This is a genomic window from Azospirillum sp. (assembly GCF_050789165.1).
Window position 1 is genome coordinate 1 of record NZ_JBOZRT010000111.1, and the last position, 57,671, is coordinate 57,671.

42 protein-coding genes (1 of these 42 running past the window's edge) are annotated in these 57,671 nt (G+C 70.1%); 23 read left to right on the forward strand and 19 right to left on the reverse strand.

The genetic code is table 11. The features are described from left to right. Positions 1-1,366, forward strand: a 1,366-nt coding sequence (locus tag ACRWK7_RS25410; RefSeq protein ID WP_431859118.1) for a calcium-binding protein, incomplete at its 5' end; no start/stop codon positions are given. A 426-nt stretch (positions 1,367-1,792) separates the two neighbouring features. On the opposite strand, the gene ACRWK7_RS25415 is transcribed toward ACRWK7_RS25410, so the two are convergent. The 5 genes from ACRWK7_RS25415 to fdnG all read right to left on the reverse strand — a co-directional run bounded on the left by ACRWK7_RS25415 (position 1,793) and on the right by fdnG (position 9,483). Next, on the reverse strand, positions 1,793-3,790 hold the full coding sequence (locus tag ACRWK7_RS25415; protein WP_431859119.1) for a glycosyltransferase family 61 protein: 1,998 nt from the start codon (positions 3,788-3,790) through the stop codon (positions 1,793-1,795). A 280-nt stretch (positions 3,791-4,070) separates the two neighbouring features. Further along, positions 4,071-4,895 carry a formate dehydrogenase accessory sulfurtransferase FdhD gene (gene fdhD, locus ACRWK7_RS25420; protein ID WP_431859120.1) on the reverse strand — a complete coding sequence of 275 codons (825 nt, stop codon included), beginning with the start codon at positions 4,893-4,895 and terminating at the stop codon, positions 4,071-4,073. Positions 4,896-4,911: 16 nt separating this feature from the next. Further along, the gene (locus tag ACRWK7_RS25425) at positions 4,912-5,532 is read right to left on the reverse strand and encodes a formate dehydrogenase subunit gamma (protein WP_431859121.1); all 621 of its coding nucleotides are present in this window, start codon (positions 5,530-5,532) and stop codon (positions 4,912-4,914) included. Then, positions 5,529-6,416 carry a formate dehydrogenase subunit beta gene (gene fdxH / locus ACRWK7_RS25430; RefSeq protein WP_431859122.1) on the reverse strand — a complete coding sequence of 296 codons (888 nt, stop codon included), beginning with the start codon at positions 6,414-6,416 and terminating at the stop codon, positions 5,529-5,531. Before fdxH ends, ACRWK7_RS25425 begins: the two co-directional genes overlap by 4 nt. Positions 6,417-6,420: 4 nt before the next feature. Continuing rightward, positions 6,421-9,483: a formate dehydrogenase-N subunit alpha gene (fdnG, locus tag ACRWK7_RS25435; RefSeq protein WP_431859123.1), complete on the reverse strand. Its 3,063-nt coding sequence runs from the start codon at positions 9,481-9,483 to the stop codon at positions 6,421-6,423. Positions 9,484-9,959: 476 nt separating this feature from the next. Here fdnG and ACRWK7_RS25440 point away from each other — a divergent pair, with 476 nt between their 5' ends. Then, positions 9,960-10,835 carry a formate dehydrogenase accessory protein FdhE gene (locus ACRWK7_RS25440; RefSeq protein ID WP_431859124.1) on the forward strand — a complete coding sequence of 292 codons (876 nt, stop codon included), beginning with the start codon at positions 9,960-9,962 and terminating at the stop codon, positions 10,833-10,835. Here the strand turns inward: ACRWK7_RS25440 and ACRWK7_RS25445 are convergent. Together ACRWK7_RS25445 and ACRWK7_RS25450 are read right to left on the reverse strand one after the other, a co-directional pair. Then, positions 10,823-12,883, reverse strand: coding sequence for a sensor histidine kinase (locus tag ACRWK7_RS25445; RefSeq protein WP_431859125.1), 2,061 nt, complete (start codon positions 12,881-12,883; stop codon positions 10,823-10,825). The two genes, ACRWK7_RS25440 and ACRWK7_RS25445, sit on opposite strands and share 13 nt — an antisense overlap. Further along, the gene (locus ACRWK7_RS25450; RefSeq protein ID WP_431859126.1) at positions 12,871-14,262 is read right to left on the reverse strand and encodes a sigma-54-dependent transcriptional regulator; all 1,392 of its coding nucleotides are present in this window, start codon (positions 14,260-14,262) and stop codon (positions 12,871-12,873) included. The genes ACRWK7_RS25445 and ACRWK7_RS25450 overlap by 13 nt, the downstream gene beginning before the upstream one ends. A 953-nt stretch (positions 14,263-15,215) precedes the next feature. Here ACRWK7_RS25450 and ACRWK7_RS25455 point away from each other — a divergent pair. The 4 genes from ACRWK7_RS25455 (at position 15,216) to ACRWK7_RS25470 (ending at position 19,727) form a co-directional block, all read left to right on the forward strand. After that, positions 15,216-15,641: a DUF2946 domain-containing protein gene (locus ACRWK7_RS25455; protein ID WP_431859127.1), complete on the forward strand. Its 426-nt coding sequence runs from the start codon at positions 15,216-15,218 to the stop codon at positions 15,639-15,641. 141 nt (positions 15,642-15,782) lie between these two features. Next, the gene (locus ACRWK7_RS25460) at positions 15,783-17,966 is read left to right on the forward strand and encodes a TonB-dependent receptor (protein WP_431859128.1); all 2,184 of its coding nucleotides are present in this window, start codon (positions 15,783-15,785) and stop codon (positions 17,964-17,966) included. A 167-nt stretch (positions 17,967-18,133) separates the two neighbouring features. Beyond that, positions 18,134-19,246: a YncE family protein gene (locus tag ACRWK7_RS25465; RefSeq protein ID WP_431859129.1), complete on the forward strand. Its 1,113-nt coding sequence runs from the start codon at positions 18,134-18,136 to the stop codon at positions 19,244-19,246. A gap of 91 nt (positions 19,247-19,337) precedes the next feature. Then, complete coding sequence (locus tag ACRWK7_RS25470; protein WP_431859130.1) at positions 19,338-19,727, forward strand: COG4315 family predicted lipoprotein; 390 nt, start codon at positions 19,338-19,340, stop codon at positions 19,725-19,727. A 235-nt stretch (positions 19,728-19,962) separates the two neighbouring features. On the opposite strand, the gene ACRWK7_RS25475 is transcribed toward ACRWK7_RS25470, so the two are convergent. Continuing rightward, complete coding sequence (locus tag ACRWK7_RS25475) at positions 19,963-21,849, reverse strand: ShlB/FhaC/HecB family hemolysin secretion/activation protein (protein WP_431859131.1); 1,887 nt, start codon at positions 21,847-21,849, stop codon at positions 19,963-19,965. Between the two features lie 21 nt (positions 21,850-21,870). After that, the gene (locus ACRWK7_RS25480) at positions 21,871-28,482 is read right to left on the reverse strand and encodes a GLUG motif-containing protein (RefSeq protein ID WP_431859162.1); all 6,612 of its coding nucleotides are present in this window, start codon (positions 28,480-28,482) and stop codon (positions 21,871-21,873) included. A 368-nt stretch (positions 28,483-28,850) separates the two neighbouring features. On the opposite strand from ACRWK7_RS25480, the gene ACRWK7_RS25485 reads away from it, so the two are divergent. Next, a complete protein-coding gene (locus ACRWK7_RS25485; protein ID WP_431859132.1) occupies positions 28,851-29,543 on the forward strand; it encodes a response regulator in 693 nt (230 codons plus the stop codon). 4 nt (positions 29,544-29,547) lie between these two features. Continuing rightward, positions 29,548-31,458 carry an ATP-binding protein gene (locus ACRWK7_RS25490; protein WP_431859133.1) on the forward strand — a complete coding sequence of 637 codons (1,911 nt, stop codon included), beginning with the start codon at positions 29,548-29,550 and terminating at the stop codon, positions 31,456-31,458. A 162-nt stretch (positions 31,459-31,620) separates the two neighbouring features. Here the strand turns inward: ACRWK7_RS25490 and ACRWK7_RS25495 are convergent, their stop codons facing one another. The 5 genes from ACRWK7_RS25495 to ACRWK7_RS25515 are packed head-to-tail and all read right to left on the reverse strand — an operon-like array spanning position 31,621 to position 36,300. Then, a complete protein-coding gene (locus ACRWK7_RS25495) occupies positions 31,621-32,433 on the reverse strand; it encodes an aldolase/citrate lyase family protein (protein ID WP_431859134.1) in 813 nt (270 codons plus the stop codon). Between the two features lie 41 nt (positions 32,434-32,474). Continuing rightward, positions 32,475-33,164 (reverse strand): class I SAM-dependent methyltransferase, encoded by a 690-nt coding sequence (locus ACRWK7_RS25500; protein ID WP_431859135.1) that lies wholly within the window; start codon positions 33,162-33,164, stop codon positions 32,475-32,477. Continuing rightward, complete coding sequence (locus ACRWK7_RS25505) at positions 33,161-34,000, reverse strand: FAS1-like dehydratase domain-containing protein (protein WP_431859136.1); 840 nt, start codon at positions 33,998-34,000, stop codon at positions 33,161-33,163. Before ACRWK7_RS25505 ends, ACRWK7_RS25500 begins: the two co-directional genes overlap by 4 nt. Continuing rightward, the gene (locus ACRWK7_RS25510; RefSeq protein WP_431859137.1) at positions 33,997-35,121 is read right to left on the reverse strand and encodes a CaiB/BaiF CoA transferase family protein; all 1,125 of its coding nucleotides are present in this window, start codon (positions 35,119-35,121) and stop codon (positions 33,997-33,999) included. The genes ACRWK7_RS25505 and ACRWK7_RS25510 overlap by 4 nt, the downstream gene beginning before the upstream one ends. An 18-nt stretch (positions 35,122-35,139) precedes the next feature. Continuing rightward, positions 35,140-36,300 (reverse strand): acyl-CoA dehydrogenase family protein, encoded by a 1,161-nt coding sequence (locus tag ACRWK7_RS25515; protein ID WP_431859138.1) that lies wholly within the window; start codon positions 36,298-36,300, stop codon positions 35,140-35,142. 104 nt (positions 36,301-36,404) lie between these two features. On the opposite strand from ACRWK7_RS25515, the gene ACRWK7_RS25520 reads away from it, so the two are divergent. From ACRWK7_RS25520 to ACRWK7_RS25535, 4 genes are read left to right on the forward strand one after another with little or no spacing between them, the layout of a single operon-like run. Beyond that, complete coding sequence (locus ACRWK7_RS25520) at positions 36,405-37,340, forward strand: LysR family transcriptional regulator (RefSeq protein ID WP_431859139.1); 936 nt, start codon at positions 36,405-36,407, stop codon at positions 37,338-37,340. After that, the gene (locus tag ACRWK7_RS25525) at positions 37,337-38,554 is read left to right on the forward strand and encodes a CoA transferase (protein WP_431859140.1); all 1,218 of its coding nucleotides are present in this window, start codon (positions 37,337-37,339) and stop codon (positions 38,552-38,554) included. Before ACRWK7_RS25520 ends, ACRWK7_RS25525 begins: the two co-directional genes overlap by 4 nt. Beyond that, positions 38,554-40,191, forward strand: coding sequence for an acyl-CoA dehydrogenase family protein (locus ACRWK7_RS25530; protein ID WP_431859141.1), 1,638 nt, complete (start codon positions 38,554-38,556; stop codon positions 40,189-40,191). Before ACRWK7_RS25525 ends, ACRWK7_RS25530 begins: the two co-directional genes overlap by 1 nt. A gap of 57 nt (positions 40,192-40,248) precedes the next feature. Further along, positions 40,249-41,253 (forward strand): TRAP transporter substrate-binding protein, encoded by a 1,005-nt coding sequence (locus tag ACRWK7_RS25535; protein ID WP_431859142.1) that lies wholly within the window; start codon positions 40,249-40,251, stop codon positions 41,251-41,253. Between the two features lie 103 nt (positions 41,254-41,356). Here the strand turns inward: ACRWK7_RS25535 and ACRWK7_RS25540 are convergent, their stop codons facing one another. The 5 genes from ACRWK7_RS25540 to ACRWK7_RS25560 form a co-directional block, all read right to left on the reverse strand. Further along, complete coding sequence (locus ACRWK7_RS25540; protein WP_431859143.1) at positions 41,357-42,304, reverse strand: D-2-hydroxyacid dehydrogenase family protein; 948 nt, start codon at positions 42,302-42,304, stop codon at positions 41,357-41,359. Then, positions 42,301-43,518 carry a winged helix-turn-helix domain-containing protein gene (locus ACRWK7_RS25545; RefSeq protein WP_431859144.1) on the reverse strand — a complete coding sequence of 406 codons (1,218 nt, stop codon included), beginning with the start codon at positions 43,516-43,518 and terminating at the stop codon, positions 42,301-42,303. Before ACRWK7_RS25545 ends, ACRWK7_RS25540 begins: the two co-directional genes overlap by 4 nt. 74 nt (positions 43,519-43,592) lie before the next feature. Continuing rightward, positions 43,593-43,874 carry a hypothetical protein gene (locus tag ACRWK7_RS25550; RefSeq protein WP_431859145.1) on the reverse strand — a complete coding sequence of 94 codons (282 nt, stop codon included), beginning with the start codon at positions 43,872-43,874 and terminating at the stop codon, positions 43,593-43,595. Positions 43,875-44,011: 137 nt separating this feature from the next. Continuing rightward, complete coding sequence (locus ACRWK7_RS25555; protein WP_431859146.1) at positions 44,012-45,643, reverse strand: alpha-D-glucose phosphate-specific phosphoglucomutase; 1,632 nt, start codon at positions 45,641-45,643, stop codon at positions 44,012-44,014. Positions 45,644-45,793: 150 nt separating this feature from the next. Beyond that, positions 45,794-47,566: an ABC transporter ATP-binding protein gene (locus ACRWK7_RS25560; RefSeq protein WP_431859147.1), complete on the reverse strand. Its 1,773-nt coding sequence runs from the start codon at positions 47,564-47,566 to the stop codon at positions 45,794-45,796. Positions 47,567-47,754: 188 nt separating this feature from the next. On the opposite strand from ACRWK7_RS25560, the gene ACRWK7_RS25565 reads away from it, so the two are divergent. From ACRWK7_RS25565 to ACRWK7_RS25615, 11 genes are all read left to right on the forward strand, one after another. Then, positions 47,755-48,744, forward strand: coding sequence for an MBL fold metallo-hydrolase (locus tag ACRWK7_RS25565; protein WP_431859148.1), 990 nt, complete (start codon positions 47,755-47,757; stop codon positions 48,742-48,744). 132 nt (positions 48,745-48,876) lie between these two features. Then, the gene (locus ACRWK7_RS25570; RefSeq protein WP_431859149.1) at positions 48,877-50,028 is read left to right on the forward strand and encodes a sensor histidine kinase; all 1,152 of its coding nucleotides are present in this window, start codon (positions 48,877-48,879) and stop codon (positions 50,026-50,028) included. An 11-nt stretch (positions 50,029-50,039) separates the two neighbouring features. Next, entirely contained in the window at positions 50,040-50,471 is a 432-nt protein-coding gene (locus ACRWK7_RS25575) for a response regulator (protein ID WP_431859150.1), read from the forward strand. A gap of 4 nt (positions 50,472-50,475) precedes the next feature. Further along, positions 50,476-52,461 (forward strand): response regulator, encoded by a 1,986-nt coding sequence (locus ACRWK7_RS25580; protein ID WP_431859151.1) that lies wholly within the window; start codon positions 50,476-50,478, stop codon positions 52,459-52,461. Between the two features lie 152 nt (positions 52,462-52,613). After that, the gene (locus tag ACRWK7_RS25585) at positions 52,614-52,967 is read left to right on the forward strand and encodes a hypothetical protein (protein ID WP_431859152.1); all 354 of its coding nucleotides are present in this window, start codon (positions 52,614-52,616) and stop codon (positions 52,965-52,967) included. 104 nt (positions 52,968-53,071) lie between these two features. Next, positions 53,072-53,677 carry a glutathione transferase GstA gene (gstA, locus tag ACRWK7_RS25590; RefSeq protein ID WP_431859153.1) on the forward strand — a complete coding sequence of 202 codons (606 nt, stop codon included), beginning with the start codon at positions 53,072-53,074 and terminating at the stop codon, positions 53,675-53,677. Positions 53,678-53,754: 77 nt separating this feature from the next. After that, positions 53,755-54,207, forward strand: coding sequence for an RrF2 family transcriptional regulator (locus ACRWK7_RS25595; RefSeq protein WP_431859154.1), 453 nt, complete (start codon positions 53,755-53,757; stop codon positions 54,205-54,207). Between the two features lie 285 nt (positions 54,208-54,492). Further along, on the forward strand, positions 54,493-55,509 hold the full coding sequence (locus tag ACRWK7_RS25600; protein ID WP_431859155.1) for a sulfate ABC transporter substrate-binding protein: 1,017 nt from the start codon (positions 54,493-54,495) through the stop codon (positions 55,507-55,509). A gap of 60 nt (positions 55,510-55,569) precedes the next feature. Further along, positions 55,570-56,391, forward strand: coding sequence for a sulfate ABC transporter permease subunit CysT (gene cysT, locus ACRWK7_RS25605; RefSeq protein WP_431859156.1), 822 nt, complete (start codon positions 55,570-55,572; stop codon positions 56,389-56,391). Next, positions 56,381-57,244: a sulfate ABC transporter permease subunit CysW gene (gene cysW, locus ACRWK7_RS25610; protein WP_431859157.1), complete on the forward strand. Its 864-nt coding sequence runs from the start codon at positions 56,381-56,383 to the stop codon at positions 57,242-57,244. Before cysT ends, cysW begins: the two co-directional genes overlap by 11 nt. A gap of 9 nt (positions 57,245-57,253) precedes the next feature. Continuing rightward, on the forward strand, positions 57,254-57,671 hold the 5' portion of the coding sequence (locus ACRWK7_RS25615) for a sulfate/molybdate ABC transporter ATP-binding protein (RefSeq protein WP_431859158.1). It continues 623 nt past the right edge of the window; the window shows 418 of its 1,041 coding nt (coding positions 1-418); it begins with the start codon at positions 57,254-57,256; its stop codon lies off the right edge, out of view.

The window sequence follows — 57,671 nt, forward strand, 5'->3', positions numbered from 1 at the left end:
GGCGAAGCTGTACTTCGTGCGCGACGGCGACCATCTGCATCTGCGCTTCCAAGGCAGCACCGACGACGTCACCATCGTCAACCGCTTCAGCAACTACGGCTATCCCTACGTGCAGACCGCGGCGTTCGCCGACGGCTCCACGGTGGATCTGGCCGCCCTGTCGGTGACGGTGGAGATTACCGGCACGGCGGCCTCGGAGACGGTGTACGGCGCCGCCTACACCGAGGTTCTGTACGGCAAGGCCGGCCACGACGTGCTCTACGGCTACGACAACAACGACACGCTGATCGGCGGCGCCGGCGCCGACACGATGTACGGCGGCACCGGCAACGACCTGATCGACGGCAGCGCCGACGGCGCCGACACCTGGGCGGACCGGGGGTACGGCGAGGCCGGCAACGACACGCTGATCGGCGGCGCCGGCGCCGACCTGTTCGACGGCGGCGACGACCACGACTCGCTGACCGGCGGCGGCGGCAACGACACGCTGACCGGCGGCATCGGCAACGACACGCTGAGCGGCGGGATCGGCAATGATTCGCTGACCGGCGGCGCCGGCCGCGACGTCTACGTGTTCAACCCCGGTGACGGGGTGGACACGGTCGTCGGCGACGGCGAGGACACGGTGCTGCTGGCGGGAGGCTTCACCCAGGGCGACCTGTACTTCGCCCGCTTCGGCGCCAACCTCCATCTGCGCTTCCGCGACCGCACGGACGAGTTGATCCTCCTCGGTCGCTTCGCCCCGAGCGGCACCGGCGACGGCACCAACTACGTCCCGACCGTCACTTTCACCGACGGCACCACGATCAACCTCACCCGGCAGGATCTCGCACTGACCACCGTCGGCACCGGCGCCCTGTACGGCTACAACGCGGACGACCTGCTGCAGGCCGGCAACAGCGCCACGTCGCTGTACGGCTACGGCGGCAACGACGGGCTGCTCGGCGGCAACGGCAACGACTACCTGTACGGCGGCACCGGCCACGACTGGATGGAGGGCGGGGCCGGCGGCGATGTGCTGGACGGCGGCGCCGGCGAGGACACGCTGGCCGGCGGCACCGGGGCTGACCTGTTCAAGTGCTGGCTGACCGTGGACAGCGGCGACTGGGACACCATCACGGACTTCAACGCCGCCCAGGGCGACCGCATCGACATATCGGCGATCGACGTCTCTTCGGCGCCCGGCAACCAGCCCTTCACCTTCATCGGGGAGGCCGAGTTCGCCGGTGTGGCGGGGCAACTGCGGCTCAGCGTCGCGTCGAGCGTCACCTGGGTCCTCGCCGATCTCGACGGCGACGGGTTCCAGGACATGGGCCTGTCGCTGTACGGCAGCCAGTACCTGACAGCATCAAACTTCGTGCTGTAGCCGGGCTGTTGAAAGGAGAGGGCTGATGCCGGGGGCAGCGACGAGGGCTGCGGCTCCTGGAGTTGATCCGGCATCAGCCGAGCCCCCGCTTGCGGCCGACGGCGGCGCCAGGCGTCGTAGCCGGCCGGCGAGACGCCGAACACCCGGGCCATGGTGCGGATCGGGAAGGCCGCTTGCTTCGCGCTCATGAATTGGAAGACCCGGAGGGAATCATGCCGGTCTCCCGCGCGAACCAAGCCGCTGCCTTTTCCAGGTGGCCGGACGGTTCGAACTCGCGAGCCGGATCCTCCGGATCGCGTCCGGCACGGACCAACGGACCAACGCGACCATGTGCCGGCGGAAGTCCGGCGGGTATGGGGGTGTGTTCTCGGCATCGATCAACACCTCCTGCTCAAGCTTCGAGGTGGCCACCGATCCGGATCAACCTCAGTCACGCCAACAGCGTGCCGCGGCGCGGGCTTCGGCTAGGTCGAGCAGGGCGTCCAGCCGGTCGATATCCGCGAGGAAGTTGCTGTTGCGCGCTCCGCCCTCGCTGGGATCGTCGGCCTGGAACACCGGACAGCCGAGATAGCCATAGTCCTGGCCGACCAGATGGGCGAGTTGCTCGACGTGCTCCTCCAGGTACTCCGGGGCCATGAAGGAGACGACCTGGCACCCCGGCGGCGCGAAGACCATGTTCAACACGCCAGCCCCAAGGGTTCCGGCGATCACGCCGGCCTCACCGTAGGCCTGCAATGCGCCCGACGGCGAGAGGACGGCGGCGTTGACCACCCTGTAGCCGCGCCGCTGCACGTGGGTGACCACCGCCTCCTCGTTGAGGCACGCGCGGTACCGGCGGGAATCGAGGCGGGAAACGTACAGCTTCGCCGTGCCCGGCCGCACCGCGCCGGGGGCGCGTCCGAGCATCCGCTCGACGCCCTTCATGGCGCTCGGATGGTGGACGCGCACCATGGAGCGGACCATGCGATCCGCCGCCTCCCGCGCCGGCGCGAGAATGCGCCCGCAGCGATAGATGCGGTTCGGTTCCGTGACGATCCAGCGCTCCGGCGGGAAGCCGGCCATGGTCAGATAGAGCCGCTGATACTCAGTGGGCGGGCCTTGCAGCAGCAGGTTGGGGGCGGCACCGCACTCGAGCAGGGTCAACGCCGGCAGAAAGTCCTCGATCAGCCAATGCGACAGCGCCGGACTGGCGCACGGCAGCCAGATCCAGTCGCCGGGAAGCGTGGTGGTCGGCAGATCGGTGGGAACACCGGTGGACAGGAAGCCGACGCCGGCGGACTCCAGGTGGTAGGGGTTGACGCATTCCAGCGGCACGGTGCCGTCGGCGGACATGGGCATCCGGCCAATCACGCACCCGCCGGGCATCGACACCACGCGCCCGAAGGCATGGCGCCACCGCCCGCGCGCCCGCTCCAGCGCAGCGCCGGTCGGGAAGTCGGCGTAGTTCTGCCGGGTGGGATAGCCGGGCGGCTCCAGCTCCCAGCTGGCAAAGCAGTGTGCTTCGGGAAAGGTCGAGCCATCCGCCGCCGACCACACGCCTTCCTCCACGTCGGTCGGGGTGGACAGGACCGGCCAGTCGGCGACGCTGCGCAACGCCGGGCTGCGGCGAACGAGATCGGCGTACCGCGCTTCGTACACGCTGCCCAGCAACCGGTGCGGCGGTGGCAGCGGAGCCGTGGCGAAGGCCAGCAGCGCGTCTTCCCGGCGCGTCCCGTCGGCGGCGACGGTCACGGTGTCCAGACGGCGGAGCCCGCCGGGCACGGTGCGGCCGGCCACCGCCCGCTGCACGGCATCGACCACCGGCCGCGCGCCGGATACCAGCACCAGCCCTTCCGGCAGCATCGCGCCCGCCAATTCATCCAGCACCGCCAGAGCCCGTTCGGCGTCGGGCGCGTCGGCGACGTGCAGCAGCGCCAGACGCGGCCGGTTGCAGCCGGCGCAGAAGTCGAGCGCGTCACCGGCCGTCACCGGAAGGGCGACGGCCTGTCCGATCGCGCCCTGTCCTTCGAGAACCCCGATCTCCCGGTTCAGCCGCTCGAACTGCGCCTGGGCCTGCGCGAGGTCGGCCATCGGCCAGCCGAGGCTGAAGACGGCCGGCACCCGCCAGTTGCCGATGGCGCCGGCCAGGAACGCCGAGCCGCCGAGCCCGCCCACCTGCAGGAAGGCGCCTTCGCCGACCCCCTCCCAGGGGGACGCCACGTAATGCAGGCACTGTGCGGCGATGTTGCACAGGGTGTCGCGCGGCAGGTTGCCGGTGCCGAGCCGTTGGTAGAGAGCGGCGAAGTGCGCGGTGTAATGGTCGGCCACCGGCCGCGGCAGCGCCGGCAGGGCCAGTCCGGCCAGATGATCGGTCCAGGAAGCGGCCGGATCGCCGCAGGCGGGCGCCTGCTCCGTCAGCCGGTCGCATGCCTCGAAGAAGTCCATCGTGCAATCCCGCCGCGAAACGGCCCGTCATCCAATGCGGACCTGTGTAGCGAATGGACGTCGGCGCTGGCAAGAATGCACCGCCTTTCTGGATGCGCGGTCCGGAGGCCGGAAGTGGGTTTTCGTTTACCTTATCGCCATACCGTGATCGCGCGCTGGGCGCCCAGCCGTTTGTTTCCGTTCTTCTTGCTGACGGGCGATGACGGGCTGGACTCGCTGGGCAGCGGCTCCTGGCTTCACGCCAACGTCCCGGCCTCCTCGACTCGCATCGCAACAAGTCTCAAACCACAAGGAATCCAGCGTGGCTGTAGACCACGAGGCGCTGGCCACGGGCGAAGCCGGCCAACGTCAGGCCGCAGCCCTCGGCCAGCCGCACCGCCAGCGCGGTGGGCGCGGAGATCGCGACCAAGCAGCCGATGCCCACCGCCGCTGCCTTCTGCACCATCTCGAAGCTGGCGCGGCTGGAGGTCAGAACGAAGCCGTCGGTCGCATCGGCCCCTGTGGCGGCGAGCCAGCCGATCAACTTGTCGAGCGCGTTGTGCCGGCCGACGTCCTCGCGGACCGACCGAATTTCTCCGGTCCGGGCGACCCAGGCGACACCGTGCACCGCCCCGGTCAGGCGGTGCAGGCGCTGGCGGTCGGTAAACGCGTCGAGCGCCCGGGCCACCGCCGCGGCGGACACGGGGGCGCCGCGCGCCACCGTGCCCTTGACCCGCGCCACCGACTCCAGCTTCTCCACCCCGCACAGGCCGCAGCCGGTGCGGGCGGTCATGCTGCGCCGGCGGTCCCTCAACGCGATGAACCGTTCGAAGGGGATGTCCATGTGGACCTCCAGCCCGTCGCAGCCCTCGCGGACGGCGACGCCGAACAGCTCGTCGCGGTCGGCCAGGATGCCCTCCGACAGGCTGAAGCCGAGCCCCAGGTCCTCCAGGTTCTCCGGCGAGGCCAGCATCACCGCGTGCGAGATGCGGTTGTACACCAGCGCCACCGGCACCTCCTCGACCAGATGGTCGTCACCGGATTCGGCGCGGCCGTGCTCCACGCGCAGGACGGTGGCGCGGTGGACGGCCGGGAAGGCGGCTTCGGGAATCATGTCGAGCGGCATGGCATCCTCCTCCGGTTCAGGCCTTGCCGCGGGTTGTCTCGCGGAACCAGCGCGGGTGGTGCTTCTTCGCCCAGCCGTGGGTGACCACGCCCTCGACCATGGCGCGGATCGTCCCCTGCACCCACAGCGCCGCGTAGACGTGCACGACGATGGAGGAGATCAGCACGAGCGCGCTCGCCGCGTGGACCAGCAGCGCGATGCGGATCAGCGGGCTCGGGAACGACGCGGCGAAGTAGGGCCGCCACGCGACGATGCCGGACCCCAGCAGCAGCAGCAGGCACAGCACCATCACCCAGAACATCGCCTTCTGGCCGCCATTGTAGCGGCCGATGTCGCCCACCTCGTTGCCCTTCAGCACCTCCTTCACCGCGACCATCCACTTGATGTCCTCGCGGTTCAGCAGGTTGTGGTGCCAGTAGCGGAAGAACTGGCGGGCGAAGGCAACGAACATCACCAAACCGACAAAGGGGTGGACGATGCGCGCCAGCTCCGGCGTGCCGAACACACCGGTCAGCCAGAAGAAGGCCGGGTAGAAGAACGCCAGCCCGGAAATCGCCAGCAGCACGAAGCACACCGCGACGACCCAATGGTTGATCCGTTCGGCGGCGCTGTAGCGCTGGATCAGCTTTTCCGTCATGACCGGTTCTCCTCATGGGGCTCATGGGTGTCGTCTTCGTCCGCCCGATTGGGGCCGACCGCGGTGTAGTGGAAGAAGCCGAACAGACCGGCGGCGGCGAGCCCGACGGTGGCCAGCGGCTTCAACGGCCCCTTCCACAGCTCGACGGTGGGGCTGATCGCCGGGTCGGCGGGCAGGCCGGAATACTGCTCGGGCGTGTCGGCGTGGTGCAGCACGTACATGGTGTGCGTGCCCCCAACGCCGGGCGGGTCGTACAGGCCGGCGTTCTGGTAGCCGCGGCTCTTCAGGTCGGCGACGCGGGCGGCGGCCACCTCCTGCATGTCCTCCTTCGAGCCGAACTGGATGGCGCCGGTCGGGCAGGTCTTGACGCAGGCCGGCTCCAGCCCGACCGCCACGCGGTCGGAGCACATGTTGCACTTGTACGCCTTGCCGTCCTTCGGGCTGAGGCGCGGCACGTTGAACGGGCAGCCGGAGACGCAGTAGCCGCAGCCGATGCAGTTCTCCTGATGGAAATCGACGATGCCGTTCTTGTACTGCACGATGGCGCCCGGCGACGGACAGGCCTTCAGGCAGCCCGGCTCCGTACAGTGCATGCAGCCGTCCTTGCGGATCAGCCACTCCAGCTTGCCGTTCTCCTCCACCTCGGCGAAGCGCATGACGGTCCACGCCTGCGACGACAGGTCGGTGGGGTTGTCGTAGACGCCGACGCAGGTGCCGACGTCGGCGCGCAACTCGTTCCACTCCGAACAGGCGACCTGGCAGGCCTTGCAGCCGATGCACACGGACACGTCGATGAGCTGGGCGATTTCCTTCGGGTTGCGCGCCTCGGGCGCCGCGGTCGGGCTCGCCGAGCGCCGCTTGATGTCCAGGGATTGCAGAGTCATGAGGTCAGGCTCCGACGATCTTCTCGACGTTCACGAGGAACGCCTTGTATTCCGGTGTCTGGGTGTTGCAGTCGCCGACGGACGGCGGCAGGGTGTTGGACAGGTAGCCCTTGCGCGCCACCGTCTCCCAGCCCCAGTGCAGCGGGATGCCGATCTGGTGGACGGTCTTGCCGCTGACCTTCAGCGCCTTGACGCGCTTGGTGACCACCGCCTTGGCCTTGATGAAGCCGCGCTTGGAGCTGACCTTCACGGTGTCGCCGGTGCGGATGCCCTTCTCGGCGGCCAGCACCTCGCCGATCTCCACGAACTGCTCCGGCTGGGCGATGGCGTTGAGCGCCACGCTCTTGGTCCAGAACTGGAAGTGCTCGGTCAGGCGGTAGGTGGTGCCGACGTAGGGGAACTGCTCGTGCGTCCCCAGCCGCTCCTTGTCGGCCTTGAAGATGCGCACCGCCGGGCTGGTGACCACCTTGGGGTGCAGCGGGTTGGTGCCGAGCGGGCTTTCCATCGGCTCGTAGTGCTCGGGGAACGGGCCGTCCACCAGCTTGTCGGTGGCGAACAGCCGCCCCACGCCCTCTGGGTTCATGATGAAGGGGTTCATGCCGGTGCTGGGTGCTGCGTCGATCTTGAAGTCCGGCACGTCGGCGCCGCCCCAGCGCTCGCCGTTCCAGGCGATCAGCGCGCGCTTCGGGTCCCACGGCTTGCCCGACGGGTCGCAGGAGGCGCGGTTGTAGATGATGCGGCGGTTGGCCGGCCACGCCCAGGCCCAGCCCGGCGTGTTGCCGAGGCCCGCGTCGGTGTTGTCGCGCCGCGCCATCTGGTTGCCGGCCTGCGTCCAGCAGCCGGCGAAGATCCAGCACGCCGACATGGTCGAGCCGTCGTCCTGCAGCAGCGCGAAGCCCGGAATCTGCTCGCCCTTGCGGATCAGGAACCTGCTCGGGTCCTTGGGGTCGGGGATGTCGGCCAGCGCCCGGCCGTTCAGTTCCTTGGCGAGCTCCTCGGGGGTGGGCTCCTCCGGCTTCCTGTAGGGCCAGGAGAGGTTGAGGATCGGCTCGGGCGCCTTGCCGCCCTCCTTGCGGTAGAGGTCGCGGACCGCCAGGAACAGTTCGGCGATGATCTCCTGGTCGGTCTTGGCCTCGCCCGGCGCCTGTGCGCCCTTGTAGTGCCACTGCAGCCAGCGCGCCGAGTTGACGATGGCGCCGTCCTCCTCGGCGAAGCAGGTGGAGGGCAGACGGAACACCTCGGTCTTGATGGTCGCGGTGTCGACGTCGTTGATCTCGCCGTGATTGCGCCAGAACGACGCCGTCTCGGTCGCGATCGGGTCGATCACCACCATGTACTTGAGCTTTGAGAAGGACGCGGCGGTCTTGCGCGCGTCGGGGAACGAGGTCAGCGGGTTGAAGCCCTGGACGATCAGCCCGTTGACCTTGCCGTGGTGCATCAGGTCCATGACCTGCAGCACGTCGTACATCTTGTCCCACTTGGGCAGCCAGTCGTAGCCCCAGTCATTCTCCTTCGTCGCGGCGTCGCCCCAGAACCACTTCAGCAGGCTGACAAAGAACTTCGGCGTGTTGCCCCAGAAATTGAGCTGGCCGGGCTGCTGCGCCTTCGGCGTCGTCTTCACGACGTAGTCGGCGAAGGTCGGGTGCGCCTTCTCGTTGGGCAGCGTCAAATAGCCGGGCAGGTTGGTGGACAGCAGGCCCAGGTCGGACAGTCCCTGGATGTTGGAATGCCCGCGCAGCGCGTTGACGCCGCCGCCCGGCATGCCGATGTTGCCCAGCAGAAGCTGGATCATCGCCATGGTGCGGATGTTCTGGGCGCCCACCGTGTGCTGCGTCCAGCCCAGCGCGTAGAGGATGGTGCCGACCTTGTCGCGCGCCGAGGTCTCGCCGAGGTGGCGGCAGACCGTCAGGAACCCGTCCTTCGGGCTGCCGGTCAGGTCGGCGACGACGTCCGGCGTGTAGCGCGCGTAGTGGGCCTTCATCAGGTTCCACACACAGCGCGGATGCTGGAGCGTCGGGTCGGTCTTCGCGTTGCCGGCCTCGTCGAACTCGTAGTTCCAGCTCTTACGGTCGTACTGGCCCTTGGCCTGGTCGAAGCCGGAGAACAGCCCGTCCTCGAAGCCGAAACCCTCGTCCACGATGTAGCTGGCGTTGGTGTACGCCTTCACGTACTCCCACTGGATCTTGTCGTTGGCGATCAGCCAGTTGATGATTCCGCCGAGGAACACGATGTCGGAGCCGGCGCGGATCGGCACGTACTCGTCGGCGACCGCGGCCGAGCGGTTGAAGCGCGGGTCGACCACCACCAGCCGGGCACCGCGCTTCTTCGCCTCGACCGCCCACTTGAAGCCGACGGGGTGCGCCTCGGCCGGGTTGCCGCCCATCACCAGCACGAAGTCGGCGTTGGAGATGTCCACCCAGGTGTTGGTCATGGCACCGCGCCCGAAGGTCGCGGCCAGCGCCGACACCGTCGGACCGTGGCAGACGCGGGCCTGCGCGTCGGTGCCGACGATGCCCAGCGAGCGCATGAACTTCTGCGTCAGGATGCCGGTCTCGTTCGACGAGGCCGAGGCGGTCAGCATCGCCGTGGACACCCAGCGGTTCACCGTCACGCTCTGGTCGTTCTTCACGACGACGTTGGCGTCGCGGTCGTCCTTGATGTGGCGGGCGATGCGCGCGATGGCTTCGTGCCAGGAGATGCGTTTCCACTCGGAGCTGCCGGCCTCGCGCACCTCGGGGTGCTTGAGGCGGTTCGGGCTGTGCACGAAGTCCAGCAGGCCGGCCCCCTTCGGGCACAGCGAGCCGCGGCTGACCGGATGGTCGGGATCGCCCTCGATGTGGATGATCTCCGCCTTGGCGTTCTTGGCGCCATCGCCAAGGCTGTACATCAGCAGACCGCAGCCGACCGAGCAGTACGGGCAGGTGTTGCGGACCTCCTTGGCGTGGGCGAGCTTGAACTGCCGCACCTCCGCCAGCGCGGTGGAGGGCAGGAAGCCCAGCGCCGCCACGCTGGAGGCGGCGAGCCCTCCAGCACCGACCTTCATGAACTGCCGCCGACTGAGTTGCATGGTTCCTCCCGGAGAAGCGCGCTCTGGCTGGGCCCGGCGCGCGGTCGGGCGTGGCGCCGCCCCATGGCAGGTTTCATGCCAGCCGGGAAAAGCCCTGTTCTTGCGGTTTTTCGTTATAGCCGCAGATGAGATGTGGACATTCTGTCCAAGGCGGCGGGACAGAATGTCCGTCGTGCGGAGCAGCGAAAGCCCCTCTCCTTTGACGGGGGAGGGGTTGGGGCGTGGTGCGATAAGCGGCTGAAAGCACTCACATCTTTCCGTCATCCCCGCGAAGGCGGGGATCCATAATCCCCAAAGCGAGTGGTTGCGGAACGTATGGATCCCCGCCTTCGCGGGGATGACGGAAAAAAGCACGTCAATATCAGCAAGCACTGCGCCGCCACATGCGTGGATGCCCCGTGCGCAAGGGGAGAGGGGCTTCTTGTACGGATCTTGCAGTCCGGTGGAGCCACCCTGTCATCCAGAGACGTTCCCGCATGACCCAGCCCACCTCCGCCCCCGCCGCCGACATCGCCGACGCCATGGCCGCCGCCGGGTTGCAGCCCGGCCGCTCGCCCGCTCCGGTGCGCCTGCCCGACCCGGGTGTCCTGTTCCAGCGCCGTGCCGACCGGCTGCGCCGCCTCGCCCCCGGCCACCCGCTGTCCGCCTGGCTGGAGTTCGTAACGCTGCTGAGCGAGACTCAGCACGCGCTGGCGGCCGCTCCCCTGTCCGCCCCGGCGACGCCCCAGGCCCAATGGCGGCGCGATCTGGAGGCGTTGCGCAAGCGCCTGCGCGGCGCACTCCCCATCCCCGCGGCAGAGGCCCTGGACGCCTTGCCCTGGACCGACGCCGACGCTCTGGATGGGCTCGCCGCGCGCCTGACCGCCGGTGCCCTGCGGCCAGACGATCTCGCCGCCACGCCGTTCGTCGCCGCCGCGCTGCAGATCGCCTGGACCCGGCACGCCGGCGGGCTGGACGCGTCCGGCATCGCCGCGCCGGCGACCGCCGTGACCTGCCCGGTGTGCGGCGGCGCTCCCGTCGCTGGGGTGATCCACGCCGGATCGGACATCAGCGGTTTGCGCTATCTGCACTGCGGCCTGTGCCACACCGCGTGGCACCACGTGCGCAGCGCCTGCGTGTCCTGCGGCGAAGGGAACCGCATCAGCCTGCGCGCCATCGAGGGCGCGGACGGTCCCGCCCGCGCCGAGACCTGCGACGCCTGCCAGAGCCACTTGAAACTCCTGCTGGCCGAGAAGGCGCCCGATCTCGACCCGGTCGCCGACGACCTCGCATCCTTCGCGCTCGACGTGCTGGTCGGCGACGGCGGCTACGCGCCGATCGGTCTCAACCTCTTCCTTGCTCAGGCCGGCTGATCGGCAAAGCGGGCCGTCCGACGCAGCCAGACGCGGAAGGCGGCACCCTTGCCGGGGGCGCTGTCGACGGTGATGCGGCCGCCCTGGCGCTGGACGATGGCGAAGCTGATCGACAGCCCGAGGCCGGTCCCCTCTGTCTTCTTGGTGGTGAAGAAGGGATCGAAGATGCGGTGCAGGACGTCCGCCGCGATGCCGTGCCCGGTGTCGCGGACGCACAGCACGATCCCCTCGTCGCCCTCCACCTCCGCGTCGCGGGTCTCCAGCGTCAGGGTGCCGCCGTTCGGCATCGCCTGGGCGGCGTTGACCACGAGGTTGATCAGCACCTGCTGCAGCTCGCCGCGGCTGATCTCGACCGGGCGGGTGGCGGTCAGGCGGGTCTCCACATGGATGTGGCCGCGGCGCAGCGTGTGGCGGGTGAGCACGAGGCCGTCCACCACCACGCTGTTGGCGTCGATAGGCTCGGCCTGTCCGGCGAAATCGCCCGGCCGGGCGAACTGCAGCAGCTTGGCGATGATCGTCTGGATGCGGTGGGTCTGCTCGTCGATCAGGCGGATCTCGTCGCGCACCGGCTCGGCAGCCTCGCCCAGCACCTCGCGCAGCAGGTCGAGGTTGCCCTGGATCACCGCGACCGGGTTGTTGATCTCATGCGCCACGCCGGCGGTCAGCTCGCCGATGGCGGCCAGCTTCTCGCTCATCATCAAGGTGCGGTGGGCCTGACGGAGCGTCGCGTTGGCGTCCTCCAGCGCGGCCGTCCGTTCGGCGACCTTGCGGTCGAGGTCCCCGGCCGCCCGTTCCAGCTCCTGCCGGCGCACCGCCAGGGAATCCAGCAGATGGTCGAAGGCCCGCGACAGCCGCCCTAACTCGTCGCGGCTCGCGGTCGGGCCGGCGCGCGCCGTCTCGTCGCCGGCCTCGATGGTGGCGATCACCCGGTTCATCCGCTCCAGCGGGCGGAAGATGGTGCGGGCAAAGCGCAGGTCCGCCAGGGTGCCCAGCGCCGACACCGCGAGGAACGCCAGGAACAGCACCGCCATGGCGCGGTACAGCGCCTGCTGGAGCGGCGCTTCCAGGAAGCCGACGTACAGCATGCCGATGCGCCGCCCCTCGGTGTCGACCAGCGGCTCGTAGCCCGAGACGTAGATGTCGTCGACCACGAAGGCGGAGCCCAGCCACACCCGCCCCTCGCCGATCACCTGCCGATGCACCGCCGCCGAGGCGCGCGTGCCGAGCGCGCGCTCCCCCTCGAACAGGCGGACGTTGGTGGCGATGCGGGTGTCGTCGAGAAACAGCGTGGCGGTGCCCTGGCTGCCGAGCGGCAGCGACGCCTCCTGGTAGACGACCGTGTTGATGCGGTCGACAATCCCCTGACTGCCGTTGAGCAGCACGCCGCCTTCCAGCACGCCGAGCGGCGTCCCGTCGGGCCCGACGACCGGCACCGCGGCGTGGATCACCAGCGCGCGCTCCTCGACGCGGCGGTCGGTCGGGGCAGCGTTGCGGGTCGACACCAGCGGCAGGCGCGCGCGCGCCGGCAACGCCGGATCGATCGCCGCCAACTCCTCCGGGCCGAACACGTCCAGCCCGCGGGTGCCAACGCCGCTCAGCGCCCAGCGCACGACGGCCCAGCCGGCGCGGTCACCGCCCGCCGCCCCGCCGCTGCCGGCCAGCACGCGCCCCTGCGGGTCGAGCAGCAGCAGGAAGTCGAGCCCCTGCTGGAGGGCGGCGCCGTCGAGCAGCGCCGCGAGCCCGCCGCCCCGCGGCCGTTCGAGCGCCAGCGCCAGCCGGTGCGAGGAGGCGAGCGAGTCCAGCCCGCCGCTGACGCCGGTCTGCACCCGATCGAAAATCTGCCGGGCGGTGCCGAGGTCGGCGCTCACCTTGTTGATCAGCAGTTGGTTGTAGCCGTGCGTGCCCCAGACCCAGACGATCAGCAGCAGCACCGGCACGCCCAGCAGCAGCGGCGCCAGGACCAGGGCCAGCAGCTTGTGGCGCACCGAACCGGCGATGGGTGCCAGGCGCGCGGCCAGCGCCGCGCGCAGGCCGGTCAGACACCCCATTCCGCGCACTTCCGGTCAAGCGTCTTGCGCGACACGCCGAGCGCGAGGGCGGCCCGCGCCCGGTTCCCGCCGCACTCCGCCAGCACGGCGAGGATGTGGCGCTTCTCCACCTCGGCCAGCGCCCGCCCGTCCGCGGTGCCGTCGGTGGCATCGATGCCGCAGACCGGCAGCCCGAGATCCTCCAGCGGGAACTCGCCGAACAGAAGCGCGCGCTCGATGAGGTTGCGCAGCTCGCGCACGTTGCCCGGCCAGGGGTGCGCGACCAGCGCCGCCTCCAGCGCCGGGTCGATGTCCAGCGGCGGCACGCCGAGGCGCAGCGACAGCACGCCCATGAAGCGCCGCGCCAGTTCGACCACATCGTCGCTGCGCTCGCGCAGCGGCGGCACCCGCAGGGTCATGACGGCAAGGCGGTAGAACAGGTCCTGGCGGAAGCGGCCGGCGGCGACCTCGGCCTTTAGATCGCGGTTGGTGGCGGCAACCACGCGGACATCCACGGGAAGCTCCTGCTCGCCGCCGACCGGGCGGATGCGGCGCTCCTCCAGCACGCGCAGCAGCTTCGACTGCAGCGCCAGCGGCAGCTCGCCGATCTCGTCGAGGAAGAGGGTGCCGCCGTGCGCGTAGTAGAACAACCCCTTGCGCGCCTCCTTGGCACCGGTGAAGGCGCCGCGCAGATGGCCGAACAGTTCCGCCTCGACAAGATCGGCCGAGACGGCGGCGCAGTTGAGCGCCACGAACGGCCGCTCGGCGCGTTGCGAGCGGGTGTGCAGCGCGCGCGCCACCAGTTCCTTGCCGACGCCGGACTCGCCCTCGATCAGCACGGTGGAGGGTGACGGTGCGACCCGCTCGATGAGGGCCTGCAGGCGCAGGATGGCGGGCGAGCGGCCGACGATCTCGTCGCTTGAGCCGCGCCGCTTGGCGAGTTGGCGGCGCAGCACGAAGTTCTCGCGCTGAAGCCGCGTCCGCTCGACGCAGCGGCCGATGGCGGTGACGATCTGCTCGATGCGGAACGGCTTGAGGATCAGGTCGGCGGCACCGGCGCGCAGCGCCTCGATGGCGGTGTCAAGGTCGGCGAACGCGGTGATCAGGATGACGTCGCCGCCGAAGCCGGCGGCGTGCAGGTCCCTCAGCCACTCCAGCCCCGACCGGCCGGGCAGCGCGATGTCGAGGATGATCAGATCGACGCAATGCCGCTCCAGGTGGCATGCCCCTTCTTCCGCGCTGCCCACCGCCGTGACGCGCCAGCCGCGCCGCTCCAGGCTGCGCGACAGGAAGTTGCGAATCCCTTCCTCGTCGTCCACGACCAGCGTGACCGGGCCGGCGTCGGCCTGCTCGGCAAGTGCAGGTTCTTCTCCTGCGGAGGTAAGGTCGGCTGGCATCATGAAGCGGCCCGGACCCGGCTGGCGGGCCTGACGAAAGGGTTATGACCGGACGATCATAGCGATCGTGCCCGCCGTTTCCAGAGTTTTGCACGCGCCGTCCAGTGAGCTTCCCTCGGGAGAATGGACACCGGGTTGCGCGGTCTGACGCGCTCCCCTGAAACTCCTCCACCTTGAGTGATACCAGCGAGCAAGGAGAGGGATATGAAGAAGAGGGTCGTGCCCGAGGTGTGGTGTAAGATCCGGGGCGCTCTTGTGGTCTCTGGCTTGTCTGGCCGGGCTGATCACGCGGCGGTAGCGGGGCGATGGTTTCCAGGGTCATGCAGCGCGCGAAGCGCCATCATCTCGTCGGTCATCCCCGATCAGGCCGGGGACGGTCACCCTTCGGTCGGGTTGAGGTGCGGTGACCAGACTCCACCGAAGACCCACGATGGCCGCCCCGATGTGGGGAACCGGCCCGCCTACGCCAGCTCTGGGCGCGCTCCGGCGGGACGGTTCCCCACAGCTCCTACGCCACGTCCAGGGAGGTGACCGGAAAGTGGGTGGCTGGACGATGCGGGGCCACCTGCGCACCGAACTGTCGCTGGCTGCACGGACCATGGCGATCCAGCGCCAACGGCCTGCGCCGGGACTGCTGCACTCGGGCCGCGGGTGCCAATACCCTCGGCGGAATCCCGCAAAGCCCTGAAAAGCCACGGCTTCGTCCAATCCATGAGCCGCAAGGGGAGCCGCTGGGCGCACGACTGCTGCGTCCGCGCCCGCCCTCGAACGTTGCAACGGAATCAGGTGCAGGCCGAAGATCCTGCCGGGCGATCCGGCCGCAACCGCACAGTGAAAAGTACGACAGCGAACCTTGCTTTACAGCCTAAGGTGTTCGTGCGATACCCGCAGGCATGCGGAAGGCGGAACGTCATACGCCGGTTGTTCGGCGAACGGAGTTCTTCAGGCGGATCGGCTTGTCTGCCGATACTGTCCTCCCGCGCGTGCGGTTGTCCTGGAAGAGGCTTGGCCGGACGATCCGCCGCATCGGCCTGATGGCCGGCGTCATCGCGCTGATGCTCCAGGTGTTCGCCTGGACACTGACCATGCCGGCGCAGGTCGCCGCGATGAACCCGATGGACGGGATGACCATCTGCACCGCCGAGGGGTTGGTCCACCTCGACGCGGACGGCGCGCCGGCCGGCACTGACGCGCCGATGAAGCATCCCGGCATGGAGCATTGCCCCTTGTGCCCGCTGATCGGCGGGCTGTACCTGCCGCCACCGGTGCAGACGGTGTTGCGGCAAACCGTCACCCGGCACGGCCCCGAGGGATTGCCCGGGGCGGTGGTGGTGGCAGGCTGGTTCCTGTCCACCCTCCAGGCGCGCGCCCCACCGGTCTGAGTCCAAGGAAGCAGGAGCGCTGCGCGCAGGATTTGCGCGTGCGCCCGCCATTGCCATCCGACCCCATACCCGGCCCCGCATGCCGTCGGCGCGTTTGCAGCGCGGCGCGTGCGCTCGGCCGAACTCAGATCGAGGATCTTCATGACGTCGCGTTTCCCCGCGGCCGGCGCCCTGCGCGCGGCCCTGCTGTCGAGCGCTGCCCTGGCCGGCCTGTCGTCCGCCGGAGCCCAGGCCCAGACCGTCCATTCCCTTCCGACCATCTCGGTGATCGCCAGTCCGGAGGAAATGTCCACCCCGCTGTCCGGAGCCGGGCTGGGCGAGGCGGGGTTGGCCACCCGCCGGCTCACCACCGGTGACGCCGCGGCCCTGCTGCGCGGCTTGCCCGGGGTGAGCCTCTACGGCAACGGCGGCGTGTCGAGCCTGCCGGCGCTCAACGGGCTGGGCGCCGACCGCGTCAACGTGCTGGTTGATGGCGCTTCGATCGCCCCGGCCTGTCCGAACCAGATGAATCCGGCCATGTCCACCATCGCCCCCACGCGGGTGTCCAAGGTGGAGGTGCTGGCCGGCATCACGCCGGTCAGCGCCGGCGGCGACAGCATCGCCGGCACCATCACCGTCGACAGCGCACCGCCGGTCTTCGCCGCGCCGGGCGAGGGGGTGCACGCCGAGGGCAAGCTGTCGGCCTTCTACCGCTCCAACGGCCGCAGCGTGACCGGGGCTGCCGAGGCGTCTGTCGCCGACGACACCTTCAGCCTCGGCAACAACGGGTCGTGGAGCCGTGCCGAGAACTACAAGGACGGCAATGGCCGGACCGTCCGCTCGACGCTGTACAACGTGCAGGACAACGTCCTGACCTTCGGCGCGCGGCGCGACGGGCATCTGGTGACGCTGCAGGGCGGCATGCAGTACATGCCCTACCAGGGCTTCCCCACCCAGCGCATGGACCTGACCCACAACCGCACCCTCTTTGCCAACGGCCGCTACGAAGGAAACTTCGACTGGGGAACGCTGGACGCCCGGGCCAACTGGCGGCGAACCGAGCACACCATGAACTTCCTGGCCGACAAGGGCGGCACCGCCAACGGCGGCATGCCGATGGACACGCTGACGACCGACGCCGGCTATTCGGTCAAGGCGACGGTGCCGCTGTCGGCCCGCGACACCGTGCGCGTCGGCAACGAGTTCCGCCACACCCGCCTCGACGACTGGTGGGACGCGGTGCCGGGCAGCAGGATGATGGGGCCGCAGACCTACTGGAACATCAACGGCGGCGACCGCAAGCGCCTCGGCACCTTCGTCGAGTGGGAGGCCATCTGGTCGCCGGCGTGGACGACCCTGCTCGGCGTGCGCAACGACGTGGTGTGGATGGACACCGGGACGGTGCAGCCGTACTCGTGGCAGAATCCCATCGGCATGGGCATGATGGCGATGGCCAACCCGGACGCCGCCGATGCCCAGGCGTTCAACGCTCGCGACCGCGCCCGAACCGACGTCAATTTCGACGCGACGGCGCTGGTCCGCTACACCGCCTCCGACACCACCGAGATCGAGGCCGGCTACGCCCGCAAAACCCGCTCGCCCAACCTGTACGAGCGCTACGCCTGGGGCACCGGTGCCATGTCGAGCAGCATGAACGGCTGGTTCGGCGATGCCAACGGCTACGTCGGCAACCCCGACCTCAAGCCCGAGGTGGCCAACACCGTCAGCGTCACCGCGGCCCTGCACGACCCCGCCCGCAAGGCGTGGGAGGTCAAGGTCACGCCCTACTACACCTACGTGCAGAACTTCATCGACGTCGACCGGATCGGCACGCTGAGCAACGGCTTCGTCAAGCTGCGCTTCGCCAACCACGACGCGGTCCTCTTCGGCGCCAACGTGTCGGCGGCGGCCACCGTCTACGAGGACGAGCGGCTCGGCGCGTTCCGGCTGTCGGGCATGGTCGGCTGGGTGCACGGGCGCAACCTCGACACCGGCGACGGGCTGTATCACATGATGCCGGTCAACGCCCTGCTGACGCTCGAGCACCGGCTGGGCGGATGGAGCAGCGCCGTCGAGCTTCAGGCGACGGCCCGCAAGGAGCGGGTCGAGTCGGTGCGCAACGAGCCGGAGACGCCGAGCTATGCCCTCGTCAATCTGCGGACCGGGTACGCGTGGAACAACATCCGGTTCGACGTCGGCGTCGAGAACCTGTTCGATCAGCACTATTACCAGCCGCTGGGCGGCGTCGATTATGCCGACTACCGGGCCGGCGGCAGCCGGGGCCGGGTCGGAGCGTTGCCTGGGATGGGCCGCTCCTTCATCGCCGGCATGACCGTGAAGTTCTGAGACGGGCCGGCCGGCGTTCCTTCGGGAGCGCCGGCCGGCTGTCGTCACCGGTCCAGACGCCTGCTCCAGCGGCAGGCCACGGCAGGGCGCCGACCACCCCTTCAGAGCATTTCCCGAGGGAACGCGAAGGTCGTACCCTTGGTACCGCCGGAGCGGTGGAGGGACCAATGCTGCGCGGCATTCTGCTCGTCGTCTTCGCGATCGTGGGTCTGAGCGGTGTTCCATCGTCGCCGCTGGCGGCCTCGCCGGATCCGGCGCGGTTCATCTTCGTGGCGTCGATGCTCGATCCCACCGTCGCCGTCATCGACAGCGCCACCGATGCCGTCGTCTCGCGGGCCCGGTTGCCCGGAATGCCGAAGCAGATCGCGGCGTTGAACAAGGGTGCCGAGCTGGTGGCCAGCGATGCCGGTGCGCGCCGGCTGTACGTCATCGACGCGGTGAGCGGCTCCGTGAAGCGGGAACTGGACACCGGCATCGCGCCCATCGTGCTGCAGGTCGACCGGACGGGGACCCTCTTCGCCATCGCCGATCCCGACGCGGGTGTCGTCGAACTCATGCGGCCCGCCGGCGGGCCGGTGCTGCGGATCCCCAACCTCGCCGGCCTTCGATCCATGGCCTTTGCCCCGGATGGACGCCTCCTGGTCGCGCGGGGTACGCGGCTCGCCCTCGTGGATACGGCGACGGGACGGATCACGGCCGACCTCGCGGCGGACGGCCGCGACGGCCCGATCGTCCAGGTCGCCACCGATCCCGGGGGCGAGTACGCGTTCGCCGTGCACGACGACCGCGGCGTTCTGACGGTCTTCCCGCTGAAGGATCCGGCCAAGGCCATGCGCGTGCAACTGCCGCCGCCGGTGGGGCGCCTGCTGCCGAGCGCCGACAGCCAGTTCGTGATGATCCCGGTGGCCGCCGGGCAGGCGGTCTCGCTCATCTCGACCTGGACGCTCAAGGAGAGCGCGCGCATCCCGATGTCGGATCACGTCAGCGGACTCGGCCTGGGGCTGTTCCAGAGCGTCTCAATCGGGCTGAGCCGGGCGGCGCGCACCGTACAGACCATCGATCTGCGTGACCGCCGGCGCCTGGCGCCGCTGTCGGTGCCCGGCGTGCCGGAGGCCGGCGCGCCGTCGCCGGACGGTCTCAAGTTCTACGTGGCGCTGAGCGATACCGGGCGGGTCGCCGTCATCGACGTGCTGAACGCGAGCGTCAGCCGCGTCATCGACGACGTGGTCGGCGGCGCTTCGGCGGTGGTGTCCGCCGTGGGCGCCGCCTACTGCCATTGAGCAGCGCAGGGCGGGGAATAGCCCCGCCGCGGAAAACGTCCTGAGAATCACACGGCGCCGCGCCGCGGCGCCCCGAGGAGGAGGGCAGGTCATGATGCGCACAGTCTATGCCGCCACGCTCGTCACGGTCGGGTGGCTCAGTGTCTGCGCTCCGGCGCAGGCGGCTGGGGAGCCCGCCAAGACCGCCCAGGCCGCGGGCGGCCAGGTCCTCACGGACCAGAAGGGCATGACGCTCTATACGTTCGACAAGGATGCGAGTGGCAAGTCGGCGTGCAATGGCCCATGCGCCACGAACTGGCCGCCACTGGTCGCGTCGGCCGACGCCAAGCCCATGGGCAAGTACACCGTGATCACCCGCGACGATGGGGTCAGGCAATGGGCTTACAGTGGGAAGCCCCTCTACACTTGGGCCAAGGACGCCAAGCCCGGCGACACCACCGGCGACGGCGTCAACAGCGTCTGGCACGTCGCCAAGCCCTGAGCATCCCTCCGGAGGAGGCCATGCCTGCACGGCCTCCTCCGGGCCTTTGCGCCGATCAGGATCGGCGGTGCCCTCTGTGCCAACGTGAAGTGAGACAACCGCCCGCTGCGGATCCGGAGGTGAGCGACCGGCCGCAGCGCCGGATGGTCAGCACCGCCGACAAGCCGCGCATCCTGGGGGAGGTCGACCGCGCCGGCCCTCGAACTTTGCAACAGAACCGTTCGGAACGGGTCCGTCAAAAGGAAACCAGTATCCTGGCCTGGGCGGTCAGGGTGCCGCGGCTGGTTTCCGGCCCATCGGTGAGGGCCACGCCGACGTTCATGCCGGCCTGCAGGGTCTGCCCCAGCGTGTAATCGACGCCGGCCCCCAGCCCCACCAGCGTGGTATCGGCCCGTTCGCCGATGCTCCGAAGGGTACCGACGTTGTAATTATGGCCGTAGCCGACGTCGAGAAACACAAAGGGAGAAACGGCATCCTCCACCGGGCCGATCCCGGTACCGTCGAGACGGCCCAGGGCGGCGAACGGCGGCAGCCGCACTTCGTTGCGCAGCACGAAGCCGGCATCGACGCTGCCGTCGTTCAGCGTGTAGCCGCGGGTGGCGTACAGCCCGCCGATGGCAAGCTGTTCGGTTTCCGGCAGCGCTTTGCCCGCCATCTGGCCCGTGAACTCGGTGTTCCAGGAGACGCCGCCCAGCCAGGACACGCCGGTCAGCGGGGTCTGCCGGCTGAACACCCCATAGAGATAGGCATAATCGGCGTTCTCCACGCGGCCGTTGGAAAAGCTGTTCCACGCTGCACGGCTGTTGCCGGGCACCACGCCGGCCCGGTTGACCACGGCACGGAGATCGATGATGGTCGAACCGCCGGCGTGAGGCCAGGAGCCGCCCCAGCCGACGGTCAGGTCGAACACCCCCGCGGACCCGCTGGCCAACCCGGTTCCCTGGCTCAGCGCCTTGCGCGACAGCCATTTCGGCGTCACGCCGCCGTAAAGGTCGCCCCATCCGGCAAGGCTCCCGTCGATGTTGGACAGCGCCGAGCGGTAGAGGATCGGCAGTTCGACGGTGGTGTTGCGGATGGTGAGAAGCCCGCCGGCGCAGTCCTGCGACGTGGCAACGAAGCTGGGGGTCAGGCTGAGCGCCTGCCGTGCGAAGGTCGGGACGATGACCCGCCCGGCGTGGCTGGCGTAGGACGGCCGCCTGCTTCCCGACAGTCTCAGGGAGCCGGGATCGGACACCGCGTCGCGGCTGCCGGTCAGCTGGTAGGACAGGGTGAGATCGTTGAGGGCCTCAACGCCGGCGGCGAAGCCCATGAAGACACGGTCGAGCCTTCGGCTGCGCAGGCTGCCGGTGTTGGACAATCCGGCGAAGACCTGCCACGGCCGTCGGCGGGTGACCTCCAGCGTCAGGTCGCTGGAGCCCGGATCGGAGCCCGGTTCGAACACCCCGTTGAGCTGCCGGTAGGGGAAGCGGTTGAGCCAGTCGAGATCCTCCGAAATGCGCTCGGCCTCGATCAGCCCGCCGGTCGGCGCGCGGATGGTGGCGCCAAGGCCGGCGCCGGCCGCGCTGCCGTCCGCCTCCCTGACGCGGACGTTCCCGGTCCGGAAGGGCAGGACGCGGAGCTGCAGCACGCCCGCGGTGATCTCCTGGGGCGGGGCGGTGACCGAGACGAAGGGCCGCCCGGCCTCGCGATAGGCCTTGGCGAGGGCCGCCTGGGCCTCCACCAACCGCCTGCGCGACAAGGACTGGCCGAGGAGCGGGCCGAGCGCGTCGGTGATGCGCTGCCGGTCCAGTCCCTCCAAACCGGATGACGTGATGCCCGCCGGGGGATCGGGCATCACCGGATCGGTCAGCCCGATGAGCCGGATGCCCTTGAGGTCGACGCCGAGCGGGGTGTCGTCGGCGTCGGCTGCCGGGCCGCCGCCAGTGCGCAGGCCGCCGCCCTCGCCCGCGACCGCCGGCGGCAGGTTGCGCTCCACCGCTACCGGCACCTGTGCCAACGCCGCGTCCGGAGACGGTTGCAGCAGGACGAGCAGGGCTGCCGGAGCGGCGAGCCATCGTGACGGTCCGGCTAGCCGGGCGAACGCCGAGATCCGGCGGAGGGCGGTGGAGCGTGCGACGGTCATGGGCCGGAATCGTTCCGTTCGTCAGGGCATGGAGAAGCGGAGGAACCGGCCGAAACGCGTGTTCTCCGGGTGGGGGGCCGTTGTGCAGGCGCTGCTGGCCGCGGCGCCGCCGATGCAAGCCGCGGCACCGCTCGCGGCCCCCTGGGAACCAGAGTTGCCTGAGGATTCTCCGGACACGCCGGTGGCGCTCGCACTGCCGGATGCCGCTTGAGGGCCGGCGGATGGGAAGGACACAGGAGTATCGTAGCCCTGGAAGGGCTGCGTCGCCTGCGACGCCGTCACCACCAGGTTTCGCGGCAGGGCCGCACTGGTGAGAACCCGCGTCAGCTCCTCCACCCACGCCGGCCCCGATGGGTCGCGGCTTTCCGGGGTGGGGGGCTGCGGATTCACGGTTTCCCCGGCGGCAATCACCGTTAGCACCCCGGGCGTGAAGGTGAGGCTGTAGTTGGACGAAGCCGCCAGCGTGCCCCGGTCGATGGTGTAGGATCCGGCCGGCGAGGCGGTACCCGCGGCTGTGGTCAGGAGTCCGCTGAGCGTGTCGCCGTTGACCAGCCCCTGTCCGCCGACGCTGTAGGTCAAGGCCGGGTTGTTGGTACCGGCGGGACGGCTGAGGGTGTCCGCCGTCACCAGGATCGGGCGGGAGGTCACCGTCAGCGCCCCGTCGACGTAGGTGACGGTGTAGTTTGACAGCCTGCTGCCAGCGGCATTGGACGCCGTGATGCCGTAGCTGCCGACCCCGGCGGTGGCCGCGGTACCGGCACTGGACAGGCTGACAGACGACACGCTGTCGCCATTCTTCAGCCCGGTCGCGGTGAAGCCGGTCAGCGTGGCGGTGTCGCCGTAGGTCTTGCGTGCTGCGTCGGCGGTGATCGTCAATGCCGCCGGGGTCACGGTCAGCCGGCCTTCGGCATAGGTGATGGCGTAGTTCGACAGCCCGCTGCCGACAGCGTTGGACGCGGTGATGGCGTAGCTGCCGACCCCGGCGGTGGCCTCCGTGCCGGTGCCGGACAGCGTCACCCCGGTCACGCTGTCGCTGTTCTTCAGCCCGGTCGCGGTGAAGCCGCTCAGCGTGGCGGTATCGCCATAGGTCTTGCGCACCGCGTCGGCGGTGACGGTCAGCATGGCAGGATCGACCGTCAGCGTGCCACCCGTATAGGTAATGGTGTAGTTCGACAGCCCGCTGCCCTGGGCCGAAGAGGCCGCTATGGAATAGTCGCCGACCCCTGCGGTGGCCGCCGTGCCGGTGCTGGCCAGCGTCACCCCGGCCACGCTGTCGCCGTTCTTCAGCCCGGCCGCGGTGAAGCCGCTCAAGGTGGGGGTGTCGCCGTAGGTCTTGCGCGCCGCGTCGGCCGTGACCGTCAGCGCCGCCGGGGTTACGGTCTGCTCGACGTTGCCGTAATAGAACACCCGGTAGCCGGTCCCTTTGGCGCTGGTGGCCGTGGCGTTCGCCGTAGTCAGGCTGGTGGTAGCCGGCGTCGCGGAGACGCCGGCGGTGGTATCGACGGAGATCGTCCCGCCGGTCAGGGACAGGCTGTCGTCGGCCTTGCCGAAGACATAGGCGCCGGGGCTGCCCTGCGCGGTCACCGCGCTGACCGTGCCTGTGGTGTCGCCGTAGACCGACGTCGCCGACACCGTCTTGACCCAGGTCACCGGCGTCATGCCGTAGAGCACCGGGTGATAGCCGCTGCTGGGCGGCGCCCACACGCCGTCGAAGTCCCAGCCGGTCGCCCCCGCCATGAAGGCCGCGGTGTCCTGGAACTGCGCTGTCGTCAGGCCGGTCAACCCCGTCACCGTGGAGTGCGCGCCATCCTTTTCGGTCGTCTCGGCAGCGGTAGTGTCGAAATAGGACGAAGTGATGCTACCGCCGGTGTAGAAGCCGAAAAACCCGCCGACGTTGGACGACCCCGATACGGCCTTCACCGCGTAGGATTGGCTGATGGCGCCGCTGTTCAGCCCGGCAAAGCCGCCGACGGTCATGTTGCCGGAGACGGCGCCGCCGGTCGCGTAGGAATAGGAAATGCTGCCCGAGTTCTCGCCGACGAAACCGCCGAAGTCCGTGCCGATGCCTCCCGTTACCGCTCCCGTCGCATAGGACTGCGTGATGGTGCCGGCATTCTTGCCGGCGAAGCCGCCGACGGTGCTGCGTCCCGCGACGTCTCCGGTCGCGTAGGATTGGGTGATGGTGCCGGTGTTCTCGCTGACCAGACCGCCGATCTGGTCGCCGCCGACCGCGGGTTGCGACACCGTCGCCGTGACGTAGGACTGGGCGATGGTGCCGGTGTTCTTGCCGACGAGGCCGCCGGCCGAAGACCCCTGAACGCTCCCCGTGACATAGGCTTTGGTGATGGAACCACCGTTCTCGCCGGCAAGGCCGCCGACGACATAGCCGGCGCCGGTGATGGCGACATCGGTCAGGCCGATGTTGCGGATGCTGCCGGCCGCGCCGATCACGCCGAACAGCCCCTGGTTCGTCCCGGCATAATCCTCGGGCGCGATCGTCAGCCCCCGGACCACATGCTCCTGCCCGTCGAGCGAGCCGGTGAAGGCGGCCGAGCTGCTCCCGACCGGCACGAACCCATGCTTGATGCCGCTGAGGCGCCACAGGCCGGCGGCGTTGCTGCCGGCGGTCTCGCCGGCATCGATGTCGGCGGCCAGCGTGTAGGCGGCGGACAGGTCCAGCTGCATCAGTTGAAGCTGATGCGCGTTGCGGATGGTGGTGCTGTGTTCCGAGCGCAGGAAGGGCCGGGTCTGGCCTTCGACGAGATACCAGCCGTTGGTCAGATCGAAGGTGCCATAGGTCGCCGCGCTGAAGGCGTCGGCGGTCTCGATACCGGCGATCGTGCTGCTGTCCCCGTCCCCGGTGCCGGCTCCGCCGGTTTGCCCCGTGGTGCCCTTGTCCCAATAGCTGGTGTTGATGCTGCCGCCGGCATTCCGGCCGGCCAGGCCGCCCACCTTGCAGTCGCTCGCGGCGCAACCGCTGCTCAGCGTCACCAGCCCCGTCGCATAGGCGTTGGTGATGGTGCCGTAGAAATTGTCGCCGACCAGGCCGCCGACGAAGTGCTCGCCGTCGGTGGCGGTGATGGCGCCGGTGACCGATCCGGTCGCGTAGACGTTGGTGACGGTGGCGTCCTCGACCCCGCCGAGCAGGCCGCCGGCCTTGTTGTCCGTCGCCGTGACGGCACCGGTGGCATAACTCTCAGAAAGCGCTCCCGAGCCGCCCCGCAGGGAACCGATCAGGCCACCGACGGTCGCTGCCCCGCTTGCCGTTCCGGTCGAGTAGGCTTTGGTCACTCTATCGTCCAAACTGTCGCCGATGAGGCCGCCGACCCGGTTGGCGCCGCGGACTGCGCCGACCGCATGAACGGTGTCGAGGGTTCCATTCTGGGATTTGCCGACGAGGCCGCCGACGTTGTCGCCGCTACCCGTCACGCTACCCGTGGCGTAGGATTGCGTGACGGTGCCATCGCCGTTGACGCCGAGGAGACCGCCGACGCTGTCGCTGCTTCCCGTCACGTTTCCCGTGGCATAGGCCTGCGTGATGGTGCCGTAGTTGCTGCCGGCCAGCCCCCCGAGGTTGACGCCGCTTCCCGAGACGTTTCCCGTGGCGTGGGACTGCGAGACGGTGACGGAGGTGACGCCAACGAGGCCGCCGATGGCCTCGCCGTCCCCCGTCACGTTCCCCGTGGCGTAGGATTGCGTGACGGTCTCCTGGTTCCAGCCGACAAGGCCACCGACGTAACGGCGTCCCGACACGGTTCCCGTGGCGTAGGACTCCGTGACGGTCGCCGCGTTGAAGCCGGCGAGGCCGCCGACATTGTCGCCTCCCGTCACGCTTCCCGTGGCGTGGGACTGCGTGACGGTCCCGCTCTGGTGCCAGCCGACCAGACCGCCGACATGCTCGGTTCCCGACACGGCTCCCGTGGCGTAGGACTGCGAGACGTTGGCGTCGCCGTAATTGTCGCCGACGAGGCCGCCGACCTTGGTGTCTCCCGTCACGCTTCCCGTGGCGTAGGACTCGGTGATGCCGGTGTAGTTCCAGCCGACGAGGCCGCCGACGCTCTCGCCGGTTCCGGTCACGCTTCCCGTGGCGTGGGACTGCGTGACGGTGCCCTGGTTCCAGCCGGCGAGGCCCCCGACATGCACGGCTCCCGACACGGTTCCCGTGGCGTAGGATTGCGTGACGGTGCCGGAGTGGTAGCCGAGGAGACCGCCGATTCGCTCGTAGGTTCCCGTTATGCTTCCCGTGGCGTAGGACTGCGAGACGGTGCCCTGGCTCCAGCCGACGAGGCCACCCACACCCGTCACTCCCGACACGCTTGACGTGGCGTGGGACTGCGTGATGACGGAGATGGCCGCGGCGGAGCCGATAAGGCCGCCGACCCTCTCGGTTCCCGTCACGCTTCCCCCTGTGGCGTAGGCGTTCGTCACGGTGCCGAGAGTGGCGCCGGCAACCCCGCCGACTCTGGTCTTGCCGGTCACGGTGGCGTCGACGACGCCGAAGTCGCGAAGGATGCTGCCGCTGCCGAGCGTTCCGAACAGGCCGACGTAATCGGTGGTGGGGGCGTTGATCGTCAGGTTGGAGACGGTGTTGCCCAGGCCGGCGAAGGTTCCGGTGAAGGTGCCGGACACCGGGGCCGCGGTGTAGGTGGTTCCCGTCGCATCCAGGCTTCGCGCCAGCGCGTAGCGCCCCGTCAGCCCGATGGTCTCGATGGCGTCGAGCGCCGCCATGTCGTGGATGAGGGTGTAGCTGGTGAGCGCTCCCGCCTCGCCGATCCGCAGCGTGGCGTTGGCTCCCCCCAGCGTGACCGAACCGGTGCTGCCGATGCTGTACCCCTTGCCGGCACCGTGCTGGAGGACCAGCCCCGCCGCCGTCCCGGTGGCGGTCAGGGCGGCGTTGACGGCGATGTCGCCGTCCGCGGCCAGCGTCAGCACCGTGTCGGCCGACCAGGAGACCGGCGCCGCCACGGTGATGTTGCCAGCCTGGCTGCCGCCCGCCCCGGTGGACACCGTGACGTTGGCCGAGGCCAGCGCGCTCGTCAGGGTGGAAACGCCGAGCACGCTGTCGTTGCCGCTGGCGGACAGGCCCGAGACGGTGCTGTCCGATCCCGCGGAGATCGTCAGGTTGTAGGGGTCGAGCAGCAGCGTCCCGGTCCTGCCCGCCGCCGCGGTCAGGTCCGCGGTGCCGTGGAAGGACAGCGCCGCCTTGCCCGAGACCTCGGCGCTGCCGCCGTTGCCGCCCGCACCGGCCCCCCGTGCCGTGATCGCGCCGAGAAACACCGTGTGCTCGTCCGACCACGCCACCACGCTGCCGCCGTCGCCGGAGGTGCCGTTGGCGTTCAGCCGCGCCCCGGCGGCGACGGTGGTCGTCCTGGCGTTCGCCACGGTCTCCTTCAGCGTCTTGCGGGCCGCGTCCCTGCCGCCCTGATAGTCGCCGCCGACCGCGATCGCCCCGCCGCGGCTGCCGGAGACGTCCAGCGAGGCCGTGCCCGTCAGCGTCACCGCCGTGCCGGTCACCGCCACCGTGCCGCCCTTGCCGGCCGGGCCTTTGCCTCCGGTGCCCTTTCCCCTCGTGCCCTTGCCCGCCGATCCCCTGGCCGACAGCGTGCCGGTGACCGTGGCCTTGCCGCCGGAGACCCGGATGTCGCCGCCCTCGACGGCGCCGTTTTCCCTGGTCCGGGTCGCGGCGATGGTGCCGCCCGCCTCCACGGTGCCGCCGTCGCCGACGGTCAGGAAGATGCGTCCACCCGCGCTGGTGGTGCCGGTGGCGGCGATCACGCCGCCGGTGTTGCCGGCCAGCGCGTAGACGTTGCCGCCATTGGCGCGGATCTCCGCCGTCGCCGCGGCGATCCGCCCGGAGGTCCTGGCCGCAGTGTCGGCCCCGCCGACCTTGACCTGGAACTTGCCGCCCTCGACCGCGCCGTCCTTCACCAGCACTTCGTACCCGGCGGCGAGGCCCACCGTGCCGTTGGGGGCGGTGAGGGTGCCGCTGTTGGTGACCTCTCGCGCGATCAGCGCCACGTCGCCGCCCAGCGATCCGATAGACCCGGCGTTGGTCACCGTCGCCTTGGAGGTGCCGGAGAAGCTCTTGTCCCCGCCGTTCAGGAACGCCGCGTCCGGAACGTCGAGGGTGGAGGCGGTGAAGGATCCGCCGGTGAGCACCTTCCCGCCCGGCCCCACCGCCACCCCGGCGGGGTTGACCAGATAGACCGAGCCGGTGGCGGTCAGCGAGCCGTCGATGCGCGAGGGGATGTTGCCGGTGACGCGGTTCAGCGTCGCGCCGCTGCCGTTGTTGATGGAGACGCTGTTCCCCGCCCCGATGGAGAAGCTGTTCCAGTTGATGACCGCGTTCCGGGAGGTCTGGTCGATGATGACGCTGGTGCCCGACGGGGTGGCGATGGACACTGCCCCGGCGGCGACCGAGGGCCCGGCCGGCAGCGTCTGGGCCGTGGCCGGGGCGATGGCGCTCTCCATCAGGGCGACGCTGGTGATCAGCCCCAGCGACAGCCCGGCGAGGGATCGGCCGGAAGACCGTGGCGCCGGGTGCCAGGGAGTTTGCCAGAGGGTCCGGCCCGGGGCGGCACCATGGAACGCCGCCGCCTTCGGGATACCGGCAGTCTTGGCAAGCCCCGTCATCGCGCTCACAACGCACCCCTGTCGTTCCGCTTGGCGGCACTCCGGCAACGCCTGCATTCCCAGTGGGGTCGCCCTGTCGATGCGGGCGGCCAGGAGGGATTGCAGCGCGTCGCTTCGGAACGCCTGTATGGCAACGAACGATACGGGGGGGCTCGATGGTGCGGCACCCCATGTTCATGGGGGCGGCGGGGTATCCCAGGGTCGCCGATCCGGCCTTCCCCATGAATATGGGGGAGGAGCGTGGCGGTTCCCGATAAGGGGTTGTTGGCCCGCAACACGCCCATTATCGTCGACGGGTACCTTCATTCCACGCATGAGGGCGGCGGCAGCCGGTCCGCGCCATGCCGTTCGAGGACCGCAGGGAATCCATGTCATCGCGCCCGGCCGACGAACCGCATTCCGGTTCCCGCCACGTCACGGTCGTCCTGGTGGAGGATGACCCGCCGACGCGCGATCATCTGGCGGAGACCCTGGCCGCTTGCGACGGCATCCGGCTCCTGGCCTCCGCCGGCACGCTGCAGGCGGCACGGGCCGCCTGCGAACGCTTCCTTCCCACGGTTCTGATCACCGACCTGCAATTGCCGGACGGCCACGGCGCCGACCTGATCCGCGAGGTCCGGGACCGGTATCCGGCCACCGAGATCATGGTGATCTCGGTGCTGGGCGACGAGGGCAGCGTGGTGACGGCCATCCGCGCCGGGGCGTCGGGCTACATCCTCAAGGATTCCGAGCCGGTGGACATGGTGGAAGCGGTCCATGGCCTGATCGAAGGGCGCTCCCCCATTTCGGCCTCCATCGCCCGCTACATCGTAAGGCGGGTGCAGGACGGCTCGTTCAGCGGGGATCGCAAGCCGGCGCCGCTGCTGACCCCGCGCGAGACCGACATCCTGTGGGGCATCGCCAAGGGCTTCACCTACAACGACATCGCCGACCGGCTGGGCCTGTCGCGGCAGACCGTGCCCTCCTACATCAAGAACATCTACCGCAAGCTGGAGGTGAATTCGCGCTCGGAAGCGGTCTTCGAGGCGATCGAGCGCAAGCTGATCCGGCTTGGAGAGTGAAACCGTGGCCGGCGGCTCCATCGAGGCCCCCAGGGGCAGCGGACGGCCACGCCTGTTCCGCCGTCTGGTCATCGGCCTGTTCTATCTGACCGTCCTCGCGGTGGGCATCGGCTCGCCGCTGCTCACCCTGTCGCCGCCCGAGGGCGGCATCGACATCGACCGCGCCCTGTTCCGGCCGCTGGAGACCCTTGACCGGCCGGCCGATGTCGCGGAGGCCGCCGTATCTCTGCCCCACAGCTTCAGGGTGCCTGGCGCGGGCCGGTTCGGCGGGGGGCTCTACCGGCTGGAGTTCGATTATTCTCCGGACAGCGCCGAACCATGGTCCGTGCTGATTCCAAACTATTCCGGCCGCATTCTGGTGCGGGTCAACGGCACCTTGCTGTACGACAGTGATTGGACGCATTCGGGCAAGATCGCGACTCTGATCTGGCCGGACATCATCGCGATTCCGCCGCCGGTGTTGCAGGCCGGCGCCAACACCGTGGAAATCCACGCGGTGATGCTGTTCGGCCGGAAGAACTATCTCAGCGGCATCTATGCCGGACCCGACAGCCTGCTGCGGCCGGTGTACCAGCAGCATCGCTTTCTTTTGGTCATGCTGCCGCAACTGCTGTTCGCTTGGCAGTTCGCCTTCAGCGTGATGCTGTCGATCGTCTGGGCGGTCCGCCGCTCCGAACGGTCCTATATTCTGTATGCCGGCATCCTGTTCTTCAACTCGATGAGCAATCTTGTCGTCATCGTACCGGAGTCGCTGGTCTCCCCGCTGGTCATGCCGCTGTCGAACCTGACCTTCTCCTGGGTGACGGCGATGCTGGTGCCGTTCGCCTTCTGCTTCGTGAACCGCCGGCCGCCGCGGGCCAGCATCCTGTTCGCGGCGTTGCCGGTCGGAATCAACGCGGCCTTTCTGCTGCTGCCTCCCGAGACCTTTCACGTCCTGAACTGGTACGTCGCGGTGCCGGTGGCCATGACCTTGTCCTGCGTCGCCCTTGGTGTGCTCTTCTATGCGGCTTTTCGGCAAGGCAACGACGGCGCCCATATCATCCTGGGCGCCACGCTGCTGACCTTGCTGATGATCTTCCACGAAGTGCCGATCCTCTACGGCGCCGAGGGCAAGCGGCTGTCCATCAACCCGTTTTCCATCCCCGTGTTCATGCTTCTGAGCGTCATTAGCACCATCCTGATGTGGCGCTTCGCGGCGGCGCTGAACGCGGTGGACCAGTTCAACGCCAAGCTGCGCCGGGAGATCGCCGAGGCGGAGGCGGCGCTGCGCACCAGCCTGGCCCGCGAGCAGGCCCAGGAAAGGGCCATCGCGCTCGAAGCCGAACGCTCGCGCCTGACCCGCGACCTCCACGACGGTCTCGCCGGCCAACTGGTGTCGATGGTGGCGCTCAGCCGACGCGCGGACGCCGGGGTCAGCGACTTCGGCACCGCGGCGCGCAAGGCGTTGGTCGATCTGCGTCTGGTCATCGCCTCGATGGCCGAGGTCGGCGACGATCCCGGCATGATGCTGGCGAACTTCCGGGACCATATCCAACCCCAGCTTCGCGCGCTCGGCATCGCCCTGGACTGGCAGATGCACGCCCTGCCGGAGGGGGCCGGATGGTCGTCCTCGACCGCACTGGAGCTGTTCCGTCTGCTTCAGGAGGCGACGATGAACGCCGCCAGGCATTCGGGGGCCGATCGGGTGAGGATCGAGATCCGGCCGACCGACGACGGGGTGCGCGTGGTGGTCGCGGACGAGGGATGCGGCGGCGCGTCCGACCGCCCCGGCGGCTACGGCCTTGCCAACATGCGGCGACGGGCCCTGGCCATCGGTGCCCGGCTTGCCATCGTCTCCGGTCCGGATGGCACCCGCATCGTTCTGGACCTGCCCAGACCGACGGTTCCGTCAGACCTCGCGCCAAGCCTGAGCTGACGACGCCGAGGGTCCGCCGGGCGGACGCCGTGAATTACACGACACCGATCGTATCGCGCGGGGCGGCGACCCGCTGAACATTGAGCTGGATCCCGTTTCCCGGGACCAGCTCACCGGAGTTCTGGATCCACGCCTGAACGGTCAAAATGGCAAAAGCTGAGCTTAGGATTCGCCGGCCGCCGCGAGGATCCGGCGCGCCTTGCGGGCCATCGCCTCGTCGATCATCCTGCCGTTCACCACGCCGACGCCCTTGGCGTTCTCCGCCAGGATCAGGCGCGCCTCGGCAACCGCCTCCGGCGTGGGGGTGAGGGCGGCGTTGATCGGCGCCACCTGGTTCGGGTGGATCGCCGCCTTGGCGGTGAATCCGAGGGCCACCGCGCGCTTCGCCTCGTCGGCCAGGCCCTCGGCGTCGCGCAGGTCGAAGAACGGCGAATCGATGACGCCGACGCGCGCCATGGCGGCGGCGGTCACCACGCGCGAGCGGGCGGCCAGCAGCGGCTCCCACCCCACCGTGGCGCCGAGGTCGGCGGCGAGGTCGGCCGCACCGAAGAACAGCGCCTCGACGTGTGGGGAGGAGGCTGCGATGGCGGCGGCGTTCTCGACGCCGCGGGCGGACTCGATGAGCGGCACCAGGGGAACGCCGCCGAGGTGGCCGTCGATCAGGCGGACGATCTCGGGCGAGTCGGTCTTGGGGATGATGACGGCGTCCGGCTTGGTGCCCGAGTGGATCAGCGCCAGCAAATCCTCCAGGCCGTAGGATGTGGTCGGGGAATTGACGCGCAGCGCGCGGGCGGTGTGCGTCCAGGCGTTCGGCTGCGCCAGGAAGTCGAGGGCGATCCTGCGCGCCTCGTCCTTGCGGTCGGGAGCGACGGCGTCCTCCAGATCGAGGATCAGCACGTCGGCGCCGGTCGCGGCCGCGCGCTCGAAGCGCTCGGGCATGGTCGCCGGGGTGAACAGCCAGGAACGGCGGGGCATGGGGGGATTCCTCCTGTCGGGCCCGCGTGGGCAGCTTGTAGTTAAGCCGGCTTCCGCAACACCATCATCCGCATCGGCTGGTCGAACGCCGTCTTGCCGTCCTCGATGCGCGCCCCGGCCTCAAACAATCGGCGCATCTCCGCCTCGACCGCCGGCAGCCGTTCGCGGCGCGACCGGTCGGCGGCGACCACGCTGTCGATGAACTGGGCGAAGTCGCGGAACTTCACGGTGTTGAGATACACCGTCTCCAACTCGGGGACGAGCCCGGCCGGCGGTTCCCGCAACGCCTCGTAGGCCGCCGCGCGCACCGCCGTCTCGTCCTCGACCGGCTTGAGCACCGCGAAGTAGGCACCTTCCGCCAACGGTTCCACCGCGATGACCAGCCCTGCGGGGCGCAGCACCCGTGCCGCCTCGGCCAGGGCCGGAGGCATGGCGTCGAGCGGCAGGTGGTGGAAGCTGTTGAAATACAGCACCGCATCCAGCGAGCCGTCCTCGAACGGCAATGCCTCGCCGCGGCCTTCGCGGTAGGTTTCGCCGCCCGCCGGTTCGGCGGCGCGGGCGCGCGCCAGCTGTTCCGGGCTCGGTTCCAGGCCGACTGCGGTCGCCCCCTCGCGGGTCAGGTGCCGGACCATGGCGCCGTCGCCGCAGCCGACGTCGGCCACCGCCTTGCCGCGAGGGTCCAGAACCTCCGCCAGCATCGCCTTGTGGTTGGAATGGCGCGGCGCGGTCATTCGGCGTCCAGCGTCGCAGTCATGGCGACGAAGCCCTGGTGGTCGCGCACCCACAGTTCCGCCCCGCCGTCGGTCGGCCGGCCGCAGACCGAGAACGGGTGCACGTCGAACACCGGCCGGCGGGCGCGGAAGCGGAAGCCGGTCACCCGCGCCCCCGGATTGTGGCGGAGATACAGGTCGACCAGCAGCGTCGCCATCAGCGGCCCATGCACGATCAGGCCGGGGTAGCCCTCCACCTCCTCGCAGTACTTGCGGTCGTAGTGGATGCGATGGCCGTTGAAGGTCAGCGCCGAGAAGCGGAACAGCAGCACCGGGTCGCCGGTCACCGGGCGTTCCCACTCCGCGACCTCCTTCGGCGGTTCGCCGGGGGCGGGGGCCTCGCCGGGCCTGGGCGGGTCGCGGTAGACGATGTCGTGCACCTCGCGCGCCGCGAGGCCACGCTCGGTCAGCACCTCGTGCACCACCTTGACGAAGACAAGGTCGCCGGAACGGCCGGCCTTGTGCTCGACGTTCTCTATGGTCGAGCGGCGGCGGATCGCCTCGCCGACGCGGATGGGGCCGTGCCATCGCAGGTCGCCGCCCGCCCACATGCGGCGCGGCAGCGGCACCGGCGGCAGGAAGCCGCCGCGGTGCGGGTGGCCGTCCTCCGCGATGTCGCGCTGCGGCGCCTGGGGGAGGAAGTACATCCAGTGGCCGAGCGGCGGCACCTCGCCCGCGCGCCAGGGCGGGTCATCGTGGTCGAGCGTGCGGGCCAACCCGGTGAGCGGCGCCACGGTGGCGACGTCCAGGTGCTCCTCCTGGCGGCCGATCCAGTCCTTCAGGTGCTCGAAACTCATGGGGCGAACTCCTTGCGCAGGGCGTCCGAGTGCTGGCCGATGGCCGGGATGGGGCGGGGCTGGAACGCCTCGCCGCGCCGGCGCACCGGCGGCGCCACGCCGGCCACCGGGCCGGTCGGGGTGTCCGTCTCGATGCGCCGCAGCTGGCTGTGCGCGGAGAGGTCGGCGACGCTGTTGACGTCGCCGTAGGCGATGCCGCCCCGCTTCAGCCGCGCGTGCGCCTCGGCGCGGTCCAGCGTGGCGAAGACGGCGGCGACCGCGGCGTCCAGCGACGGTCGGTTCGCGACCCGCAACGGGCCGGTGGCGTAGCGCGGGTCCGTCGCAAGGTCCGGCTGCCCCAGCACGTCGCCGCACAGCCGCGCCCACTCCCGCTCGTTCTGGATGGAGATCACCACCTGGTTGCCGTCGGCCAGCGTGAAGGCACCGTACGGCGCGATGGACGGGTGGTTGAGCCCGACGCGCTCCGGCGCCTTGCCGCCGTAGTCCTGGTGCAGCAGCGGTACGGTCATCCAGTCGGCGATGGCGTCGAACAGCGACACGGCGATCCCCTGGCCCTGCCCGGTGCGCTCGCGCTCGTAGAGGGCCTGGAGGATGCCGGCGTGGGCGTACATGCCGCAGGCGATGTCGGCCACCGACACGCCGACACGCCCCGGCCGCTCCGGCGCCCCGGTGATCGAGGCGAGTCCGGTCTCGCACTGGATCAGCAGGTCGTAGGCCTTCATGTCGCGGTACGGCCCGTCCTCGCCGTAGCCGCTGATGTCGCAGGTGATCAGGCGCGGGTGCTTGGCGCGCAGTTCCTCCGACCCGAAGCCGGCGCGCTCCGCGGCGCCGGGGGCGAGGTTCTGCACCAGCACGTCCGCACGCGCGATCATCCGGTGCATCAGGGCGGCGTCGTCCGGGTTCTTGATGTCGAGGACGACCGATTCCTTGCCGCGGTTGAGCCAGACGAAGTACGCGCTCTCGCCGTGCGCGACGTGGTCGTAGGCGCGGGCGAAGTCGCCTTCCGGCCGTTCGATCTTGATCACCCTGGCGCCCGCGTCGGCGAGGCGCGACGTGCAGTAGGGAGCGGCCACGGCCTGCTCCAGGGCGACGACCAGGATACCGTCCAAGGGGGTGTGCATGGCTCGGAACGATGTTGCTTAGAATGACTTGGGCATCTTCAGCGCGTGGGTCGCCACGTGCGAGAGGATCAGGTTGGTGGAAATCGGCGCGATCTGGTAGAGGCGCGTTTCGCGGAACTTGCGCTCGATGTCGTATTCCTCGGCGAAGCCGAAGCCGCCGTGCGTCTGCAGGCAGGTGTCGGCGGCATGCCAGGACGCCTCGGAGGCCAGAAGCTTCGCCATGTTGGCCTCGGTGCCGCAGGGCTGGCCCGAATCGAACAGCTCGATGGCCTTGCGCACCATGAGGGCCGCCGCCTCGGTCTCGACGTAGTTCCGCGCGATCGGGAACTGGATGCCCTGGTTGGAGCCGATCGGCCGGCCGAACACCTCGCGCTGCGTGGCGTAGGCCGAGGCGCGGTCGATGAAGAAGCGGGCGTCGCCGATGCACTCCGAGGCGATCAGGATGCGCTCGGCGTTCATGCCGTCGATGATGTAGTGGAAACCCTTGCCTTCCTCGCCGATCAGGTTCGCGGCCGGTACGCGCAGGTCGTCGAAGAACAGTTCGGTGGTGGCGTGGTTGATCATCGCGCGGATCGGCCGGATGGTCAGGCCCTTGCCGAGCGCCTCGCGGATGTCCACCAGCAGCACGCTCATGCCGTCGGTCGGCTTTTTCACCTGGTCGCGCGGCGTGGTGCGCACCAGCAGCACCATCAGGTCGGAGTGCTCGGTCCTGGAGATCCACACCTTCTGGCCGTTGACCACGTACTCGTCGCCCTCGCGCCGGGCGAAGGTGCGGATCCGGGTGGTGTCGGTGCCGCTGGTCGGCTCGGTGACGCCGAAGGCCTGCAGGCGCAGCGCGCCCGACGCGATGCCCGGCAGGTAGGCCTGCTTCTGCGCCGCGCTGCCGTGCCGCAGCACCGTGCCCATGGTGTACATCTGCGCGTGGCAGGCGCCGCCGTTGCAGCCCGAGCGGTGGATCTCCTCCAGGATCGCCGACGCCGCGTCGATGCCCAGGCCGGAGCCGCCGTACTCCTCGGGAATCAGCACCGACAGGAAGCCGGCCTCGGTCAGCGCCCGCACGAACTCGGTGGGGTAGGCGCGCTCGGCGTCCAGTTTCCGCCAGTACTCCCCGGGGAAGCCGGCGCACAGCCGGCGGACGGACTCGCGGATCTCCGGATGGGTGTCGTTCGTCGTTGCCACGGTCGCCTCCAAAAACCTTTGCAAAGAGTACTGGGTCGACTACGATATTCGTCAACGCTATAGTTATTATAACAGTTATAACGAAACGGCATCGGCTCTGGGGTATGGACTTCCGACAGCTGAGATACTTCCTGCACGTCGCGGAGATGCAGAGCCTGTCGCGGGCCGCCTCCGTGCTGCGGGTCGCTCAGCCGGCGCTGTCCCGCCAGATCAAGGCGCTGGAGGACGAGCTGGGCGTGCCGCTGCTGCGCCGGCACGGCTGGGGCGTCACGCCGACGCCGGCGGGCCAGGTGCTGATGGACCACGCCCGCATCGTGTTGAAGGAGGTCGGCGCGGCGCGCGATGCGGTGCTGGCGTATCAATCGGAGCCGTCGGGGACGCTGAGCTTCGGCGTGCCGTCGTCGCTGGGCCGGGTGCTGCTGCCCGGCTTGGCGGTGCGCTTCCGCCAGCGGGCGCCGCGGGTGCGGCTGCATCTGGTGGATGGCTTCAGCGCCACCATCCACGAGTGGCTGGTGCAGGGGCGCCTCGACCTTGCCGTGCTGTACGATTCGAAGACCACCGACGGCCTCGTTTCCGCCCCGCTGCTGGAGGAGGAGATGGTGTTGATCGGCTCCGGCGGCCGCTTGGCGGCGCTGGACGGCGTCACGCTGGCCGAGGTGGCGGCGCACGACCTGATCCTGCCCGGCCGGCCGCACCGGCTGCGCCTGCTGGTCGAGCAGGCCTTCGCCGAGGAAGGCCTCGCCTGCGAGCCGGTCATCGAGGTGGACGCGCTGTCGGCGCTGATCGAGCTGGTGCGGGTCGGCGAGGCCTGCACGCTGCTGCCGCGCTCCGCCGTGCATGGGCTGCTGGAATCGGGCGAGCTGAGCGCCGCGGCGGTGACTCCGCCGATCCGCCGCTCGCTGGTGCTGGCCCGGCCGCAGGGCCGCGTTTCCACCCCGGCCAGCGAGGCGCTGGAGCGGGTGGTGGTCGAATTCATCCACACGCTGGCCGGCCCGTTGGGCTGGGAGCTGCGCCAGCGAATCGCCGAGGAGACCGCATGACCCCGCTTCTGTCCGACCTCCGCGTGGTCGAGGTGTCGGCCTTCATCGCGGCACCCCTGGGCGGCATGACGCTGGCGCAGTTGGGGGCGGAAGTGATCCGCATCGACCCCATCGGCGGCAACATCGACTACCGCCGCTGGCCCCTGGCGCCGAGCGGCGACAGCCTGTACTGGACCGGCCTCAACAAGGGCAAGAAATCGGTCACCCTGGCGCTCAACACGCCGGAGGGGCGGGAGATCGCCGCGGCGCTGATCACCCGCCCGGATCCCGGCGGCGGCATCCTGCTGACCAACCTGCCGGCCAGCGGGTGGATGAGCTTCGACGCGCTGTCGGCGAAGCGCGCCGACCTGATCATGTTGCGCCTGACCGGCAGCTCCGACGGGACCGGCGCGGTGGACTACACGGTCAACTGCGCCAGCGGCTTTCCCATGGCGACGGGCGAGGGAGACAAGCCGGTTAACCACGTGCTGCCGGCCTGGGACATCGCCGCCGGCCTCTACCTGTGCACCGGCTTGCTGGCGGCCGAACGGCTGCGGGCACGGACGGGCAAGGGGCAGGAGGTCACGCTGGCGCTCAGCGACGTCATGCTGGCGAGCGTCGGCAACCTGGGCTACGTCGCCGACGTGCAGGTCAACGGCACGGTGCGCCAACCGCTCGGCAACGACCTGTACGGCGCCTTCGGGCGCGACTTCCCGACCCGGAACGGGCGGCGGGTGATGGTGGTCGCCATCTCCGACCGGCAGTGGAAGGCCATCGGCGCGGCGACGGGCCTCGGCGAGCGGCTCGCCATGGTCGGGCCGCTGATGGGCGTCGACCTCGGCACGGAGGGGGGACGGTTCGAGGCGCGCGAGGCCATCGGCGCGGTGCTCGCCCCCTGGTTCGCGGCGCGCACGCTGGACGAGGTGCGGACCGCGTTCGCCGGCAGCGGCGTGCTGTGGGGACCCTACCAGGACTTCGGCCAGCTGGTCGCCGAGGACCCGCGCTGTTCTCCCGCCAACCCGATGTTCCAGGAGGTCGAGCAGCCGGGCGTCGGGCGCTGGCGCATGCCGGGTGTGCCGCTGGCCTTCGGCGCGGTGCCGCGCGACCCGGTGCGTCCGGCGCCGCGGCTCGGCCAGCACACCGACGAGATCCTGGCCGAACGGCTCGGCCTGTCGAGCGCCGAGATCGGCCGCCTGCATGATTCCGGCATCGTCGCCGGCCCGGAGACCGCCTGATGATTCCCAACGACTACCGCCCCGCCCTCGCCGCCGCCGAGGCCCTGGCCGCCGAGGGGCGCCGCACGCTCCGCGCCCTGGTGGCACCCGCCGGCCGGCCGAGCGCCGAGGACCTGGAGACGCACCAGTTCGCCCTGCACGGGCTGGCGTGGCAGGCGACCTACGTGGAGGCGCTGCGCCAGCTGCTCGGCTGGGCCGGGCGGCTGGAGGAGCAGGGGGCGCTGGGTGACGTGGAAGCGGCGATCCTGCGCCTGGGCTTCGCCGAGTACCTGGGCCAGCTCGCCGGCGGCATCCCGATGAGCCAGGTGGAGATGGTCCGCCCCGATGACCTCGGCGTGGCGCCGGAAGCGGTGGCGCGGTTCGTCTCCGAGTCCGGGCTGGCGGCCATCGCCGAGCCGGGCGCGCTCCGCGCCGCGCGCCGGCTTCTCGGCGACGCCGCGGCGGAGGGGCGGTACGGCGCGCCGGCCTACGGCGACGAGACGCTGGCGATGATGGCGGAGCAGTTCAGCCGTTTCGCCGACGCCGAGGTCGCCCCCTTCGCCCAGGAGTGGCACCGCAACGACCAGCTGATCCCGCTGGAACTGCTGGAGCACATGGCCGAGATGGGCGTCTTCGGCCTGACCGTGCCGGAGGAGTACGGCGGTCTCGCCCTCGGCAAGACGGCGATGTGCATCGTCTCCGAGGCGTTGAGCCGCGGGTACCTCGGCGTCGGCTCGCTCGGCACGCGGGCGGAGATCGCGGCGGAGCTGATCCGGCTGGCCGGGACGCCGGAGCAGAAGCAGCGCTGGCTGCCGGCCATCGCGTCGGGCGCCATCCTGCCCACCGCCGTGTTCACCGAGCCGAACACCGGCAGCGACCTGGGATCCTTGCGCACCCGTGCGGTGCGCGACGGCGACGTGTACCGCATTTACGGCGCCAAGACCTGGATCACCCATGGCGCGCGCTCCGACGTGATGACGCTGCTGGTGCGCACCGACCCGAACACCGACGGGTATCGCGGCCTCTCCATGCTGCTGGCCGAGAAGCCGCGCGGCACCGAGGACAATCCGTTCCCGGCCGAGGGCATGAGCGGCACGGAGATCACCGTGCTCGGCTACCGCGGCATGAAGGAGTACGAGATCGGCTTCGACGGCTTCGTCGTGCCGGTGTCCGGCCTGCTCGGCGGGGTCGAGGGGCAGGGCTTCAAGCAGCTGATGGAGACCTTCGAGAGCGCGCGCATCCAGACCGCGGCCCGCGCGCTGGGCGTGGCGCAGAACGCGCTGGAGCTGGGCGTGCGCTACGCCGCCGAGCGCCAGCAGTTCGGCAAGGCCATCCTGGGTTTCCCGCGCGTGCACGGCAAGGTGGCGTGGATGGCCGTGGAGACGATGATCGCCCGACAGCTGTCCTACTTCGCGGCGCGGGAGAAGGATTCCGGGCGGCGCTGCGACATCGAGGCGGGGATGGCCAAGCTGCTGGCCGCCCGCGTGGCGTGGAGCAACGCCGACGCCGCGGTGCAGATCCACGGCGGCAACGGCTATGCCGTGGAGTATCCCATCAGTCGGGTTCTGTGCGACGCGCGGATCCTGTCAATCTTCGAAGGAGCCGCCGAGATCCAGGCGCAGGTGATCGCCCGCGGCCTGCTGACCGGCCAAAACTGAGAACCGCGGCCTTAAGAGCCGCGGCCGAGAACCATAACCAGAGGGAGGAAATGCGATATGCGGAGTTTTGTCCTGCCGATCCTCGGCGCTGTCGGCATCCTGGCGGCCACGCCGGCGCTGGCGCAGCAGGCCCCCATCGTCATCAAGTTCAGCCACGTCGTCGCCACCGAGACGCCGAAGGGCAAGGGGGCCGAGAAGTTCAAGGAGCTGGCCGAGGCGCGCACCAACGGCAAGGTGAAGGTCGAGGTCTACCCCAACAGCCAGCTCTACAAGGATAAGGAGGAGCTGGAGGCGCTGCAGCTCGGCGCGGTGCAGATGCTCGCCCCGTCGCTGGCCAAGTTCGGCCCGCTGGGCGTGAAGGAGTTCGAGGTCTTCGACCTGCCCTACATCTTCCCCAGCAAGGAATCGCTGACCAAGGTGACGCAGGGTCCGCTCGGCCAGGGGCTGCTGAAGAAGCTGGAGCCCAAGGGCATCATCGGGCTGGCCTACTGGGACAACGGCTTCAAGATCATGAGCGCCAACCGGCCGCTGAAGACGCCCGACGACTTCAAGGGCCTGAAGATGCGCATCCAGTCCTCCAAGGTGCTGGAGGCGCAGTTCCGCGCGTTGGGCGCGCTGCCGCAGGTCATGGCGTTCTCGGAGGTCTACCAGGCCATGCAGACCGGCGTGGTGGACGGGTCGGAGAACACGCCCTCCAACATGTACACGCAGAAGCATAACGAGGTGCAGAAGCACATCACGCTGTCCGACCACGGCTACATCGGCTACGCGGTGATCGTGAACAAGAAGTTCTGGGACGGCCTGCCGGCCGACATCCGCACGACGCTGGATGGTGCCATGAAGGACGCCACCACCTACGCCAACCAGATCGCGCAGAAGGAGAACGACGACGCCGTCGCCGCCATGAAGGCCGCCGGCAAGTCGGAGTTCCACACCATGACCGACGCCGAGCGGGCGGCGTGGCGCAAGGCCATGCTGCCGGTGCACGAGGACATGGCGTCCCGGGTCGGCAAGGACCTCATCCAGGCGTTCTACAAGGAGACGGGGGTGGCGGGGAACTGACGGCCGTTGCCCCCACCCCGGCCCTCCCCCGCTGCGCAGGGGAGGGTGCCGCTATTCCCCTCCCCTGCGCAGCGGGGGAGGGGGCAGGGGTGGGGCAAGCGCCTCACGAAAGCACCCTCGCCGGCGCCCCCGCCGTCCAGGCCAGGATGTCCTCCAGCGCCTCGCGGTAGAACACCGCGTAGTTCTCCTGCGTGACGTAGCCCAGGTGCGGCGTCAGCACCGTGTTGTCGAGGGCGCGCAGCGGGTGGTCGGGCGGCAGCGGCTCCACCGAGAACACGTCGAGGCCGGCGCCGGCGATGCGCCGGTGCGCCAGCGCCTCCACCAGCGCCGGTTCGTCCACCAGCCCGGCGCGGGCCGTGTTGACGAACCACGCGGTGGATTTCATGGCGCCGATCTCCGCGGCGCCGACCGTGCCGCGGCTGCGCTCGCCGAGCACGAGGTGCAGGGTCACCACGTCCGCCGTGGCGAACAGCTCGGCCTTGTCCACGCGGCGGACGCCGACCTCGGCCGCGCGCTCGTCGGTGAGGTTCTGGCTCCACGCCACCACGTCCATGTTGAAGGCCAGCCCGACGCGGGCGACCTGCGCGCCCAGCTTGCCGAGGCCGACCACGCCCAGGCGCTTGCCGGTCAGCGTGGTGGTCAGCCCGGTCTGCCAGGAACCGGCGCGCAGCGCGCGGTCCTCCGCGGGGATGCGCTTTGCCAGCGCCAGGATCAGGCCCCAGGCCAGCTCGGCGGTCGGCGTGCCGCCGATGGCGGTGCCGCACACGGTGATGCCGCGCGCCTTGCACGCCTCGAGGTCGATGGCGAGGTTGCGGGTGCCGGTGGTCACCAGCAGCCGCAGGTTCGGCAGCCGCGCGATCAGGTCGGCAGGGAACGGCGTGCGCTCCCGCATGATGACCAGCACGTCGAAGGGCTCCAGCGCCGCCACCAGCCGCTCGCGGTCGGCGATGTGCTCGTGGAAGACCTGGAGCTCACTGCCCGGCGGCAGGCGGTCCCAGTCGGCGAGGCTGCGCGCGATGCGCTGGTAGTCGTCGAGGATGGCGATCTTCATGGCGCCATGGTGTCCCGGTGCACGAGGCCGCGCAAGGCGGAAGCGAGGTCGCCGCGCTCGCCGACGCGGATCCGCTCCAGCCCCAGCCAGTGGGCGAGGCGGCGCAGCTCGTCGGCCAGCGCCTCGGCAGTGTGCGGCGGGGCGGCGGGTTCGGCGAAGGCGCCCAGGATGTGCAGGGTGCCGGATCCCCGCTCCGCCTTCAGGTCGACGCGGGCGACCGGGCGGTCGCCGAGCAGGAAGGGCAGCACGTAGTAGCCGTACTGCCGCTTCTCCGCCGGGGTGTAGATCTCGATCCGGTAGCGGAAGCCGAACAGCCGTTCGGCGCGCGAGCGCTCCCACACCAGCGGATCGAAGGGGGCGAGCAGGGCGGCGGCGTCGATGCGGCGCGGGCGCTGGGCGTCGTGGTGCAGGTAGGCGGCCTGCGCCCAGCCCTCGACCTCCACCGGGACCAGCGTGCCGTCCTCGACCAGCTCGGGCAGGCGTGCCCTGGCGTCGTCGGCGTCGAGGCGGAAGTAGTCGCGCAGGTCGGCGGCGGTGGCGACGCCGTGGGCGCGGGCGCCCAACTCCAGCAAGGCGCGGTGGGCGTCGGGTTCGGCCGGAGTCGGGGAGTTCAGGACCGACTCGGGCAGCACGCGTTCGGGAAGGTCGTAGAGGCGCTCGAAGCCGCGGCGGGAGTGGGTGGTGATGCGGCCGGCCCAGAACAGGTATTCCAGCGCGCACTTGGCGTCGCTCCACCCCCACCAGCTGCCCTTGCCGCGGCTGCCGTCGATGTCCGAGGCGGCGACCGGGCCGCGGTCGCGCACCACGGCGTAAGCCGACTCGACGAACTCCGGCCGCTCGGTGGCAAGCTTGGCGAGGCGGTCGTAGGTCCCTTCGCCGCGCGCGGCGCGCGCCATCCGCCAGCGCAGCAGCGGGTGCAACTCCAGCGGCAGCAGCGAGGCTTCGTGCGCCCAGTACTCGAACAGCGTCCGCTTGCGGCCCCACGCTGCGTCGTCGAGCAGGGCGGCGGGGTAGGGACCGAGGCGGGAGAACAGCGGCAGGTAGTGCGCCCGCACCACCGCGCTCACCGAATCGATCTGCAGGAGCTGCGTGCGCTCCAGCGTCCGGCGCAGATGGCCGCGGTCGATGGCGCCGGGCGGGCGGGGCTTGGCGAAGCCCTGCGCCGCCAGGGCGATGCGCCGCGCCTCGCGGGCGGAAATCCGGGGAAGCGCCATCGTTCGTCCGTCCGCGTGATGCCGAATACGCCATGGAACGTTCCGCGGCGTGGGGTTTCATTCGGCCGCGGAAGTTAGGACAGTGATCCTGCTGAATTCGACGCGCGTCCGCAACGGGTTTGCGGATGCTGCCAGTGGAAGAGCACGACGACGCAACGCCCGTCCTGGCCGCGGCGGATGTCGGCGCGGGTGATCCGGCCGTTGACTTCCTTGCGCCAGCGGTTCGGCGCGCCGACGAAGACGAATCGCTCCCGCTTCAGCAATTCGGTCGCCTCGGGGACGCCGGCGACGTGCAGCTGATGCACGTCGAGCGGTGCGAACGGCTCGGTGATGCTGGTTGCCACGGCTTTGCTCATGGTGGCGGCCCTCCTCTTTCCACCATGATGGGGGTTATCGAAAGAGGTAGGTGTGGCAAAGCCGTGGCCTTGGGGTGGACAGAAATGGGACTTGGAACGGAAGCCCCTCTCCCGTCCAGGGAGAGGGGCTATAAAACTTACGTCGCCACGTCCGGCTTCGTCCGCCCGGTGTGGCGCTGGATGCCGGCGAGGTCGGCGGCGACGGCGGCCAGCTCGGCCAGCGCCACCGGGGCGTCCAGGCCGTGCTCGCCGCCCACCGGCTCGTAGCGCTCGAAGTAGACGCGCAGGGTGGCGCCGGCGGTGCCGGTGCCCGACAGGCGGTAGACGATGCGCGAGCCGTCCTCGAACGACACCCGCAGGCCCTGCCGGTCCGAGCGGCTGCCGTCCACCGGGTCGGTGTAGGCGAACTCGTCGGCGGTGGCGACGCGCCAGCCGGCGAGGCTGGTGCCGGCCAGCAGCGGCAGCCGGTTGCGCAGCTCGTCGATCAGTTTGTCGGCGGCGGCCTGCTCGATGGCCTCGTAGTCGTGGCGGCCGTAGTAGGTGCGCCCGTAGGTGCTCCAGTGCTCGGCCATCAGCTCGGCCACCGACAGGCGGCGGGCGGCCAGCACGTTCAGCCACATCAGCACGGCCCACAGCCCGTCCTTCTCGCGCACGTGGTCGGCGCCGGTGCCGAAGCTCTCCTCGCCGCACAGGTTGATGCGGCCGTCGTCGAGCAGCGTGCCGAAGAACTTCCAGCCCGTCGGCGTCTCGTAGCAGCGGATGCCCAGCGCCTCGGCGACGCGGTCCACCGCGCGGCTGGTCGGCATGGAACGCGCCACACCCGTCAGCCCGCCCTTGAAAGCCGGCACGTGCGTGGCGTTGGCGGCCAACACGGCGAGGCTGTCGCTGGGCGACACGAAGACGCCGCGCCCCAGGATCATGTTGCGGTCGCCGTCGCCGTCCGAGGCGGCGCCGAAGTCCGGCGCGTCCGGGCCGTTCAGCGCGGCGACGAGGTCCACCGCGTGGGCGAGGTTGGGGTCGGGGTGGTGGCCGCCGAAATCCTCCAGCGGGGTGGCGTTGATGGCGGTGCCGGCCGGGGCGCCCAGGCGGCGCTCCAGGATCTCCACCGCGTAGGGACCGGTGACCGCGTGCATGGCGTCGAACACCATGCGGAACCCGGAGGCGAACAGCGCGCGGATCGCGTCCATGTCGAACAGCGAGTCCATCAACTCGGCGTAGTCGGCGACCGGGTCGATGACCTCCACCACCATGCTGCCCAGCGTGCGCTCACCGAGCTGGTCGAGGTTCACGTCGGGCGCGTCGAGGGTGCGGTACTCGGCGATCTCCTTGGAGCGCTTGAAGAAGGCTTCGGTCAGCGCCTCGGGGGCGGGGCCGCCGTTGGCGGCGTTGAACTTGATGCCGAAGTCGCCGTCCGGGCCGCCGGGGTTGTGGCTGGCCGACAGGATGATGCCGCCCAGCGCCTTGCGCTTGCGGATGACGCAGGAGGCGGCGGGGGTGGACAGGATGCCGCCGGCGCCGACCACGAGGCGGGCCACGCCGTTGGCAGCGGCCATCTTGACGATGGTCTGGATGGCGGTGCGGTTGTGGTAGCGCCCGTCGCCGCCGAGCACCAGCGTCGCCCCCGGGATGCCCTGCACGCAGTCGAAGATCGACTGCACGAAGTTCTCCAGATAGCGGGGCTGTTCGAAGGTCTTCACCGACTTGCGCAGCCCAGAGGTGCCGGGGCGCTGGCCGTCGAAGGGAGTCGTCGGACGGATGACGGGATCCACGCGGTGTCCTTTCCGAAAGCGAACCGTGGTGGCGCGTACGATGCGCAGTTCCGCACGCACAATCAACAGGGCAGGGCGTCGCTTTATTGCGTAGGCCGTGGTGCCGGTTCTACGCCCCTCCCCAGCGGGGCTGGGGGAGGGCGTGCCGCCTCACGCCGCCCGCGTGTGGCCGCCGGCCGTCGCCTTCTCCCACAGCTCGCGGAAGCGGGGCTGGCGCTCGACCAGCTCGTCCAGGGTGCCGAGGTCGAGGATGCGGCCGTCGGCCATGTAGACGATGGTGCCGAAGCGCGGCAGCAGGTGCAGGCGGTGGATCGAGGAGATCACGCAGGCTTCCGGGAACTCGGCCAGCAGGTTGCCGTAGACCTCGGCCTCGGTGGCGGGGTCGAGGCTGCTGGTCGGCTCGTCCAGCATGATGATCGAGCTGGAACGGGCCGCCAGGATGCCGCGCGCCAGCGCCAGGCGCTGCTTCTGGCCGCCGGACAGGTTGCCGCCGCGCTCGACGATGGGGGTGTCCAGGCCGTGCGGCAGGCCCTCGACGATCGGCGTCAGGCGGGCGAGGTCGCAGGCGCGATGCACCTCCTCCTCCGCCACCTCGACGCCCATGGTGACGTTGTGGCCCACCGTGTTCTCGAAGATCTCCGGGTCCTGCGGGATCAGCGTGGTGGCGGAGCGCAGGTCGGCCAGTTCCGCATGCACCACGCCGTCGATGTGGAAGCGCACGGCGTTCGCCTCATAGAGGCCACTCAGCACCCGCATGAGGGAGCTTTTGCCGGAGCCGCTCTCGCCGACCAGCGCGATGCGGTCGCCGCGCCGGAGCGTGATCGTCACGTCGTCCAGCGTCGGCACCGCGCGGCGGCGGTTCGGGTGGTAGAAGCGCAGGCCGTCGACGCGGATCTCCTTCCAATCGTCCGGGACGTGGCCGCCGGAGCCGCGGCGCTCCGCGGCGTCGAAGATCTCGTCGGCGCCGGACAGGTCGGTGCCGTTGCGCACGATGTCCTGCCACTGGTTGGCGAAGGAGCCGACCACGTCGCCGATCTGCTGGGAGTACTGGTAGACCATCACCGCGGTGCCGACCATGATGACGCCGGCCGACCGCCATTCCAGCCACGCGTACAGCGCCACCAGCGCGACGCGCAGGATCTGGCCGAACAGCTCGATGGTCAGCCACTTCGTCTCGTTGACCACGATGTTGCGACGCAGGGGCGCGAAGACGGCGTGCAGGCGGTGCGCCATGGCGGTGCGCGTCGCCTCCTCCAGGCGCAGGGTCAGCACCGTGCCGACGTTGCCCAGGCTGTCCACCAGCTCGGCGCTGTAGCGGCGCTCGGCGCTGTTCTCGTCGTTGATCAGCCGCGCCATGGTGCGGTCGAGGCGAAGAACGATGGCGCCCAGCACCGCGTAGGCGGCCACGGCGGCGAGGCCGACCGGCGCCGAGATGACGAACAGCGCGATCAGCGGCCCGAACAGGCCGACGAGGTTCTGCAGGTAGGTGTACTGGTGCTGCGCGAAGGCGAACAGGGCGAGGTTGGCCTTGCCGATCCGCTGGATGGTTTCGCCGGAGTGGTGCGCCTCGTGCCAGCCCATGGGCAGGCGCATCAGCTTGGCGTAGACGGCGTCGGAGAAACGTTCGCGGATCTTCAGCGCGGCGAACCGCTCCACCACCCGGCCGGGGCCGTGCAGCAGCCAGCCCAGCACCCCGGCGCCGAGCATCAGCAGCAGGGCGGTCGTGGCGCTGCGCACGTCCTGCGCGCGGGTGTCCTGCAGCGCGTTGACCGCCGCGCCGAAGAAATAGGGCACCGCGAGTCGCGCCAGCTGGGCACCGAACAGCAGGGCGAAGAACGCCACCACCAGATGCCGGCTGCCGGCGGCGAAGTGCCAGATGGCGCGGTAGAGGCGGGCGAGATTGCTGCGGGGCTTGGGCTGCATGCGTCCAACAACGGTGGAAGGGCGGGATCGGTTCGGCGGGGGGCCGGCGCGAAAACTCTGCTCACCCACCGTTACAACGCCTCACCAGCCGAATGCGCCCCTCGCGGTTGCGCACCGGACGGCCCGGCTGCACCATGCGCGCGGCCGCGGCCGTATGCGCCGCCGCATAACGCAGAGGAAACCGCATCGTGCATCGCCTTTCCACCCTTGCCCGTTCGGCGCTGGTCGCGCTGGCCATGGCGGTTCCGGCGGCGGCCGCGCTGCCGGCGCTGGCGGCACCCCCGGCGCAGCAGCGCACCCAGGTGCCGGGCTTCTACCGCATGGCGCTGGGCGCCGTCGAGGTCACCGCGGTCTACGACGGCTACGTCGACCTCGACCCGAAGATCCTCACGGGCATCGCCGCGAACGACATCCAGGGTCTGATCGCCCGCATGTTCCAGGACTCGACTCCGGGCGTGCAGACGGCGGTCAACGCCTTCCTGGTGCACACGGGGCAGAACCTCGTGCTGGTGGACACCGGGGCGGCCGGCGCGTTCGGCCCGACGCTGGGCGGCATCGGCGCCAACATCCGCGCGGCCGGCTACGACCCGACCCAGGTCGACAGCGTGCTGCTGACCCACCTGCACGGCGACCACGCCGGCGGCCTGCTGACCATGGACGGCAAGCCGCTGTTCCCCAACGCCACGGTGTGGGCGGCCAAGGAGGAGGCGGCGTTCTGGCTGGACGAGGCGGTCGCCGCCAAGGCGCCGGCCGAGGCGCAGCCCTTCTTCAAGATCGCCCGCGACGCGGTGGCGCCGTACCAGGCGGCCGGCCGCTTCAAGACCTTCGCGGCGGGCGACGAGCCGGTGCCGGGGATCCGGACGGTGGCGGCGTTCGGCCACACGCCGGGCCACACCGGCTTCCTGATCAACTCGGGCGGCAAGAGCCTGCTGGCCTGGGGCGACCTCGTGCACAACCACGCCGTCCAGTTCGCCCGCCCCGAGGTCGTCATCGAGTTCGACACGAGCAAGGAGCAGGCGCTCGCCACCCGCCGCAAGATCTTCGACGAGGCGGCGCGCGACCAGCTGTGGATCGCCGGCGCCCACCTGCCGTTCCCCGGCATCGGCCACGTCCGCGCCGAGGGCGGCGGGTACGCCTGGGTGCCGGTCGAATACGGGCCGCTGCGCAAGGACCGCTGATCGCGCAGCCTTTGACTTTTTTGGGCGTACCGTCAGTAGAACTGACGGTACGCCCTGCTGCATTTTTGTACCAATCCCCCGCTGCATCCGTTAGACTCATTCGCATTCTCAGCCCCTGCAAAGGGAGGGGACATGCCGGATAGGGACGGACCCGCCACCAACACGGCCGAAGAGCTGCTGGCCTCGCGCGAACTGTTCGAGGGCATCCTGGCCATCGCGGCCGACGCCGTGGTCTCGGTCGATCAGGCGCAGCGCATCATCCTGTTCAACCAGGGCGCCGAGCGCATCTTCCAGTTCACGGCGGCCGAGGCGCTGGGGCAGCCCCTGGAGATCCTGCTGCCGACCTTCGCCCGCGCCGGCCACAGCCGGCAGGTGGAGCGGTTCGGGCACACGGGCGTCCAGGCCCGCCAGATGGGCGAACGCAGCATCATCCGCGGCCGCCGCAAGAACGGCGAGGAGTTCCCGGCGGAGGCCTCGATCTCACGCATCGTGGTGGGCGGGCGCACGGTGTTCACCGCCATCCTGCGCGACGTCACCCAGGCGCGCGAAGCGGAGGAGGCGATCAACGGCCTCAACGCCGACCTGCGCCGCCGCGCCACCCAACTGGAGAACGCCAACCGCGAGCTGGAGGCGTTCTCCTACTCCGTCTCGCACGACCTGCGCGCCCCGCTGCGCTCGATCTCCGGCTTCAGCCAAGTGCTGACCGAGGACTACTCCGACTGCCTGGACGAGGAGGGGCGGGACTACCTGAAGCGGATCGGCGACGCCAGCCAGCGCATGGCGCAGCTGATCGACGACCTGCTCGATCTGTCGCGGCTGTCGCGCGGCGAGGTGCGGCGGGCGCCGGTGGACCTCAGCGCGCTGGCGACGGCGGTGATCGCCGACCTCGTGGCCGCCAACCCGGGCCGCCGGGTCGCGGTGGACATCGCCCCCGGCCTGAAGGCCGAGGCCGACCCGCATCTGGTGCGCACGGTGCTGGTCAACCTGCTGGGCAACGCCTGGAAGTACACCAGCCGCAAGGAGCACGCGCACATCGTTTTCGGCGCCACCACGGACGAGGAGGGGCAGCCGGCCTTCTTCGTGCGCGACGACGGCGCCGGGTTCGACATGGCGTACGCCGACAAGCTGTTCGGCGCCTTCCAGCGCCTGCACGGCATGAAGGATTTCCCGGGCACCGGCGTCGGCCTCGCCACCGTGCAGCGCATCGTCCACAAGCACGGTGGCCGCGTGTGGGCGGAGGGAGTTGTCGACGGGGGTGCCACCTTCTACTTCACTCTTCAGTAGAGGGGAGAGCGATGAGCATGAAACCGATCCTGCTGGTCGAGGACAATCCCGACGACGAGTTGCTGACGCTGCGCGCGCTGAAGAAGAACCACATCCAGAACGACGTGGTGGTGGCGCGCGACGGGCCGGAGGCGCTGTCCTGGCTGTTCGGCGACGAATCCCTCGGGCGCGAGGCGATCGCGCCGTCCATCGTGCTGCTCGACCTCAAGCTGCCGAAGATCGACGGCATCGAGGTGCTGCGTCGCATCCGCACCGACCCGCGCACCCGGCTGGTGCCGGTGGTGATCCTGACCTCGTCGCGCGAGGAGCAGGATCTGATCAACGGCTACCAGCTCGGCGCCAACAGCTACATCCGCAAGCCCGTCGATTTCCCCGAGTTCATCCAGGCGGTGCGGCAGCTCGGCCTGTACTGGCTGATCCTGAACGAAGCGCCGCCGGGGTGACCCCATGCATGCCCTGCCGCCGGTCCTCAACGTCCTGATCGTCGACGACAGCCACGACGACGCGCTGCTGATCGCCCGGCACATCCGCAAGCAGGGCCACGGGATCACCTGGACGCGCGTCGACACCGCCGAGGACATGCTGAAGGCGCTGCGCGAGACGCGCTGGGACGTCATCATCTCCGACGTCAACATTCCTGGCTTCGGCGCGGCGAGTGCGCTCGCGCTGTACAAGGACGTCGGCTGCGGCTGCCCGTTCATCGTCGTCTCCGGCATGGTCGGCGAGGAGGCGGCGGTGTCGCTGCTGAAGGCCGGGGCTGGCGACTTCGTGCTGAAGTCCAACCTCGCCCGGCTGGTCACCGCGCTGGAGCGCGAATACAAGGACTGGAAGGTCCGCGAGGAGAAGGCCCGCGCCGAGGAGGCTCTGCGCGCCAGCGAGGAGCGCTACGCGCTGGCCGCACGCGGCGCCAACGACGGGCTGTGGGACTGGGATCTGACCGGCGGCGGCATCTACCTGTCGGCGCGCTGGCAGGAGATCGTGGGGCATGCTCCTGGTCTCGGGGCGGCCCTGCCGCCCGATCCGGAGGAATGGTTCGGCCGCGTCCATCCGGAGGACCGCGAGGACGTGCACTCGGCCATCGCGCTGCACATCGCCGGCCTGTCGCCGACGCTGTCCATCGAGCACCGGCTGCGCCACGCCGACGGCGGCTGGCGCTGGGCGCTGGCGCGCGGCATGGCGGTGCGCAGCGAGGCGGGCAAGCCGCTGCGCATGGCCGGCTCGCTGACCGACATCACCGCCTCCAAGCTGGCCGAGCAGGAAATCCGCCGCGGCAAGGAGGAGCTGGAGCACGCGCTGGCCTCCAAGACGCGCTTCCTGGCGGCGGCCAGCCACGACCTGCGCCAGCCGTTCCAGGCGATGCGGCTGTACCAGCACATGCTCAGCGAAAAGGTGGCCGACCCCGCTTGCCGCAAGATGGTCGGCGCGCTGGGCGAGGCGATGTCGGCGGGCGAGGCGCTGCTGCACGCGCTGCTGGACGTATCGACGCTGGACGCGGGCATCGTGCCGGTCACCCGCTCGACCTTCCCGGCGCTCGACGTCGCCTCCGCGGTGACCCGCGAGTTCGAGCAGGAGGCCGGGAGCCGCCGCATCGACCTGCGCGTCGCCGGCGCCGCCGACGTGGTGGACAGCGACCCGACGCTGCTCAGCCGCATCCTGCGCAACCTGCTGTCCAACGCGTTGCGCTACACGCCGAACGGCGGGCGTGTGCTGGTCGCCTGCCGGCGCCGCGGCCTGCTTCTGGCCATCGAGGTGTGGGACACCGGCATCGGCATCCCGCCGGACATGCAGGAGGCGGTGTTCGAGGATTTCGTCCAGGTCGGCAACCCGGAGCGTGACCGCCGCCACGGCCTCGGCCTGGGACTCGCCATCGTGCGCCGCACGGCGCGGCTGCTGGGCTGCGAGGTGACCCTGCGCTCGCAGCCGGGCAAGGGGTCGACCTTCACCATCACGTTGCCGCGCGTCGCCCCGGTGTACGCGCCGAACGTGGTGCATCTGGCGGCCCGCAAGGAGGGGCCGAAGCCCATGGACGCTCAGCACATCCTGCTGATCGAGGACGACGTCATCCAGGGAACCGCGTTGCGCCAGCTGCTGGAGGTGTGGGGCTACACGGTCACCCTGGCCGTCACCGCCGAGGACGCCTTCGCCTACATGGCCGGGGCGGCGGCGATGCCGCGCCTGATCATCAGCGACTTCCGCCTGCCCGGCGAATTCAACGGCGTCCAGGCGGTGGCGCGCATCTGCAACGAGGCGCGCCGGCACATCCCGGCGATCATCGTCACCGGCGACACCGCGCCCGAGCGCATCAAGGAGGCCACCGCCACCGGCTGCCGCCTGCTGCACAAGCCCTACGACCCGGCGGTGCTGAAGGCGACCATGGAGGCGATCAGCGAGCCTGCGGCGACGGGCGGCCGGGACGCGGGGCGGCGGGAGTGATAGGATGGCGGTTGTAGGAGAGCGATTGCCCCCTCCCTAACCCTCCCCCGCTCTCGCGGGAGAGGGAACTCCGCTGCTCTGCCCCCTCCACCGCGAGAGCGGGGGAGGGTTAGGGAGGGGGCCGCAGGAGCCTTGCAACGGGAGGTGCCGCCATGCGCACCCTTCTCCCCCTCGCCTTCGTCCTGGCGCTCGCCGGCTGCGCGCCGGGCATGTACGCGCTGGGCTCGGTACCGGCGGCCGTGGCCGCGGCGTCCTCGCCGATTCGCGACGGCGGGCTGCCGGGCGGCAACCCCTATCCGGTCAGCCATGGATTCGTCGCCGACGTGCCCGGCCGCGCCCAGCTGCCGGCGGATGGACCGCTGTGGTCGCTCGCCCCCGCCACGCCGCGGGCCACCTGCGCCGCCCAGCCCGCGTGGCTGTCTCCGCCGCCCTGGGTCGCGGCACCGCCCCGGGAGCATCCGCGCGACCCCATCGCCGCCATCGACGGCTGCGCGCCCGCCCTTTGAGCGCCGGAGACGCAACACTCCGTTGCGGACGCACCCCCTTAACGGGCGCGGCTGCCGCGGGTTAGCCTGGATCCCCAACGCCGCAACCCCAGGGGATCAGAGACATGAAGCTGTACATGAAGCCCGGCGCCTGCTCGCTCGCGTCGCACATCGTGCTGCGCGAGGCCGGGCTGCCGTTCGACCTCGTCAAGGTGGACCTTGCGGCCAAGAAGACCGAGGACGGCGGCGATTTCCTGGCCGTCAACCCGAAGGGGCAGGTGCCCACCCTCGGCCTCGATGAGGGCGGCATCCTCACCGAGGGGCCGGTGATCCTGCAGTACGTCGCCGACAAGGCGGCGGCCAAGGGCCTCGTCCCGGCGCACGGCTCGCTGGAGCGCTACCGCGTGCTGGAGTGGCTGAACTTCGTCGGCACCGAGCTGCACAAGACCTTCAGCCCGCTGTTCCGCCCGACCACGCCTGACGCCTTCAAGGCGACGCTGAAGGAACTGCTGGCCGCCAAGTTCGGCGTGCTCGACAAGCGCCTTGCGGACAACCGGTTCCTGGCGGGCGAGTCCTTCACCATCGCCGACGCCTACGCCTTCACCGTGCTGCGCTGGGCGGCGCCGATGGGCCTCGACCTGGCCACTTGGCCGAACGTCGCCGCCTATGTCGCCCGCGTCGGCGAACGTCCGGCGGTGCGCGAGGCGCTGGCGGCCGAGGGCATCGGCTGAGGCCGCTGCGGCGCTCCGCCCAGGGGCGCCGCAAGTCCTTGACCGGCAAGAGGCATCCGCCGCATGGTGGCGCCGCGATGCTGTCCCAGAAAGCCAAATACGCGCTGCGCGCGCTGATCATGCTGGCCGAGCAGCCGGGCGACGACCTGGTGCTGATCGCCGACGTCGCCGAGCGCGAGAACATCCCCCGCAAGTTCCTCGAAGCGATCCTGGTGGAGCTGCGCAAGGCCGGCCTGCTGTTCGCCAAGCGCGGCAAGAGCGGCGGCTATCGCCTTGCCCGCACGCCGTCGGAGATCACCTTCGGCGAGGTGATCCGCCTGATGGACGGCCACATCGCGCCGATCCCCTGCGCCAGTAAGAACGCGTTCAAGCCGTGCACGGATTGCGAGGATCCGGCGACCTGCTCGACGCGCTGGCTGATGATCCAGGTGCGCGACGCCACCGCCGCGGTGCTGGACAACCGCACGCTGGCCGACGCGCTGCGCCACCGCCAGTCGGTCGGCGAGCTGCCGGCGAACTTCGACATCTGACGCAAAGTCTCGGCGCTGGGCCCCCGCCCAACCCTCCCCCGCTTCGCGGGAGGGGGGCAGCGCACTCCCTCCCCAAAAAATCTGCGACACCCTTGCCCGGCCCAAGTGTTTGAGTCGGCTGGCTTTTGCGCGCCCAAACCGCCAAGACCATCCGCGAGCCCACGAAAAGGGGCTTCCCAGGCGGGCAAACCTGGTTCATTCTCCACATGCGAACTAGAAAAACAAAACCGCGTATCACACGATCAAAAGTGTGATTACCCGATCCGCAATTTCAGGGAAACGCGCATGCTGTCGATTCGCTTCCGCCCGCTCCTGGCCGCCGCCGGCATCGCGCTGGCCGCCCTCGGCGCCCGCGCCGCCACCACGTCCGAGCCGATCCTGAACGTCTCGTACGACCCGACCCGGGAATTCTACACCGAGTTCAACCAGCTGTTCGCCAAGAAGTGGCAGGCGGAGACCGGTGCGAAGCTGACCGTCAAGCAGTCGCACGGCGGCTCCGGCAAGCAGGCACGCTCGGTCATCGACGGGCTGGCCGCCGACGTGGTGACGCTGGCGCTCGCCTACGACGTCGATGCCATCGCCGACGCCGGGCTGATCGCCAAGGACTGGATCAAGCGCCTGCCGGAGAATTCCGCCCCCTACACTTCGACCATCGTGTTCCTGGTGCGCAAGGGCAACCCCAAGCAGATCAAGGACTGGGACGACCTGATCAAGCCGGGCGTGCAGGTCATCACCCCGAACCCGAAGACCTCGGGCGGAGCGCGCTGGAACTACCTCGCCGCCTGGGCCTACGCCCGCGAGAAGAACGGCGGCGACGAGGGCAAGGCCAAGGACTTCGTCCAGAAGTTGTTCAGGAACGTTCCGGTGCTGGACAGCGGGGCGCGCGGCTCCACCGTCACCTTCACCCAGCGCGAGATCGGCGACGTGCTGCTGGCCTGGGAGAACGAGGCCCACCTGGCGTTGCAGGAGTTCGGCGCCGACAAGTTCGAGATCGTCACCCCGTCGCTCTCGGTGCTGGCCGAACCGTCGGTCGCGGTGGTCGATTCGGTGGTCGACCGCAAGGGCACCCGCAAGGTGGCCGAGGCCTACCTGCAGTTCCTCTACACCCGCGAGGGCCAGGAACTGGCCGCCAAGCACTACTACCGGCCCCGGCATCCGGAGCTGGCCGGCGCCCAGTATGCGAACCGCTTCGCCAATGTTAGGCTCGTGACCGTCGATCAGGCCTTCGGGGGGTGGCGTGAGGCGCAGAAGCAGCATTTCGCGGACGGCGGGGTCTTCGACCAGATCTCGGGAGCGCGCTGACCCGTGTCGGTCGTCTCCCTGGCCGAATCCGTGCCCCTGCATCGCGGGGGCACGCTTCTGATGCGTCCGACGGTCATCCCCGGCTTCAAGCTGACCCTGGGCATCACGGTGACGTACCTCAGCGTCATCGTGCTGCTGCCGTTGGCGGCGCTGGCGGTCAAGGCCGCCGGCCTGGGCTTCGGCGGGCTGTGGAGCGCGCTGGCCACCGACCGCGTGCTGTCGGCCTTCAAGGTCAGCTTCGGGCTGTCGCTGGCCGCCGCCGCGGTCAACGCTGTGGCCGGGCTGCTGGTCGCCTGGGTGCTGGTGCGCTACCGCTTTCCGGGCAAGCGGATCGTCGACGCCTTCGTGGACCTGCCCTTCGCGCTGCCGACCGCGGTGGCCGGCATCGCGCTGACCGCGCTGTACGCGCCGAACGGCTGGGTCGGCGCGCTGCTGAAGGACTGGTTCGGCATGAAGGTGGCGTTCACGCCGCTGGGCATCGCCATCGCGCTGACCTTCATCGGCCTGCCCTTCGTGGTGCGCACGGTGGAGCCGGTGCTGCAGGACCTGCCGCCGGAGGAGGAGGAGGCCGCGGCGTGCCTGGGCGCGTCGCGCTGGCAGACTTTCCGCCACGTCATCCTGCCGGCGCTGATGCCGGCGCTGCTGACCGGTTTCGCGCTGGCCTTCGCCCGCGGGGTGGGGGAGTACGGCTCGGTCATCTTCATCGCCGGCAACATGCCGGGCGTCACCGAGATCGCGCCGCTGCTGATCGTCATCAAGCTGGAGCAGTACGACTTCGCCGGGGCCGCCGCGGTCGGCGTGCTGATGCTGCTGGTGTCCTTCGCGATGCTGCTCGTCCTCAACCTGCTGCAGGCCTGGATGCGGAGGCGTCATGCCCGGTAATGGACAGGCGTCCCGCTCGACCCTGGTCGAGCCGTTGTGGCTGCGCGCGGCGCTGATCGTCGCGGCGCTGGTCTTCCTGGCGCTGTTCCTGCTGCTGCCGCTGAGCGTGGTGTTCGCCGAGGCGCTGAAGCGCGGCGTCGGCGCCTATTGGGCGGCGCTGCAGGAGGACGACGCCCTATCGGCCATCAAGCTGACGCTGATGACGGCGGGAATCGCGGTGCCGCTGAACCTGCTGTTCGGGGTCTGCGCCTCCTGGTGCATCGCCAAGTTCGACTTCCACGGCAAGCACCTGCTGATCACGCTGATCGACCTGCCGTTCTCGGTGTCGCCGGTGATCTCCGGCATGGTCTACGTGCTGCTGTTCGGGCTGAACGGCCTGCTGGGGCCGTGGCTGCGCGAGCACGACATCCAGATCATCTTCGCCCTGCCGGGCCTGGTGCTGGCCACCGTCTTCGTCACCTTCCCCTTCGTCGCGCGCGAGCTGATCCCGCTGATGCAGGAACAGGGGACGGAGGAGGAGGAGGCCGCCATCGTGCTGGGCGCCAGCGGCTGGCAGACCTTCTGGCGGGTGACGCTGCCCAACATCAAGTGGGGCCTGCTGTACGGCGTGCTGCTGTGCAACGCCCGCGCGATGGGCGAGTTCGGCGCGGTGTCCGTCGTCTCCGGCCACATCCGCGGCGAAACCAACACCATGCCGCTGCACGTCGAAATCCTCTATAACGAATACAACTTCGTCGCCGCCTTCGCGGTCGCGTCGGTTCTGGCTCTCCTCGCCCTGGTCACGCTCGCGGCCAAGACGGTGCTGGAGTGGCGGTTCGGGCACGAGCTGGCGGCGACGCGGCGGGGTGGATAGGAAACGCTCATGGGCCTTCGGCTTTCGGGAATCTCCAAGCGCTTCGGCGACTACCAGGCGCTGGACGCGGTCGACCTCGAGGTGCGCACCGGCGAACTGCTGGCGCTGCTCGGCCCCTCCGGGTCGGGCAAGACGACGCTGCTGCGCATCATGGCCGGGCTGGAGCAGCCGGACACCGGCTCCCTCCAACTGCACGGCGAGGAGGCGCTGGGCCTGAAGCCGCGCGAGCGCGGCGTCGGCTTCGTGTTCCAGCACTACGCGCTGTTCCGCCACATGACGGTGCTGGACAACGTCGCCTTCGGCCTGAAGGTCCGCCCGCGCGGCGAGCGGCTGCCCAACGCCGAGATCCGCCGCCGGGTGGAGGAGTTGCTGCGCCTCGTCCAGCTCGCCCCCTTCGCCGACCGCTACCCGGCGCAGCTCTCCGGCG

Excerpts from the sequence above, each read along its gene's own strand:
- ACRWK7_RS25595 (WP_431859154.1), top strand. The coding sequence starts at position 53,755 with ATGCTGTCCCAGAAAGCCAAATACGCGCTGCGCGCGCTGATCATGCTG.
- ACRWK7_RS25480 (WP_431859162.1), bottom strand. The coding sequence starts at position 28,482 with ATGACGGGGCTTGCCAAGACTGCCGGTATCCCGAAGGCGGCGGCGTTC.
- ACRWK7_RS25540 (WP_431859143.1), bottom strand. The coding sequence starts at position 42,304 with ATGAAGATCGCCATCCTCGACGACTACCAGCGCATCGCGCGCAGCCTC.
- ACRWK7_RS25475 (WP_431859131.1), bottom strand. The coding sequence starts at position 21,849 with ATGACCGTCGCACGCTCCACCGCCCTCCGCCGGATCTCGGCGTTCGCC.
- ACRWK7_RS25450 (WP_431859126.1), bottom strand. The coding sequence starts at position 14,262 with ATGATGCCAGCCGACCTTACCTCCGCAGGAGAAGAACCTGCACTTGCC.
- ACRWK7_RS25600 (WP_431859155.1), top strand. The coding sequence starts at position 54,493 with ATGCTGTCGATTCGCTTCCGCCCGCTCCTGGCCGCCGCCGGCATCGCG.
- ACRWK7_RS25545 (WP_431859144.1), bottom strand. The coding sequence starts at position 43,518 with ATGGCGCTTCCCCGGATTTCCGCCCGCGAGGCGCGGCGCATCGCCCTG.
- ACRWK7_RS25520 (WP_431859139.1), top strand. The coding sequence starts at position 36,405 with ATGGACTTCCGACAGCTGAGATACTTCCTGCACGTCGCGGAGATGCAG.
- ACRWK7_RS25585 (WP_431859152.1), top strand. The coding sequence starts at position 52,614 with ATGCGCACCCTTCTCCCCCTCGCCTTCGTCCTGGCGCTCGCCGGCTGC.
- cysW (WP_431859157.1), top strand. The coding sequence starts at position 56,381 with ATGCCCGGTAATGGACAGGCGTCCCGCTCGACCCTGGTCGAGCCGTTG.
- ACRWK7_RS25460 (WP_431859128.1), top strand. The coding sequence starts at position 15,783 with ATGACGTCGCGTTTCCCCGCGGCCGGCGCCCTGCGCGCGGCCCTGCTG.
- ACRWK7_RS25575 (WP_431859150.1), top strand. The coding sequence starts at position 50,040 with ATGAGCATGAAACCGATCCTGCTGGTCGAGGACAATCCCGACGACGAG.
- fdxH (WP_431859122.1), bottom strand. The coding sequence starts at position 6,416 with ATGACTCTGCAATCCCTGGACATCAAGCGGCGCTCGGCGAGCCCGACC.
- fdhD (WP_431859120.1), bottom strand. The coding sequence starts at position 4,895 with ATGCCGCTCGACATGATTCCCGAAGCCGCCTTCCCGGCCGTCCACCGC.
- ACRWK7_RS25550 (WP_431859145.1), bottom strand. The coding sequence starts at position 43,874 with ATGAGCAAAGCCGTGGCAACCAGCATCACCGAGCCGTTCGCACCGCTC.
- gstA (WP_431859153.1), top strand. The coding sequence starts at position 53,072 with ATGAAGCTGTACATGAAGCCCGGCGCCTGCTCGCTCGCGTCGCACATC.
- ACRWK7_RS25570 (WP_431859149.1), top strand. The coding sequence starts at position 48,877 with ATGCCGGATAGGGACGGACCCGCCACCAACACGGCCGAAGAGCTGCTG.
- ACRWK7_RS25495 (WP_431859134.1), bottom strand. The coding sequence starts at position 32,433 with ATGCCCCGCCGTTCCTGGCTGTTCACCCCGGCGACCATGCCCGAGCGC.
- ACRWK7_RS25485 (WP_431859132.1), top strand. The coding sequence starts at position 28,851 with ATGTCATCGCGCCCGGCCGACGAACCGCATTCCGGTTCCCGCCACGTC.
- ACRWK7_RS25425 (WP_431859121.1), bottom strand. The coding sequence starts at position 5,532 with ATGACGGAAAAGCTGATCCAGCGCTACAGCGCCGCCGAACGGATCAAC.
- ACRWK7_RS25560 (WP_431859147.1), bottom strand. The coding sequence starts at position 47,566 with ATGCAGCCCAAGCCCCGCAGCAATCTCGCCCGCCTCTACCGCGCCATC.
- ACRWK7_RS25505 (WP_431859136.1), bottom strand. The coding sequence starts at position 34,000 with ATGAGTTTCGAGCACCTGAAGGACTGGATCGGCCGCCAGGAGGAGCAC.
- fdnG (WP_431859123.1), bottom strand. The coding sequence starts at position 9,483 with ATGCAACTCAGTCGGCGGCAGTTCATGAAGGTCGGTGCTGGAGGGCTC.
- ACRWK7_RS25580 (WP_431859151.1), top strand. The coding sequence starts at position 50,476 with ATGCATGCCCTGCCGCCGGTCCTCAACGTCCTGATCGTCGACGACAGC.
- cysT (WP_431859156.1), top strand. The coding sequence starts at position 55,570 with ATGCGTCCGACGGTCATCCCCGGCTTCAAGCTGACCCTGGGCATCACG.
- ACRWK7_RS25415 (WP_431859119.1), bottom strand. The coding sequence starts at position 3,790 with ATGGACTTCTTCGAGGCATGCGACCGGCTGACGGAGCAGGCGCCCGCC.
- ACRWK7_RS25445 (WP_431859125.1), bottom strand. The coding sequence starts at position 12,883 with ATGGGGTGTCTGACCGGCCTGCGCGCGGCGCTGGCCGCGCGCCTGGCA.
- ACRWK7_RS25530 (WP_431859141.1), top strand. The coding sequence starts at position 38,554 with ATGATTCCCAACGACTACCGCCCCGCCCTCGCCGCCGCCGAGGCCCTG.
- ACRWK7_RS25510 (WP_431859137.1), bottom strand. The coding sequence starts at position 35,121 with ATGCACACCCCCTTGGACGGTATCCTGGTCGTCGCCCTGGAGCAGGCC.
- ACRWK7_RS25470 (WP_431859130.1), top strand. The coding sequence starts at position 19,338 with ATGATGCGCACAGTCTATGCCGCCACGCTCGTCACGGTCGGGTGGCTC.
- ACRWK7_RS25440 (WP_431859124.1), top strand. The coding sequence starts at position 9,960 with ATGACCCAGCCCACCTCCGCCCCCGCCGCCGACATCGCCGACGCCATG.
- ACRWK7_RS25535 (WP_431859142.1), top strand. The coding sequence starts at position 40,249 with ATGCGGAGTTTTGTCCTGCCGATCCTCGGCGCTGTCGGCATCCTGGCG.
- ACRWK7_RS25525 (WP_431859140.1), top strand. The coding sequence starts at position 37,337 with ATGACCCCGCTTCTGTCCGACCTCCGCGTGGTCGAGGTGTCGGCCTTC.
- ACRWK7_RS25465 (WP_431859129.1), top strand. The coding sequence starts at position 18,134 with ATGCTGCGCGGCATTCTGCTCGTCGTCTTCGCGATCGTGGGTCTGAGC.
- ACRWK7_RS25500 (WP_431859135.1), bottom strand. The coding sequence starts at position 33,164 with ATGACCGCGCCGCGCCATTCCAACCACAAGGCGATGCTGGCGGAGGTT.